This window comes from Sphaerisporangium siamense (assembly GCF_014205275.1).
Taxonomy (GTDB): domain Bacteria; phylum Actinomycetota; class Actinomycetes; order Streptosporangiales; family Streptosporangiaceae; genus Sphaerisporangium; species Sphaerisporangium siamense.
The window spans coordinates 3,415,766-3,472,792 of the sequence record NZ_JACHND010000001.1; the positions used below are offsets into that span (position 1 = coordinate 3,415,766).

The window sequence follows — 57,027 nt, forward strand, 5'->3', positions numbered from 1 at the left end:
ACGCCATGGGCGTCCAGCGCGACGAGGCCGAGGCCGCCGTCCTGGCCTACCTCGGGGACGGCGCCACCTCCCAGGGCGACGTGAACGAGGCGTTCGTCTGGGCGGGCGCGTTCAACGCGCCGGTGGTGTTCTTCTGCCAGAACAACCAGTGGGCGATCTCCGCGCCGATGGAGCGGCAGTCGCGCATCCCCCTGCACCGCCGCGCGGACGGCTTCGGCTTCCCCGGAATCCGGGTGGACGGCAACGACGTGTTCGCCTGCCTCGCCGTCACGCGCAAGGCCCTGGCCGACGCGCGCGCCGGCGGCGGCCCGACGTTGATCGAGGCGTACACCTACCGGATGGGCGCGCACACCACCTCCGACGACCCGACGCGCTACCGCCTGCGCGAGGAGCTGGAGATCTGGAAGTCCCGCGACCCGATCGCGCGCGTGCGGGCCCACATCACCGCGGGCGGGATGGCCGACGACCAGTTCTTCCGCGAGGTCGACGCCGAGGCCGACGAGCTCGGCAGGCACGTGCGCAAGCGCTGCCTGGAGATGCCCGACCCCGACCCGATGGCCATGTTCGAGCACGTCTACGTCGACCACAACCGCCTCGTCGAGGAGGAACGGCGCCAGTACGCCGCCTACCTGGAAAGCTTCGGCGAAGCCTGACCCCGAGGGCCCGGCGTCCCACGCGGGCGCCGGGCCCGCCACGCCGTGCACGGGGACGGCCCCGTCACAGGTCCTCGATGAAGGCCGCGAGCTGGGCCACGTTCCGGCACTCGACCATCTCCACCACGCCGCCGTACGCCGACGCCACCGAGTCGCCGGTGTCCCACTGCGCCCGCGGCTCGGGGTTCAGCCAGTACGCGTGCCGCGCCCGCTCCGCCAGGTCCCGCACCGTGGCGAGCGCGGGCGGCCGGTGGTTCGTCCGCGCGTCCCCGAGGATCAGCAGCGACGTCTTCGGCCCGACCGCCTCGCCGTACCTGCCGGCGAACCGCTCGAACGCGTGCCCGTAGTCACTGCGGCCGAACCGCGAGATGTCGGCCTCCCGCGTCATCCGCGTGACGGCGTCCGCCACGTCGGCGCCCGGCGCGAAGAACCGCGTGATCTCGTCCACCGTGTCCACGAACGCGAACGCGCGCACCTTGGCGAACTGCTCGCGCAGCGCGTACGTCAGCAGCAGCGTGAACTGCGAGAACGCCGCCACCGAGTCGCTGGCGTCGCACAGCACGACCAGCTCTGGCTTGTGGGGACGGCGCGGGCGCGTATGCGTGGTCAGCGGGACGCCGCCGGTGGCCAGCGAGGCCCGGACCGTGCGCCGGAAGTCCAGCCGTCCCCGCCGCCCCGTCTTGTGCTTGACGGTCAGCCGGGTGGCCAGCCGCCGCGCCAGCGGGTGCACCTCGCGGCGCAGCGCGGCCAGGTCGGCCTTGGCGGCCCTGAGGAAGTCCACCTGCTCGGGAGGCGGCCGCACCGCCGACCGCGCGATCTTCTCGATGCCCGACTCCTCGGCGATCCTGCGCCGGACGTCCGCGGCCACCGCCTCCTCGAACGCGGCGAGGGCGTCCTCCAGGCGGCGCCGGGCGACCTTCTCCGCCGCCCCGCCCCGCTCCTGCCCGGCCAGAACGTCGCGCAGCATGCCGGCCATCAGCGTGCCGGGGGACAGGGCCCGCAGCACCGGGTAGGAGAACCACGCCTGGCGTCCGGCGGCGGCCGGCTGCCGTCCGAACCGCTCCACCATCGCGCGGGCGAACGCGGCGAACTCCGGGTCGCCCGCCGTGGCGGCGCCCGCCATCAGCAGCCCGGCGAGCCGTTCACGCAGCTCGGGCACCTCGGCGTGGTCCAGGTCCATCCCGTCGGCGGCCTGCGAGGCGCCGACGACGGGCGGGAACCACAGGTCGAAGAGCGTGTCGAAGGCGGGCCGGTGCGCGGCGCGCTTCACCAGCGTGGCCGCGTACGCCTCCCGCAACGTCTCGCGCGCGGCCAGGTCCACGACGCCGGCCGCGCGGGCGGCGTCCAGGCCCTCGGCGACCGACACCGGCAGCCCCGCCGCCCGCAGCGCCGCCACGAACCGCACGTGACGGTCCAGCAGCCCCACCCGGCCACCTCCTCACGCCGTCGGCAGGCCCAGTTCCTTGGCCGCGCGCGCCTGGTCGGAGGCGTGCTTCAGCACCACCCCGAGCGTCCCCGCGGTCGTCGCCTCGTCCAGTTCGGCACGGCCGAGCGCGACCAGCGTGCGCGCCCAGTCGACGGTCTCGGCGATCGACGGCGACTTCTTCAGTTCGAGCGCGCGCAGCACGGCCACCGTCCCGGCCAGCCGCTCCGCCAGCGCGGCCTCGATGCCGGGCACCTGCGCGAGCACGATGTCCCGCTCGCGCTCCGGCGTGGGATACCCGAGGTGCAGGTAGAGGCAGCGCCGCTTCAGCGCCTCCGACAGCTCGCGCGTCGCGTTCGAGGTCAGCACGACGTACGGCCTGCGGACCGCGGTGATCGTCCCGAGCTCCGGGATCGTCACCTGGTAGTCGGAGAGGATCTCCAGCAGCAGGCCCTCCACCTCGACGTCGGCCTTGTCCACCTCGTCGATCAGCAGCACCGCCGGGGCGTCACGGCGTATCGCCCGCAGCAGGGGCCGTTCCAGCAGGAACTCCTCGCCGAAGATGTCCTGCTGCGTCTCCTCCCACCCCTGGTCGCCGGTGGCCTGGATGCGCAGCAACTGCTTCTTGTAGTTCCACTCGTACAGCGCCCGTGCCTCGTCCAGCCCCTCGTAGCACTGGAGCCGGATCAGCTCGGCCCCGCACACCTCCGCGACCGCCTTGGCGAGCTGGGTCTTGCCCACCCCCGCCGGCCCCTCGACCAGCAGAGGCTTCTCCAGGGCCGCCGCCAGGAAGACCGGCGTCGCCACACCGTCCCCGGCGAGATATCCCGCCGCGCCCAGCCGCTCCCGCGCGTCGGCGGGCGACGCGAACCACGACCCCATCGGCACTCCCGTCCTCGCCCCGAACGATGTTCTAGCCTAACCCTCCAACCCGTACGCCACCCCCGCCCGAGTGCGCTAATCTTGTCCTGCTTGTCGCGCCGCTAGCTCAGTTGGTCAGAGCAGCTGACTCTTAATCAGCGGGTCCGGGGTTCGAGTCCCTGGCGGCGCACCACTATCCACGAGCGCGTCCCTTCACCATCGGGACGCGCTCGTCCGCGTTTCGCCCGGGTCGATCGATGATGCGCGCGCGGACGCAACGAGTGGGCAACCGCTCCCTCCGGCCGCGCGCTCGTCGAGGGTCAGGCGGCTTCGTAGCGGCGCTGGCAGTCGATGCAGCAGCGGGCCAGGGGGCGGATCTTGAGGCGTTCGAAGGGGATGACGGTCTCGCAGTGGGTGCAGCGGCCGTACGTGCCCGCGGTCATCCGGTCCAGGGCCTGGGTCAGCTCGGCGATGGCCCGGTCGGCCGCGGTGAGCGAGACGAGCAGCTCGCGCCAGGTGTCATCGGCCCCGTTGCCGGTCCGCGCCTCGGCCCGCAGCCCGAGCAGTTGACGGCTGCGCCGCTCCAGCTGCTCCTCCAAGTCCTGACGCAGCGCCTGCAACTGCACACTGCTCAGGTGCGACGAGTACCTGCAAATGTCGGTCATGGCGAACGTTCCTCTCTCAAAGTCTGACGTTGCTCGGCACACGAGCCGCCCGAGTCGGCGGCCGCCCCGGGCAGGGGCTGCTCAAGGGCAGCGGTGACCCAGCGGCGGGCGGCCTGAGCCGGCGGCCGTGCGCGATCGGTGATCGGCGGGATCGGTGGTCATGTCGCGGATCGGTGGTCTTGCCGGTCAGTGGCCGTGGCTGGTGAGCTGGGCTGCCAGGGCCGGTTGCAGGCACAGGCGGGTCAGGCCGCGGATGGTCGCGTGCTGGGGATCCGGCGCGGGGCTGACGGGCATGCGCAACGCCGTCCGCAGGCGGTGCAGCAGTTCGGCCTGCTGGGCGCCGCCGCCGGTGACCACCAGGCCGCCCGCGCGGACGGCCTGGCGTAGGTGATCGGGTAACCGGCGCAGTAAGCCCGTCGTCATGGCGACGACGCCGTCCAGCGCGTAGGCGGGCAGGCCGGCGCTGGTCGTGGCGCTGAGCTGGAGTGCGGCCGCGTCGATGATCACACGGTCGCGGATGGCGGCGGCCTCCACGATGCCCGCGCCCACGTCCAGCAGCAGCGACGGCCGGGGACCCGCCACGTCGAGGCCCGCGCCGACGGCCGCGGCCAGCGGCCCGTCCACCAGCGTCACGGCGCACCCGGCCGCCTGAGCCACCGCGGCGTGCAGCGTCCGGCGATCATTCGGCGACGCGGCCACCGGCACCCCGGCCAGCACCCGCTCCACCGGCCGGACGCCCGACACCATGGCGTCCTGCATCACCAGGCGCAGCAGGCGCAGGCAGGCTTCCGGGTCGGTGACCACGCCGTGCCGGATCGGCCGCACCTGGCCCTCCACGCCGATACCGGCCCGCCGGACGACCGACGATCGGTCGGCGATGGCGAACCCGCCCGACGACAACGACCGGGTACGCGCCGTCCCGAGATCCAACGCCACGAAGGACCGACCCTGCGTCCCTGTGGCGCCATGGACGGGCCCGGCAGCCTGCGCGCGGACACCCTCGGAGCCGTCCCCGGCCGCCCCGCGCAGCTCGCCGTGCCGCGACGGAAGAACCGACTCGGCGTGCCGCGCGAGAACGGCCGGCTCGGCGTGCGGAGCTGGGAGGGCTGGTTCGGCCTGTCCTGTGGAGCGTGTGAGCCGGCTCTGTCCGTCGTGGGAGGGCAGGGGGCGTCGTGGGGCCGTCATGCCGGCGCCCCCTGGTGACGGGCGCCGGCGCAGCCGTCGCAGGCGGATCGTTCGGGCCGGCGCCGCAGCTGCTCGAACGGGATCAACGCGCCGCAGCGCCCGCAGATGCCGTAGCGACCGCGGTTCATGCGCTCCAGCGCGGCCTCGATGGCGGCGACGCGCCCGCGCGCGACGGCCCGGTGGGCGGAGCCGGCCGCCGGACGCGCCTGCGAGACGGCGGTGGCGAGCTGGTCGTGCAGCAGTCCGCGCAGTTCCTCCAGTCGCGCCAGATGCCGCTCGTAGTTGCGCAGATGGACGTGGACAGATGTGACGTTGGCCATGACAGGATCGGCTCCTAGCGTGCGCCCGTGACAGGGCCCGGCCTCGTCCGGCATGCGGAAGCGTTCCGGCATGCGGGAGTGGCCGCGGCGACGACTCCGGCCACGGGCGGGCGCGAGGCCGCGGCATGCGCGGCCAGGCCCCACGGCACGCGGAACGGCCGGAGACACCGGAAGGGACGAGAAGGCGTCGGCTAGGTCAGCGGCGGGCTGCGCGACCCCGCGGTGCGGTGCGCGAACTGCTGGGGATCACGGACGGCGTCCGTGCCGGAACGCGGCGACGCCTGCAGCGATGGATGGGCGGCCTCGCCGTCGCGCTCGCCGCGCAGCGGTGGCCACAGCGACAGCACATGGTGTTCACGGGTGCCGGCGGCCTGCGGCGGAAGGCTCGGCAGCTCCGTGTCCCAGGCGTCCAGGTTCCATGACGTGCTGGAGGACACCCCGCGAAGGTCCGTCCCCACGCCGCTCCACTGCCGGGAGAAACCGGCCAGCAGCAAGGACAACAGGACCAGGCCCATCACGCCGACCAGCGCGATGGACCCTCTGGATGTCCTCCATGGCCCCGTCATAAGCCCGACCATAGCCCAGACCACGACAAAAGGCATGCCCACCCGTTTTCACCGCCCGCCAGGCAGGCGACGGGCCGTGGCGGCTCCGCGTACGTCGCCCGGCGTGCGTTCGTGGGTGCAGGAACACCCACAGCAAGGTACGGTGGCGCCCAATAGCCACCTACCGCCCAAACCCCGGCCCCGGATCATGCCCGACGGCCGGCACCAGGGGCTCACCCGGCGACCTACCGACCGCCGGACGCGACATCGTCTGCTGTAGACGGTGGTAGTTGAGGCCGCCAGCCGATCAGGAGGAGACGTGCGCAGGAGACTGCCCGCCGTTCTGCTCCTGGTGATGTCGGTTTTTCTGCTGAGTCCGGCTCCCAACGGCGTGCATCCGTCCATCGCCGCGGCATCGGTGGCCTTGTGGGATGCGCCCGTCGCGCAGGACCGGCCGGACGCCGTCCCGCCCCGCCTGCACTCCGTCCCGCCGCCCTTCCACGCCTCCGGCGGCGGCGCGCCCGCCGTGCCGATGTGGCCGGCGGCGCCGGTCTCCGCCGACGAGCCGGGCGCGGGCACGCGGCCCGTCATGGCCGCGCCCGTGCCGCACGCCGTGGCACCCCGGCCGGTCGCGCGCCGGACCCCCGCACGAGCTCCGCCCTCCACGACGCGCTGACGTCCCCTTTCTTCGACAGCCCGTGGAGGCTTCCATGTCACGTGCGCCTTTGTGGCGCGCGGTGGCGGCGTTCGTCGTCGTCGCCACCGCATTGCTACTCACCGTCACCATGTCGCCACGCCTGGGCCTGGACCTGCGCGGCGGCACGCAACTGGTCTTCGAGACCCGCGACTCTCCCACGGCCAAGGCCGACGCCGAGGCCACCGACCGCGCCCTGGACGTGCTGCGCCGCCGCGCCGACGCGCTCGGCGTGGTGGACCCGACCCTCGTCCGCTCCGGGGAGCGGCGCATCATCGTCGAACTGCCCGGCGTGCTCGACCCCCGCCAGGCCGCCGAGGTCATCGGCAAGACCGCGCAACTCACCTTCCACCCGGTGCTGGGGCAGGTGGACGGCGACGGCTCCGGGGAAACCGGGCAGGTGCTGGCGGACGAGTCCGGGCAGCGCCTGCGGCTCGGCCCCGCCGCGATCACCGGGGACGGGGTGGGCGACGCCGCCGCCAGAAACGACCCGCAGCTCGGACTGGGCTGGTCGGTCACCGTCGACTTCCGGAACGCCGCCGCGTGGCGGGACCTGACCGGCGCGGCCGCCTGCCACGATCAGGGCGATCCCCGGCGCCGCGTCGGGATCGTCCTGGACAACAAGATCATCTCCTCGCCGCAGGTCGACCCGAGCGTGCCGTGCCGCACCGGCATCCCCGGGGGATCCACCCAGATCACCGGATCCTTCACCTACCAGCAGGCAGAGGACCTGGCCGTGCTGATCAAGGGCGGTGCGCTGCCCGTCCCGCTCGACCTGATCGAGCAGCGCACCGTCGGCCCGACCCTCGGCGCGCAGGCCATCGAGGCCAGCGCCAAGGCGGGCGTCGCCGGCGTCCTGCTCACCGCGCTGTTCATCGCCCTCACCTACCGGCTGGTGGGGCTGCTGGCCACCGTCGCCCTGGCCGCGTACGGGCTCATCTCCTACGCCGCGCTCCTCGCCCTCGGCGCGACGCTCACCCTGCCGGGCCTGGCCGGGTTCGTGCTGGCCATCGGCATGGCGGTCGACGCGAACGTGCTGGTGTTCGAGCGGGCGCGCGAAGAGTACGCCCGCGCGCCGCGCCGGGGGCTGCGCGCCGCCCTCGCCCGCGGGTTCTCCAACGCCTGGAGCGCCATCGCCGACTCCAACATCACCACGCTCCTGGCGGCGGGGCTGCTGTTCTGGCTGGCCTCGGGGCCGGTCCGCGGCTTCGGCGTGACGCTGGCCATCGGCGTGGTCGCCTCCCTCATCTCCGCCATGCTCATCACCCGCGTCCTGACCCACCTGGTGATCAGCAGGACCGGCGCCCGCCTGTCCGGGCTGGCGACGCAGGGCCGGGTCAGGACCTGGATCGCCCGGCGCGCCCCCGACCTCATGACCCGGGGCAGACGCTGGCTCGCCCTGGCCGCCGCCCTGGTCGCCGTGGCGGTCTGCGGGCTGGTCGTCCACGGCCTGAACTTCGGCGTCGAGTTCACCGGCGGCCGGATGATCGAGTACACCGCCACGCGGCCGATCGGCCCCGAGGCGGCACGGCAGGCCGTCACCGAGGCCGGGCACGCCACGGCGAACGTCCAGACCTCCGGGGCCACCGTCTCCATACGGGCCGGGCAGATCAGCGCCGACGACGTGGCCCGCATCGAGCAGGCCCTCGACACCCGGGTCGGCGAGGTGACCAAGCAGCGGGACGAGCTCATCGGCCCGAGCCTGGGAGAGGAACTGCGCCGCAACGCGCTCGTCGCCCTCGCCGTGGCGCTGGGTGCCCAGCTCCTCTACCTGGCCTTCAGGTTCCGCTGGACGTTCGGCGCCGCCGCGGTCCTGGCCCTGGTCGTGGACGTGGCCGCGGTCGCCGGTCTGTTCGCCTGGCTGGGCAAGCCCATCGACGGGGTCTTCCTGGCGGCCATGCTGACCATCGTCGGCTACTCGATCAACGACAAGGTGGTGGTCTTCGACCGCGTACGGGAACTGTGGCAGGCGGACAGACGGTCGCGTTTCCCCGCCATCGTCAACGCCGCGATCCTGCAGACCGTCCCCCGTACCGTGAACACCGGCCTCGGCGCCCTGTTCATCCTCGCCGCCCTGGCCGTCTTCGGCGGCGACACCCTCCGCGACTTCGCCATCGCCCTCATAGTCGGCATCCTGGTAGGCACCGCCTCATCCTCATTCGTAGCCGGCCCCCTCGCGATCGAATTCGAACGCACCACCAAGCGCCCCCCACCCCAACAGCCCACCCCACGCACCCACCGCCGCGAGGGGACGGGAGCCGTCGTGTAGCCCGGGCCGGACGGGTCCGGCTTCTCACAGCGCCGTGGCAGGGGTCAGAGCCCCGGAGCGACGGCCGTGCGAAGCCGGACCCAGACGACGAGGATCCATCGATGCCAGTCGGGAAGCAGGATCCGCGTCAGCACGGCTTCTTTGACCGGACGGTGGTGGTGGATCCCCGCGTCCCACTTCCGGACGAGCACGGTGAGGTGCTGCCGGATGGCCGGGTCGCCCCGGGCCGCGAGGGCGAGCGTGGCGGTCAGCGGGGCGCGCAGATCTTCCCGGTCGGCGGCCGTCCTCAGCCACAGCGAGAGGGCCTCGGAGGCGGTGGGGAAGCGACCGCTCAGGGCGATACGCCACGGTGAGGACCAGGAGAGTGGGTCGATCCGGGCCGAGTCGTCGAGGATCGCGGGGACGTCGTAGGCGTCGCGGACGAACAGCAGGGCCAGGAACAGCTCCGTTCCGAACGTCTTCCTGGCCCTGACCGCGGCGCTGCCGTCGTCCAGGGTTCCGGCGCACGCCAAGGCCATACGCAGGACGGGGATGCGGTGATCGTCCGCCATGTCCCTGCACCAGGCGAGAAGATCGCCTCTGAGACGGGAGTCGCCGTTCGTCACGTGCAGATCGATGATCTGCAGGACCGCGTGCAGCTCGTCGGCGCCGAAGCGGGGAAGGAGGTCGAGCAGCAGGCGCATCGCGACCTTCAGAAGCCTCGCCGCCTCGCCGCGGGGCTTGGTGAGAGCCGTCCTTGCCCAGTTCAGAGCCGTCACGAAGACCGTTCCCGGGTCGATGCCCGCCAGGGACAGAGCGACTTGGACGACCTCGTCATGTACCTGCGCGTTGCCATGGGTGCCCAGGTGTTTGAGCCTGGTCAGGGCGATCGACAGGTGGACCTGGCCGAGGACCTCGCAGACACGGGCGATCGTGAGCTTGAGCGTCTGCGGAGTCTGGCGTTGCGTCGACCATTCGTAGAGCTTTGTCCGGATACGGCCACCGACGGTCGGATGCAGGCACGTCTCGGCGAGCGCGATGTACGCCAGGTCGGAGCGGTTGTCGCCCGCCCACAGCCCGGCCATCTGCGTGATCTTCTCGGTCGCGTTGTAGCCGGCTGCGAGGTCGGCGAACTTCTCGACGAGACGATAAGCCGGCTTGGACTCCAGGGCGAGGACCTCGTCGGTGGGGAGGTCCGACACCCACGACAGGAGCTGCATCCTGGCCAGGGGATACTCGTCGCAGACATGCCGCAGGACCGAGCCGGCGTAGCCGCGCCGCCGGAAGACGATCCGCTCGTCCTCCCGCACGGTCTCCAGCAGCTCGCACAGGCCGGTGGTCGGCGTCCAGGCGAGGCCGGCCCCGGGAGGCTTGATGTCGAGCCGCCGGGCCAGCGACAGCGCCGCCGCGTACACCTGGCTCTCGTCGCCGGGCTCGATCGTCGCCGCGGCGATCATCAGGGTCTGGTCGAGCAGCTTGGGGTGGTGGTCGAACCAGACACGCAACTCGGCGGCCCAGCCGAGGTAGGCGTGTTCCACCTCCGCCTCGTCGCCGCCTTCGCGAGGGATCTGGTCGGCGAGCGCGGCGAGACGGCTCGCTTCGCCGGGCGACGCGCCTTTCAGCAGTTCCAGCCCGCGTGACCAGTACGACCACCGGGAGTTCCCGAGGCCCCGCCGGGTGAGGTGACTGAGGTACACCGTCTCCGCAGGAGGGACGTCGAGCTCGATCGTCGTGAGGAAGTCGGCGAAGCGCCGCTGTTCCACGGCGGTTCCCATGACGACGGCGAAACCTCCGGACACGCGCAGGGCTTCCAGAAAGGCCCGTAAGCGGGACGGATTCTCGTCACGTGCCCGCACCAGATATCCGCGCGCCTGCGTTCTGGCCCCGACCTCCTCAAGGTCGTCGTCCCCGGCGGAGAAGTGCTGGATCCGCAGTCCGGGACACACATGGCGGAGCACGGCGATGGCCGTGGCGGTTTTTCCCACGCCCTGCGGGCCGGAGAGCGCGACGACGTTGTCCCGGGCGAGGACGGCGGCGATGAGGTCGTGGTTGAGGGCGGGCACGTACACCGCGACCTTGTCGCGCACTTCCTGTTCGGACAGGACCAGGGAGGGGCGGCCTTGTATCTTCCTGACCATCTGCACGATGAGGTCGCCGCCGACCGTGTTCCCGAAGACGTTCTGGGAATCGTCGCCGTTGACGGTGATGTCCTCGATGATGGTCATGACGACTCCGCGTTGAGGTCGCCGTTCACGTTGTTGCCGATGATGTTCTGGTTTCCTTTTCCTCTGATCCTCGTCCCGCGTACCGAGATTCCTCCGGGCGGCGCCGGCGTGGCGGGTCGTGCGGCGTCCGGGGCGGGTTCCTGCCGTGTCGAGGGAGTCGGAACGTAGAGGTAGGCGTTACCGGAGAACTGTTTCCGGGTCACGTGCATCGGCGTGAACTGGCTCGGCCGCAATGTCGTACGGCCGCCGACGACGTACTTCGTGAAAACTTCCTCGGACAGCGCGAAGGCGACGAAGGTCACCTCCGGGTCGCTCCGCCGCAGCGCCTCCTTGAGGGGTTCGCTGTCCAGAAGGCGGCAGACGCCGACGGTGGTGGCGGAGACGCCCGGCGCTTCGGGCCGCGCGTCGTCCACGAGCCCGGCATGGAGCGCCACCCGCAGCCGGAGCCTCAGCCCCGCCGCCCGCAGCTCGGGGGCCACCGCGGCCAGCGCGTTCTGGAGCTGGAGCGGGAAACGGTCGATGAGCGCCGGCGTCGCCTCGTGCGGCAGAATCGCCAGAAGCCCGTCGCCGGTGCTCTCCAGGAACCGGATGGATCTCCATATCTCCGCCAGGCCGCTCGCCGCGCAGGCCGCTACGAGGGCGTGGCGGATCTCCATGTGGAGGCGCGGCAGGTCGGTATCACGGTGCGTACTGAATTTCTCGGCGTCGACGGTGAGCAGGACGCTGTACTTTTCCACGGCAGGACCTTCCAGATGAGTGGTCGGTCCTGTTAACAATGCAGATGAATCAGAGGAGAGGTTGTCGGGAATCAGACATCGCCGTGTCCGGAAGCGGCCAGGGCGCGCAGCCTCGCCGGGTCGTCGATGACCACCTTCCCGACGGCCGTGGTGACGATCCCGGCCTCGCGCAGGCGCGCCAGTTCGCCGGCGACGACGCTTCGCGACAACCCCACGGCGCTGCCGATCTCCGACTGGCTGAGCCCCACCTCCAGCGGCGCCCCCGGCACGGGCACCGCCAGCCGCAGCAGGGCCCGAACCACACGGCCGCGCGCCGGCAGTGCGGCGGTCTCGGCACGCCACGCCTCCCCTTCGCGTATCCGCGTCATCGCACGCCGGAGCAGGACGGATTCCTCTTCCTCCGACGAGCGCACGAAGGACAGGAAGCGCTCGGCCGACAGCGCTCGCGTCTCGCACGAGTCCATGGCGACGACCGTCGCGGAACGCTCACTCCCGCTGACCACCCCCATCACTCCGAGAACCTCACCCGGCCCCCGCACGGCCAGCAGGAGCGTTCCCTCCGGCAGGTGAAGAAGCACCTTCACCCGACCGGACACCAGGAGAAAGACGTGCGAGGGCGCATCACCCTGGTGCAGCAGCACATCGCCGGCACGGAACCGGCGCCCGGCCCCAGCCGCGACAAGCCGCTCCCACATCCGTGCCGAAACGTCCATCCCCTCAGTTCTCCCACATAAGCCCGACGCCCTCCACTCGGTCCACGATCGGGGTGCGCTCCCGTCGATGCGCCCAGAGCGAAGCGCGGCGAAGTCCGTGCCCCGAAAACGGCGTCCGAATACCTGTTAACGGACCTGTGGTCTCGACGGTCGGTCGGACGTCATACGGAAAGGCGATCCTGCGCCTTTCCGTAATATCCGGAGAGGTGGCAGCGCACGCCTTTACAGTGGTCGGCGGGTACGCCAAAGTTGGCCATATCGACGCGAAATCCGGCCGGGGGTCAGGTTGAAAGGCAGGAACACCCGAGTCAGGGACCTCTTCGGCGATCTGGCCGTATCACTGGTGAGCGGCGTGATTCTGGCGCTGGCGGCGCAGGCGTTGGCGACGGCGGCATTGCCGGCCATGGCCGGACCGATGGTGGCGTGGTCGTTCGCCGTGGCGGTGCCGGTCGCGGGGGCACTGGGGTTCTTCGCCGCGCGCCGCCTCTATGGCAGTCAAGATCAGGCGTTCATCGTGGTGTCGGCGTTCACCCATACGCGGTGGCTTGGCGACGTGCTCGACGATCTCTCACGGACGCTCGACCGCCATGGGATCGATTTGGTGGTGAAGCTTCCCTCGTATGACCACAGTGGTCAGAACCAACGTCTGCACCTGGCGTCGCTGCGGAAAAGAAAGCGCTCTTACATGGGCGGATTCATCATCGCCGCGCATCCGGAGCGGACGGCCCGCGACCTGAGGGAGTTCTGCGAGGCACTCGGACGGCCCGTGGTCTTCATGGACGTCAGGCCCTTTCTCGACGTCGAACACTATCCCTCCGGCACGGCGTTCGTCGGCTGCGATTCCGCTGAGATCGGTGAGAAGGCCGCGCACTGGGTCGCCGAGGAGCTCACCGGTCGGCAGGTGGCCAACCCGGCCGTGCTCGTCATCAGCGAGGACACGCTGGCGCTGCGGCACGAGACGTTCGCCGACCGGCTCAAGGGGCAGATGCCCTCCGCGAGGGTCGACATCAACCTGAGGGGCTACGTGCAGCGTCCTCGGACGCGGGAGATCGTCGGCCACCACCTGCGCCGCCTGGAACAGGGACAAAGTCTGGACGCCATCTTCTGTACGAACGACGAGATGGCGCTGGGGGCGGTGGACGCGGTGCAGGAGTACGTGGCCGGAGGCAGACGCCTCGACGGACTGGTGATCATCGGTGTGGACGGCATCGGTGAGGCGGTGGCGCTGATCGACGCGGACACCACCCCGTTCCGGGCGACGATCTCTCAGGACACGCGCAGGATCGTCGAGGTCGCGGTCGACGCACTGTTGAGAATGCGCTCAGGGCACCGTGTCACGACGGAGACCTTCGTGCCGACGGCGGTCTATCCGAAGGAGTGATCGTGGGCCCGGTGTGGCGGACGCGCATCTCAAAGACGGCGTTCGCGGGGGAGCGGAGATCCGGGGAGCGGGCGGGCGCGTTTTTCTGAGCCTTTCGTTCGTCAGCGTTGCTCTGCTTTGGCGAACTCGGTCAGGGCTTCGGTGTCGGAGTAGGTGGTGGTGATGTATTCGGCGGTCCAGTTTCTGATGTCGGGGCAGGTGCTTTCGGTGATCAGGCGGGTGGCGGTGGTGTCGGGATCCATGGGGGTGCGGCGGAGGGTTGCGGCGCCGGTGGTGCTGGTCAGGAGGGCCCAGTGGGGGCCTGTTGTGCCGTAGGGCATGCCGACCGAGCCGGGGTTGATCACGAGTCTGCGGTCGACGAGCCGGATGAAGGGCATGTGGGTGTTGCCCAGGACCACGGTGTCGGCGGTGACGTCGGCCAGGACCTCGCTCCATCGGGCGAGTGTGCTGTCGACGAGGATCATCTCGTCGTCACGGCGAGGGGTGGCGTGGACGAACAGCGTGGTGCCGAGGCGGTCCAGGTCCAGCACCTGGCGGTCGGGCAGGGCGGCGAGCAGGGCGATCTGGTCGTCGCGGAGCTGTTCGGCCGCCCACTGGCTGATGGGGTACGCGGATGGGCGGCCCTGGCGGGCCTCCACCAGTTCGCGGTCGGCGTTGCCGTTCACCCACAGCGCCCGCGGGCCCAGTGAGACCAGCAGGTCGAGCGTCTCCACCGGTTGTGGACCCGCGGCCATGTCGCCGGTGAGCACGATCAGGTCGGCGGAGGCGACCTCGGGCTCGGCGAGCACGGCCTCCAAAGCGGGGAGCACTCCGTGGATGTCAGACAGAACGGCCAGGCGCATGCCCCTACTCTGCCTGCGACGGCCGGCCCGCGGCGCGGCGTTCGCCGCGGGCGATCGGACGGGTACGCATTCTCTGCTCGCGGCGGCCGCCCGGACGGCCCGGCGTTCGCCGGGGGGAGATCGGGTGGGATCGCGTTCCGTGCCTGCGACGGCCGCCCCGCGGCCCGCGTTCTTCAGGCGCGAGTGGGTGGACGGGTTGGCGGGTGGGGTGGAGGTTGACAGGGATCGTGGAGTTGTGGGTGGACTTGGTGTCGGATCGAAGATTGATTTGAGGGATGGAGAAACCCTCGAAGTCGCGGGCCGGGGCGAGTCGGCGCGCGTTTCTTTCCGCTTCCGCTGTGTCGGCGGTCGCCGTGCCCCTGGTGGCGGGGCCGGCCTCGGCGGGTGACGGTCGTGTTCCGGGGCCGGGGCGTCCCGTCGCGCGGCAGCGGCCCGACAAGGACCTGCGCGAGCTGCTGGGAGAGATCGACCCCGGCCGGATCGAGGCCACGGTGCGGCGGCTGGTCGGGTTCGGCACCCGGCACACGCTGTCGAGCCAGGACGACCCGGCGCGCGGCATCGGCGCGGCCACGGCCTGGGTGTACGCGCGATTGCAGGCCGCCGCCGCCGTGTCGGGGGGCCGCATGACCGTGGAGAGGCAGTCGTTCGTCCAGCCGGTCTCCCCGCGCATCCCGGCGCCGACCACGATCACCAACGTGATCGCCACGCTGCGCGGTGACGCCTCCCCCGAGCGGGTCTACGTGGTGACCGGCCACCTGGACTCGCGGGTCACCGACGTCATGAACGCCACCGCCGACGCCCCCGGCGCCGACGACGACGCCTCCGGGGTCGCGGTGGTGCTGGAGCTGGCCCGCGTCTTCGCCACCCGCCGCACCCGCGGCACGCTGGTGTTCGCCGCGGTCTCGGCCGAGGAGCAGGGGTTGTACGGCTCGGCGCACATGGCCGCGCGGCTCAAGGCGGTGGGCGCGGACGTGCAGGCCATGTTCAGCAACGACATCGTGGGCGCCAGTTCGGCGTGGGACGGCACCCGTCCCGACCCGCGCACCGTGCGGCTGTTCGTCGAGGGCGTCCCGACGACCGAGACGCCGGCGGAGGCGTCGATCCGGCAGTCGACCGGCGGCGAGAACGACGGTCCCTCGCGCCAGCTCGGCCGTTTCGTCCAGAACGTCGCGCAGAACGACGCGACCGGCATGGACGTGCGGGTGATCTGGCGGCGCGACCGGTTCCTGCGCGGCAGCGACCACATCTCCTTCCTGCGGGAGGGCTATCCGGCGGCGCGGTTCACCGAGCCGAGGGAGAACTACCACCACGAGCACCAGGACGTCCGCGTCGTGGACGGGGTGCGGTACGGCGACCTGGTGGAGTTCCTGGACTTCGGGTACATCGCCCGCGTGGCCAGGGTGAACGCGGCGACGCTCTACTCGCTGGCGCAGGGGCCGGGCACGCCGAAGAACCTCAGGATCCTCTCGGCGGACCTCACCAACGACACCACCCTCGTGTGGGACCGCGGCGCCGACGCCGGCCTGGCCGGGTACGAGGTGGTGTGGCGGGAGACGACGGCCCCCGACTGGACGCACGCCATCGACGTCGGCGACGTCACCAGGGCGACGATCGACATCCCCAAGGACGACGTCCAGTTCGGCCTGCGCGCCCGGGACCGCGACGGCCGGCGCAGCCCGGTCGCCTTCCCCAAGGTGGTCACCTCGTAGCGGTCACCCCGCCGATTCCGCGTGCGCGCCGCAGGGGGGACGATCCCCTGCGGCGTGTCGCGTCCTGGGCGCGGCCTCGCGCGGCCGTAAATCGTTTGGACAGCGCACTCGGGCGCGGGCCACCATGAAACCTCCCTGGCAGTCAGGGACCACCCGAGGGCAGAAGGGACCCGCTCATGGAGTCGGCCGAGATCCGCCGCCGCTATCTGCGCTTCTTCTCGGAGCGCGCGCACGCCATCGTGCCGTCGGCGTCGCTGATCGCCGACGACCCCACCCTCCTGCTGGTCCCGGCCGGCATGGTCCCCTTCAAGCCGTACTTCCTCGGCGCGGCGAGGCCGCCGGGCCCGCGCCTGGTCAGCGTGCAGAAGTGCGTCCGCACGCCGGACATCGAGGAGGTGGGCAGAACCACCCGGCACGGCACCTTCTTCCAGATGTGCGGGAACTTCGCCTTCGGCGACTACTTCAAGGAAGGCGCCATCACCTACGCTTGGGAGCTGCTCACGACGTCCGTGGCGGACGGCGGCTACGGGCTCGACCCGGAGCGTCTCTGGGTCACCGTGTACCTGGACGACGACGAGGCCGAGCGCATCTGGCGCGAGAAGATCGGCGTGCCCGCCGAGCGCGTCCAGCGCCTGGGCATGGGCCCGAACTTCTGGTCCATGGGCGTCCCCGGCCCGTGCGGCCCCTGCTCGGAGATCTCCTACGACCGCGGCCCCGAGTTCGGCCCCGAGGGCGGCCCGGCCGTGAACGACGAGCGGTACATGGAGCTGTGGAACCTCGTCTTCATGCAGTACGAGCGCGGCCCGGGCCAGGGCAAGGAGGACTTCCCGATCCTCGGCGAGCTGCCGTCGAAGAACATCGACACCGGTCTCGGGCTGGAACGCCTCGCCGTGATCCTCCAGGGCGTGCCCAACATGTTCGAGATCGACACCTCGCGGGTCGTGATCGACAGGGCCGCCGAGCTGACCGGCGTGCGCTACGGCGCCGCCGAGTCCTCCGACGTCGCGCTGCGCGTGATCTCCGACCACATGCGCACGTCGGTGATGCTGATCGGCGACGGCGTCGTCCCCGGCAACGAGGGCCGCGGCTACGTCCTGCGCCGCGTCATGCGCCGGGCGATCCGCGCCGCCCGCCTGCTCGGCGCCACGGATCCCGTCGTCCAGGAGCTGGTGGACACGGTCATCGGGTCGATGGGCGAGCAGTACCCCGAGCTCGTCGCCGACCGCGAGCGCGTGCGGACGGTCGCGCGCGCGGAGGAGGCGGCGTTCCTCAAGACGCTGAAGGCCGGCACGGCCATCCTCGACGCCGCGGTCGCCGAGACCAGAAGCCGCGGCGGCGCCGTCCTGGCCGGGGACAAGGCGTTCCAGCTCCACGACACGTGGGGCTTCCCGATCGACCTCACGCTGGAGATGGCGGCCGAGCAGGGCCTGTCCGTGGACGAGGACGGCTTCCGCCGCCTGATGAAGGAGCAGCGCGAGCGCGCCAAGGCCGACGCCAGGGCCAAGAAGACCGGCCACGCCGACCTGTCGGCCTACCGCGAGGTCGCCGCCGGGCGCACCGATTTCACCGGGTACGTCGCCACCGAGGGCGAGGCGACGGTCGTCGGCCTGCTCGTGGAGGGCGTCCCCTCGCTGGCCGCCGTCGAGGGCGACACGGTCGAGGTCGTCCTGGACCGCACCCCCTTCTACGCCGAGGGCGGCGGCCAGCTCGCCGACCAGGGCAGAATCCGCCTGGAGTCCGGCGCGGTGATCGAGGTCCGCGACGTCCAGCGGCCGGTCCCGGGCGTGACCGTCCACAAGGGGGTCGTCCAGGTCGGGGAGGTCACGGTCGGCGCGCCCGCCCACGCCGCGATCGACGTCGCACGCCGCCGCGCCATCGCCCGCGCGCACACCGCCACCCACCTCACCCACCAGGCCCTGCGCGACGCGCTCGGGCCGACCGCGTCGCAGGCGGGTTCGGAGAACGCGCCCGGCCGCTTCCGCTTCGACTTCGGGTCGCCCTCGGCGGTGCCCGGCTCGGTGCTGACCGACGTCGAGCAGAAGATCAACGAGGTGCTGTCCCGCGAGCTGGACGTCGAGGCCGAAATCATGGGCCTGGAGGAGGCCCGGCGGCAGGGCGCGATCGCCGAGTTCGGTGAGAAGTACGGCGAGCGGGTGCGCGTGGTCACGATCGGCGACTTCTCCAAGGAGCTGTGCGGCGGCACGCACGTGCGCAACACCGCCCAACTGGGGCTCGTGAAGCTGCTCGGCGAGTCGTCGATCGGCTCGGGCGTGCGCCGCGTCGAGGCGCTGGTGGGCCTGGACGCCTACGACTTCCTGGCCCGCGAGCACACGGTCGTCGCCCGGCTCCAGGAGCTGGTCAAGGGCCGTGCCGAGGAACTGCCCGAGCGCGTCGCGGCGATGCTCGGCCGGCTCAGGGACGCCGAGAAGGAGATCGAGAAGTTCCGCGCCGAGAAGGTGCTGCGCGCGGGCGCGGGCCTCGCCGAGGGGGCCAAGGACGTCAAGGGTGTCGCGCTCGTCGTCGGGCGGGCCCCGGACGGCACGGACGCCGACGACCTGCGCACGCTGGTCTTCGACGTACGTGACCGCCTGGGGGGCCGTTCGGCCGTGGTGGCCCTGTTCGCCGCGGCGAACGGCCGCCCGCTGACGGTCGTCGCCACCAACGAGGCGGCCCGGGAACGCGGCCTGGCCGCCGGCGAGCTGGTCCGCGCCGCGGCCGCGGCGTTGGGCGGCGGCGGTGGCGGCAGGCCGGACGTCGCCCAGGGCGGCGGCCAGGACTCCGGTGCCATCCCGGAGGCGATGACGACCGTCGAGCGTCTGGTCGCCGAGAAGGCGTGACCCCGCCGTGCCGTGAAGCGGCACGGTCCCGGCCGCCGTCTCAGAAGGCCCTCCATGAGCACGGAAACCGGCCGCGCACTGGCATGAGTCGCGCGGCCGGTCGGGGTGGGGGCGGTACGTCCAGAGCTGGTGAGAATCTCCAGATAAGGTGCCCGCGGTTGGGGGAATCCTAGGAGTGCGCTTACCGACGCTTACCAGGGCTTACCGAGAGAGGGCCGGCCGATGCGGGAGCACGGGTACGCCGTCGTCGATGTGGAGACGACCGGGTTACGGCCCGCGTGGCATGACCGGGTCGTGGAGGTGGGCGTCGTCCAGGTGGACGGCTCCGGGCGGGTCACCGGGGAGTGGGGCACGCTCGTCAACCCCGGGCGCGACCTCGGCCCGCAGCGCATCCACCGCATCTCCGCCGCCGACGTCCGCCACGCCCCGTCCTTCGCCGACATCGCCGGCACGCTGGCGGGGCTGCTGCGCGGGCGGGTCGTGTGCGCGCACAACCTGCCCTTCGACCTGCTGTTCCTGTCGAGCGAGTTCGCCCGGCTCGGGGCGGAGGCGCCGCTGCGCCCCGAGGCGGGCGTGTGCACGATGCGGTGGGCGCCGCACTTCATGCCCGGCGCGCCGCGCAACCTCGCCGGGTGCTGCGCGCTCGCGGAGGTCGACCTGAGCGGCCACCATGACGCCGTCGTGGACGCCCGCGCCGCCGCCGGACTGCTCGGCCACTACATCGCGCGCGCCGGGGAACGGGTGCCGTGGCAGGGTCTGTTCGCGGGCTCGGCGGCGGCGCCCTGGCCCGATCTGACCGGCGCGGCGGCCCCGGTGCGGCGCGGCGTGTCCGCCGACCGCGACACCCCCTTCCTGGAGCGCATCCTGGACAGGATGCCGCGCGTCCCCGAGCCCGCCGTGGCCGACTCCTACCTGGCCCTGCTCGACCAGGCGCTCCTGGACCACCACATCTCCCCGACCGAGGCCGACGCCCTGGTGGACTTCGCCGCCCTGATGGGGCTCGGCCGCGCCGACCTCGGACGCCTGCACCTGGACTACCTGGCCGCGCTGGTCCGGGCGGCCATGGCGGAGGGCGAGGCGACCGACGCGCACCGCGAGGAGTTCGCGCACGTCACTCGGATTCTCGGCCTGCCGGGCGACGCGCCCGCGCGGGTCGCGGCGGGTGAGGGACGGCCGCGGCCGGGCGTCCCTTTCCGGCTGGAGCAGGGCGACATGGTGGCGTTCACCGGCGAGACCGAGGAGGAGCGCGCGGTGTGGGAGGCGCGCGCCCGCGTCGCCGGGTACGTCCCGCACCCGCGGGTGACCCGGCAGGTGAGGCTGCTGGTCGCCGCCGACCCCGACACGCTGTCGCGCAAGGCCCGCACCGCCCGCATCTACGGCGTGCCGATCGTCACCACGGAGGCGTTCCTGCGCATGACCGGCCGGTAGCGCGTCGTCGTCCGGTCAGTAGCGCACGCCGAACAGGCCGCCGTCGTCGCGTGCCTCGGTCATCTCCGCGCACAGGTGGTGGTCGAGGCCGGGACGGATCCGCAGCGCGTCCTCCAGCCGGTCGGAGTTCAGCGTCGTGACGTACTGCAGCCGCTCCGCGGCGCAGACCTCCGCGGCGAGCGCCAGCGCTGCGGCGACCTGGCCGATGTCGACGTGCTCGAAGACGTGGCTGTCGTGGACGAGGAAGTCCGGGCCGTGCCCGGCGCGCTTGGCCGTCACCGCCATGCACAGGTCGAAGCAGAACAGCGCCATGCAGCGGACGCCGGATGTCACGTTCCCGCCGATGGCGGGCGTGAACTTGTAGCCGGAGCGCCCCGCCTCGATGGTCAGCGCGGCCGGGCGCGCCTCGCCGTACAGGCGGCGCGCGAACGTGGCGAACATCCGCGAGACCTCCCTGACGTGGTCGCGCCGGTCGTGCAGGTCGGCGTTGATCTGCAGCTCCAACTCGGCGGAGCGCATCTGCAGGTGCCTGCTGCTGTTGCCCCAGCGCTCGACGATGGAGCGGCGCTCGGCCAGCTCGCTCAGGCGGCCGTCGAGGACGGCGAGCTGGCGTTGCAGCTCGGCGTAGGTCTCGAAGGCGCCGTCGGCCGCCAGCAGGCGCATCAGCCCGGCCCGCTCCCGGTCCAGGTCGGCGAGCTCGGCGCGCTCGCGGGAGATCTCGCCGAGCAGCCGGACGCGCTCGGCCTCCAGATACCCGCGCCGGTTGGCCACGACGGACCGGTGGAACGCCTCGACCTCCTCGAACCGCCGGGTGACCTGGCCGGGGAGCACGAAGGCCAGCTCGTCGAAGACCTGGCGCAGGTAGTCGTGGCCGGGCAGGACGTCCTCGTCCCGCGAGATGGCGGCCTCGACGTCCTTGACGCCGCGCTCGGTGACCACCAGGTGGTCGTTGATCTCGCGGATCCTGCGGCTCAGCTCGTCGGCGCGCTCCCGGTGCCAGGCGTAGCGTCCGGCGACGCGGAAGTCCACCATCTCGCCGGCCAGGGCCTCGCGCCGGCTCTGCAGCGCGCGGATCTGGGCGTCCAGGTCGTCGCCCCGGCCGAGCGCCATGCCCATGACGGACTCTTTGGCGATCTTCCGCAGCTCGCGCAGGTCGCGGCCGGTCTCGCTCACCTCGCGCACCTTCGTCACCAGGCCGACGTCCAGGGCGAACAGGTGGGCCAGCATGGGCTGGGTGTCGATGACGCGCTGCTTGCGGTGGGTCTCGGTCGGCGAGGAGAAGCCTCCGGCGGCGACGTCGCGCAGGTAGTAGGCCGCCAGGGAGCGGAAGGACGGCTCGCCGCCCCCGCCTGTCAGCCCGAACAGGCCCTTGCCGAGATAGCCGCGGAACTTCTGCAGCCGCATCGCGACCTCGTTGACCTGGGCCGACGCCAGGTTGCCCGCGCTGCGGGTGATCGTCCTCGGCTGGCCGAACAGGTCCAGGGTGAGGCCGAACTCCGCGTGCGCCAGCTCGGCGCGGCGCAGCGGGTGCCCCGGGCGGACGTCGGCGCCGAGCAGGAAGTCCAGGACGCGGACGAAGCTGGTCTTGCCGACCGGGTTCCTGTCATCCCTGCCCGCCGTCCTGCTCCTGCGGGCGACCGCGATGTTCAGGCCGTCTCGGAAGTCCGCCTCCTTGAACTCGGGGAGGTCGCTCTTGAGCTCATGCAGCACGGCTCTTCCTCATCAGCTCTCCGTTACGCTGCTCGACGGCCCCGAGCGCGTAAAGGACGTCCAGGGCCAGCGAGAACCACCAGAACGGCAGTGCGGATCGCATTCCGCGGGCCGACCGCCACTCCAGCACCCGGTCCCACACCACGCTCACGGTGCCGGGACGTTCGAGCTGGATCAATATCTGCGCACCGACGGCGAGCAGTGCCTGGTCGGTTGGTATGGCCTTAGAAGGAAGCAGCACGGCTTTGCTCCTCCGGCGCCTCGAATATCTCACATTTCTCGAAGAAATGGGTGACCACCATGAGGGCCGCGCTGCGCTGCTGCGCCTTGTCGGCGTATCCGCCGCCGCGGAACGCCTCGACGACCAGGTCGTCGCACAACGCGTGGAACACGGCGTCCGGCGATTCCAGCAGCGCGCGGTGCCCGGCGAAACGCGCCCGCAGGTTCTCGGAGACCTGGGCCTGTTCACCGGGAGAGGCGAAGGTGAAGTAATAACGGACGTGGCCGGTGTGCACCTGGAAACGCCTGATGAGATCGGCGACCTCGGGGCCGAAGCCGTTGTGCTCGATCTTGCCGTGCGCGACCTCGCGCACCGGGTCGAGCCCGGGGGTCAGACGCGTCCTGGCCAGCGATTCCACGCACCGCGCGATGTAGCTCATGCCCGCCGGATGGTCCGAAGGCGGCGAGCCGGTGATCGTCGCGAGCCGCTCGCGCGGCAGGAACGCGCAGTGGTTCCACAGGACCTGGGGCGGCCACAGCTCGATGCGCACGGACCCGCGGTGCTGGCGCCGAAGTTCGATGACCGCGCGGGCCGCCATTTCGGGCAGTCCATTCGCGTTGTTGTGTACGAACGCCCACCTGTCCATGCTGTCACCCCAGTATTTCAACGCCGTGGTGAAATCACTCTCGATCTTCCTCGTCACGTATCGCTGATTCGGATTCCCCGCCCCGTAGCAGGCCAGCATGAGACCGCCGACCCATCCGTCACACCCCTTGTCCCCGCGCCCGGATGGATCGACCGCCACGAAGTCGCCAGGATGAACCGCGTGCATGAGGTCATTGACGAACGCCTGCCATTCGAAGCCGGTCTTCCTGGTCGACAGAGATATGAACTGGCTGTGGAACCAGGCCCTGTCCTGGTCGTCGTGTGAACTCATCGGTTCCTCGGGTACGCGCATACCGGCTGCGCCCGTTAGGCCCTGATCTGACAATAACGCCGAACGCCGTGAAGGGCGGATGGTCAGAATGGTGAGTTCTTCGTCGGCGAACCCGTGGGCGGAACAGAGGGCGAAACAGGGGGCGAAACCGCGCCCGTGGGCGCGCCCGGCGGGGGAACGAGCGCGGCGAGCGCCTCCTTGTCGGGCTTGCCCGCCGAGGTCACCGGGATCGCGTCCACCACCGTGATCGTCCGCGGGACGTGGCCGGCGCTGAGCGAGCCGCGCACCAGCGCGAGCAGGGCCTCCCGGTCGACCGGCGCCGTGAGCACGACGAACGCGTGGAACGCCTCCCCGGTCTCGGCGTCCCCGGCCCCGAGCGCGCACGCCTCGGCCACCGCCGGGTGGCCCGCGAGCGCGCGCTCGACCGCGCCTCCGTAGCAGACCTCGGCGTTCACCATGATGACGTCGCGGCTGCGCCCGCTCAGGTGGAGCAACCCGGTCGGGCCGAGATAGCCGAGGTCGCGGGTGTGCAGCCAGCCGTCCCGCAGCACCTCGGCGGTCTCCTCGGGCGCGTTCCAGTAGCCGCTCATCATGTGCGGGCTGCGCACCCAGATCTCGCCGACCTCGCCGGGCGCCACCGGCGCGGAGCCGTCCCGGCGCAGGGCGACCTCGACGGCGGGCAGCGGCCGCCCCACCGACTCGCGCGCCGCGGGCTCGCGCGCCAGGTCGTCCGGGGTCAGCATCGAGATCACCCCGGCCTCGCCCTGGCCGTACCCCTGCCAGACGATGGGGCCGAGCCGCCGTACCGCCTCGGTGAGCAGGCCTGGCCCCGCGGGGGAGCCGCCCAGGACCACGGCGCGCAGGCTGCCCACGTCCACGGGGCGCTCGTCCAGCGTGGCGAGCATGAGCCGCAGGCGCGGCGGCGGCAGGAGGATCGCGGTGAGGCGGTGGCGCTCGATCGCCCCGGGCAGCACGGGCGCGGAGTCGTCGTCGCCCGGCAGGACGGCGGTGCCGCCCGCGATGAGGCAGCGGCCGAGGTAGGTCATCATGACGGGCCCGGCGAGGCTCTCGGAGATGAGGCAGCGCCCGAACCCGGTCATGAGCTCCGCGAGCGGCGCGGGCCACCGGTCGCGGCGGTAGGCCAGGCTGAACGCGTGGTAGGTCTGCGCGCACGCCTTGGGGCGGCCGGTGCTGCCGCTGGTGAACGTCAGCCGCGCGATGTCGCCGGGGCGTCCCCGCGGGGTGAGGTCCGCCGCCCGCGGGACGGCGAGCAGGTCGGGGGCGTGCGGGCTCGGCCCGAGGGACAGCGCCCGGGGGCCCGGCGCCTGCCGGCTCGGCCCGAGGGCCCGGGGGCCGGGCGCCGGAGGCGCGCCGGGGGAGGTCACCACGGCGTCGAAACCGAGGCCGAGCGCGTACTCCGTCTGGCGCGGGCTCCAGCCGGGACGCGGCGCCGCCACGCGGCAGCCCAGCGCGTGCGCCGCCAGGTGCGCCGCGTACGCCTCGGGCGACAGCCCGGTCGCCAGCGCGACCCCGCGCCCGGGGCCGAGCCCGGCCGCCCGCATCCCGGCGGCCAGCCGTGCGGCGAGGTCGAGCACCTCGCCGCACGTCACCACGCGCCCGCCCTGCACGAACGCGACCCGCTCCGGGGAGGCGCGCAGCGCGCCGAGCACCGGCCCGGGGAAGACCTCCTCGTTCACGCCGTGCGCTCCTGGCTCGGGTACGGCGTCTCCTCCGGCCCGGTGGCGGCGTTCCCTCCGGCGGTCGCCTCCGGGGCGGCGGCGAAGTGGCGCCGGCAGAGTTGTCGCCTGCGCGCGTCCCACACCATGTAGGTGCCGAGCACGAGCTGCGTCAGCCCGCGCCCCACGTCCTCCCACCGGTCGCGCACGCGCATGAACGCCAGCGCCGCGCCGAGCCACCACGGCCGGGCGCCGCGCGGGAGCACCAGGCACGGGCCCCGGTTGGGCAGCGAGCGGGTGTGCGCGGCCGAGGTGTGGAAGTCCAGGCGCGGCACCAGCGCGGCCACGACGGCGCGCATGGCCAGCGGCGCGAGCCGCCAGGCCGGGCAGGGCCGGTTCGCCGCCACGCCGAACGGGATGTGGTTGGCCTCGCGCGCGGACAGCGTCTCCCACCGCGCCGGGTCGAACCGGTCGGGGTGGGCGAACCCGGTCCGGTGGAACTCGGGGTAGTTGAAGCACAGCACCGTCCCGGCGGGCAGGGTGGGGCCGCCGTCCAGCGCGATGTCGGCCGAGGTGACGCGGTGCGCGATCCCGAACAGCGGGTACAGCCGCAGCGTCTCCTCGATCACGTGGCCGAGCGGCGCGAGGTCGCGGGCCAGCGCGTCCTGCGTCTCCCGGTGCCGGGCGAGCGTCATCAGCACGTGGGCGGTGGCCTCGGACTGCTGCACGACGGCCGTGTTGAAGAACGTCCCTTGCAGGTACAGCGCCTGCTCGACGCGGGTGAGGCCGTCCGGCAGCGGGTGGCGGGCGTCGTCGAGGCGGGTCAGCAGGTAGCGGGTGAGACGGTCCCTGCGCCCCATGTGGCGCAGGCCGCAGGCCTTGAGCGCGGTCACCACGTCGTCGGCGTTGGCCACGATGAGGGCGCGCGCCTCGGCCGGGCACTCCTCGCCGAAGACGAGCTCGTAGAAGAACTCCGCCCACATCGGCATGAGCAGGTCGCGCAGCCGCACGAACCCGGACGGGCGCAGGCGCCCGGCGGCCCGCGTGGCCATCGCCGTCACCTCCGCGGACGGCAGGCCGAGGAACCCGCGGGTGGCCCGCGCGACCCGCTCGTAGCGCTCGCCGGGCTCCAGGTGCTCCTGGTGGACGTCCGCGCCGGGGGACAGCCAGTACCAGAACAGGTCCGACAGCGCGGCGCCCCTGCTGCGCCCGTCGGCGGCCGGGTCGGCGTACACGCGGCGGAACCGCTCGACCGGGACGAGGTCGCCGGGCACGGGGACGCCCTCCTCGCCGTTGATCCGCGTGAAGATCCACATGCGCAGGCGGACGACGACGCGCGGCAGCCAGTACGGCAGGCTGAGCACGAGGGCGGCGGCGGCCAGCGCGATCATAAGTGCCGCCTGGACTCGGCCATCCTCGCCTCCACCCGCCCCCAGAACCTGCCGGGGTCGTTCAGGTGCGGGTACTCCTGGTCCGGCACCGGCACGCCGAGGAACGCGCACAGCGGCGCCCACCCCGAGCCGGGCTCGCAGACGAGCAGCCGCTCGGCGGGCACCTCGGCGCGGACGGCGGCGTTGTGCTCCTCGTAGACGGCGATGGCGCGCTCGCGGTCGGCGAACCCGCCGCGGAAGAAGCCGTCCCAGATCATGCGCCGGTGGAACCGCGTGAACACCTCCATGCCGGGGACGACGCTCAGCGCCTCGCGCGCCCGGGGGTCGGAGGAGGTGCCGAACATCGGGTAGATCGTGCGCGCGACGCTCTCGTACCATCCGCCCGGCTCGCGCACGGTCAGGATGACCTTGGCGGCCGGGAACGCGGCGGTCAGCTCGCGCCAGAACGCCGCGCCCGGCCAGTCCACGCTGGACTCGTAGCCCGCGAAGACGGCGGACCAGTCGACGGCCTCGCCGCGGGCCGCGGCCTCCCACAGGGGCAGCCGGTCGGGGTGGTCCAGGACGTGCCGCCCGTGGAAGCACGGCCCGAAGCCCAACGTCTCCAGGGCCGCCTTCAGGGACAGGGTGCCGGTGCGTCCCACACCCACGCCGATGACCTTCATCGGCCACCACCTTCCACGACGAGATCACGGGGAACCGACAGGGGAGAGTCGCACCCGCACAGGGTGAGCGCGTTGACCAGCTCGGCGCGCAGCAGGGACAGGACGCGAGCCACGCCCTCCTCGCCGTCCGCCGCGAGCCCCCACAGGACGGGACGGCCGACGGCCGCGGCGCTCGCGCCGAGGGCCAGCGCCTTGACGACGTCGGTGCCGCGCCGCACCCCGCCGTCCAGCACGAGCGGGATCTCCCCGCCCACCGCGTCGGCGATGACCGGCAGCCGGTCGATCGAGGCGGGCACGGTGTCGAGCTGCCGCCCGCCGTGGTTGGAGACGATCAGCCCGTCCACTCCCCGCCGCACGGCGAGCCGGGCGTCCTCGGGGTGCAGCACGCCCTTCAGCACGATCGGCAGGCCGGTCACGCCGCGCAGCCAGTCCAGGTGGCGCCAGGAGATCTCCGGGGACAGCACGACGCCGCGCACGTCACCGCCGATCTCGCGCAGGTTCTCGCAGCGCATGCCGGGCGGCAGGTCGTGGAAGCCGTTGCGGTCGCCGCGCTCGTTGCGTCCGAGCGCGGGGGAGTCGACGGTGACGACGAGCGCCGTGCACCCCGCGGCCTCGGCCCGCCGCACGACGGCCTCGGTGAAGCCGAGGTCGGGCTGCACGTAGAGCTGGAACCACAGGGCGGCGTTCTCGTCCACCTTGCGCGCCTCGCCGGCGACCTCCTCGATCGCGGTCGTGGACAGCATCGCGGCGATCATGATGACGCCGGCCCCGGCGGCGGCGCGCGCGGTGGCCCGTTCGGCGTCGGGGTGCGCGAGCCGGTGGAAGGCGGTCGGCGCCATCAGCAGGGGCATGGACGTCCGGTGGCCGAGCACGGTCGTCTCCAGACCCGGCGGGCCGAGGCCGCGCAGCACGCGCGGCACCAGGCACAGCCGGCGGAACGCGGCCTCGTTGGCGGCCGTCGTCACCTCGTCCTGCGCCCCGGAGGCGAAGTAGTCGTAGAAGACGGGGTCGAGCGCGTCGCGCGCGGCGTGCTCGAACTCCCGGACGTTGACAGGTCCTCTGACAGACTTCACAGAAGTAATACGAAATCAGGGGTATGGCGGGATTCATAGGGGTTGAACCGGCCTGATCCTTGATCCGTCAAGTAAACATGGCGCTCTCGGATGAGGCACTCGTCGCGGGCATGGCCTCGGGCGACGCGGACGCCGCCGCGGCGTTCGTCCGGCGGTTCCAGGCGCGCGTCCTCGGCATGGCGAGGAGCGTGGTCGGCGACCCGGACCTGGCCGAGGAGGTCGCCCAGGAGGCGTTCGTGCGCGTGTGGCTGCGCGCGGCCGGCTACGACCCGCACCGGGCCCCGGCCGCGGCCTGGGTCCTCACCATCACGCGCAACCTCGCCGTGGACGCCGCCCGCCGCCGGCGGCGGACCGAGCCGGAACTCCTGCCCTGCCCGCTCGCGCCGCCCGCGCCCCCCGTCCCGGACGACGCCGCGGGGGACGGCCTCGCCGCGGCGCTGCGGGCGCTGCCGCCCGAGCAGAGCCGCCCCATCGTCCTGTCGGCGGTCTACGGCCTCACCGCCAAGGAGATAGCCGAGTGGGACGGCCTCCCCCTGGGCACGGTGAAGACGCGCATCCGCCTCGGGCTCGCCAAGCTCAGGGACAGGCTCGGCTGAGGGCCGTCACCTCGGCGGATTGACCAGCGTGTTGTGGAAGGACCGCACCAGCCACCGGCCGGAGTCCTTGACGACGACGCTCGTGTTCCACGACAGCGTGTTGGGGTGGCAGCTCGTCTCCTTGGCGAAGAAGACGCAGCCCTTCCTGATGATGTAGGCCAGCGTGGGGGACAGCATCTGGATCTTCTCTTCCAGCGTGATGATGCGGCTGTTCTTGAGCTGGGCGCCGAGGTAGCGCTGGAAGCGGGTCCCGATCTCGCGGCCGGTGTGGATGTGCTCGCCGGTGACGTTCACGAAGTCGGCGTCCGCCGTGTACGTCGCACCGTACGCGTGCCCGTCCCCGCGCGCCCACGCCCCGGCCTGGCGTTCCCAGAGCTGGGCCAGCGCGGCGCGGTCGGCGTCGCTCGGGCCCGCCTGGGGCGCCGGGTCCGCGACGGCCGCGGAGGCGGGCATGAGCGCGGCGCCGAGCCCCAGGGCGGCCGCGAGGACGGCGTGGGTCGGTCGCCTCATCCGGTCATGGGTGTCCATTCGTGTCCCCCGGTCATTGCGTGGTGTCGAAGTGGGTGCCGGCGCTCAGCGGCGTGGCCGCGGCGCCCTGGTCCTGGACGAGCGTGTTGTGGAAGGACGTGACCAGCCACTGGCCCGCCTTCTTGACGACGACGCTGGTGTTGATCGAGAGGCGGTCCGGACGGCAGGCCGTCTCGCCGCCGTACAGGACGCAGTCCCTGCGCACGATGATCGCGGTGGTCGGGGAGAGCTTGCGCACCCGTTCGTCCAGCCGCAGGATGCGGGTGTTCTTGAGGTCGTGGTCGAAGTAGTGCTGGAGCCGCGCGGCGATGATGCGACGGTCGTGCAGGTGCTCGCCCTTGATGTTCACCAGGTCGGCGTCCGGGGTGTAGACCCTCGCGTAGGCGACGGCGTCGCCCCGCGCCCAGGCCTCGGCCTGGCGCTCCCAGACGCGTCGTAGCGCGAGCTGGTCGGGGTCCTGCGGGGCGGACGGCAGGTGGGAGGCGGCGGGACCCGTCGCGTCCGGTGTCACCGCGGCCGTCGGCGGCGCGGAGGTGACGAGTGTGGCCCCGAGGCCGCCGATGAGCGCCAGACGGACCGTTCTCCTGGTGTGTCGACGAATGTCCATGCGTGCCCCCGTTCAACGTGCGCTGGAGCAAACGTATAAGCGGTTCCTCTCATTGATGGCTTGACGGGATCATGCGCCTTCTTATGATTCGGCAACCCGTGCGTACAGGTGTGCCGGTCGAAGTCGGCGTTGTATGGCTTCATGAGGTATTCCCGGAAGCGCCGCTTTTGGCACCTAAGTGGGACTTCTTGGATTCTGTACCATTTTCATCCTTCGTCCGGTGTGTCCGTCTTGTGAGTGGGGGAGGAACGGCGGCGAGGGGGAGTGACATATGCAGATAGCAGTCCTGGGAATGGGGAACATGGGCCGGGCGGTGGCCCGGCGGCTCATCGACCACGGAACCGAGATCACCGTCTGGAACCGGACACCGGGCAAGGCGGCCGAGCTGGTGCAGGCGGGCGCGACCGAGGCGTCCACACCCGCGGAGGCCGCCAAGAGCGCCGACGCGGTGCTGATGTCCCTCGCCGACGACCGCGCCGTCCTCGACGTCGCGGGACGGCTCGCCGACGCCACACAGGCGGGTGACGGGGCCCCCGTCCTCGTCGACATGAGCACCGTCTCCCCGCAGACCTCTCGCCTGCTCAGGGACGCGGAGCCCGGCCGCGGGTTCGTGGCCGCCCCGATCATCGGAGCCCCCCAGACCATCGCGCACGGCCGGGCGACCGCCCTCGTCGCGGGCGAACGGCGCCTCGTCGACCGGCTGGAGCCGGCGCTGTCCCAGATCTTCCACGCCCACACCTACTGCGGCGAGGACCCCGGCGCGGCGACCACCTTCAAGCTGCTCAACAACTACCTGCTCATCTCGGCCATGGCCGTCGTCGCCGAGGTGGTCGCCGCCGCCGAGGCCGCCGGGCTCGACACCGAGCTGCTGCGCGGCGAGCTCCACCAGTGGCCCACCGTCCCGCCCGCCATCCTCAACCGCATCGACGACACGGTCGGCGGCGACCACCACGGCTGGTTCAGCACGCGGCTCGGCGCCAAGGACGTGCGGCTCGTCGCCGAGGTGGCGGAGTCGAACGGGCTGACCCTGCCCATCGCGCGCCTCGTCGAGAAGCGGTTCGAGGAGGCGGCGCGCCACACCTCGGCCGAGGCCGACATCGCGGCCGTCGTGGAACTGGTCCGCGCGGAACGCGGCCCCCACCCGGCGGGCGCGGTCCGTGGGTGACCCGCACGGCCCGGACGGCCGCCGCGCCCCGGGCGTGACCGGCGGCGGCCGGGACCGCCCGGTGACGGCGCTGGTCACGGGCGCGAACCAGGGCATCGGCCGCGAGATCGCCGCCCGGCTCGCCGGGCTCGGCATGACCGTCCTGCTCGGCGCGCGCGACCCGCGCAAGGGCGAGGAGGCGGCGCGGGACCTGCGCGCGGCCGGCGGCGAGGTGCGCGCGGTCCAGCTCGACGTCACCGACGGGGTGTCGATCAAGAGCGCGGCCCAGTACGTCGGCGAACGGTTCGGCGTGCTGGACGTGCTGGTCAACAACGCCGGCATCCTCGGCGACAGCGTCGGGCAGGCGCCGGGCACGGCCGAGCTGGACGTCGTCAGGCAGGTCTTCGAGACCAACGTCTTCGGCGTGATCGGCGTGACCACCGCGATGATCCCGTACCTGCTGCGCTCGCCCGCGGGACGCGTCGTCAACGTCACGAGCGGCCTCGGGTCGCTGACGCTGATGAGCGACCCCGAGGGCGTGTTCGGCGGGCGCCCCGCCTCGGTGGCCTACGTGCCGTCCAAGACCGCGCTCAACTCGCTGACCGTCCAGTACGCCAGGGAGCTGCGCCCGCACGGGATCCTGGTCAACGCGGCCGACCCGGGCCTGTGCGCGACCGCCTTCACCCACGGCGTCCCCGGCCTCACCCGCACCGCCGCCGACGGCGCCGCGATCGCCGTACGCCTGGCCACCCTCCCCGACAACGGCCCCACCGGCGGCTGCTTCGGCGAACACGGCCCCATCCCGTGGTGACAGCCCACATCTGAACACGATCGGGCCGCCCTTACGCAGGTAGCGGCCCGATCCCTGACATTTCGCGATCCCCTAGGGCGGCGCGGGGACGGGCGGTGGCGCGGAGGCGGGCCCGGACGGGCGCGGGGTCGTGCTCGTCGGGTTCGCGCTGCGGCGAGACGGGACCGGATGAGCGGTCTCAGAGGCTCTTTCTCCTGCGGCGGGTCGTCAGGCGGACGAGGAGGGCGCCGAGGAACAGGCAGGCGCCGGCTCCGGTCAGGGCGAGGGCGAGGGCGCGGCCGTCGAAGCCGGTGAAGGGCAGTCCACCGGGCCGCGCGGGGGCGGGGCCACCGGGAGCGCCGGCGCCGGGGGACCCGGGGTCGGTCATGCCCGCGGTGCCGTCGGAGGAGCTGGGTTCGGTCTTGCGCGCGGTGCCGTCGGAGGAGTTGGGTCCCGTCTTGCCGGGGGTGCCGTCGGAGGAGCCGGGGCCGGTCTTGCCCGTGGTGTCGACGGAGGTGCCGGTGTCGTGGGAGCCGGTGCCGTTCTCGGTGAACTCGGTCGTCTGGTCTCCGGTGATGACGGTGACGCCGGCGTCGCGGCCGTCGTGCTCGCGGGGCGTCGCGGGGGCGCCGCCCGGTTTCTCGGGGGGCTCCCCGGGGGGTAGCACGCGGACCGTCACTCCCACGGAGCCGGAATCGGTGCGTCGTGGTGCGGGCGCCGGTTCCGGCGGCGCGGCAGGGCCGGTGCCGAGGGAGGACGCGGTGGGAGGGGAGGCGGACGGCGGGCCGTGCCAGAAGGCGCCGGCGCCGGTGGTGGCCGAGGCGGTCATCGTCGCGAAGAAGGTCAGCGCGATCGCGGTCTCGATGCCGAGCAGGACCGGCGTGAAGCGTCTACCCATAATTCCCCCAAATGGCACCGGCGACCAGGTAATTTGCCATTGACCGAATATCTTTGCTCTTTCGGGTTTTACCCCCTTTCGTGGGTGCTCTCACTGTCATGACGGCCTATCTCGCACCATCGCCACCTCTGCGCGCTGAAAAATGGCAGCGGTTATAGTGAAATTTGACGTGTCGTTCCAACGGAGCGGCGCCGTCGGCCGCGTACCCGCGCCGGCGGCGGCATTCGCGGGTTCCCCGACCGCACTGTGCTCCGCGGCGTAACGCGACGCCGGGACGGCGCGTTCCCGAGAAAACGCACGGCGCGTCGGAGGTGATGCCCGCAGAGGAACGCTCTGCCGGCATCTACCATTCTCGAAAGCGAACCCGCCCGCGCGCGGCCCGCGTGGAATGAACCCAGCGCCGTTAAAAGGTATTAATCATGTTTTTTCGCGTCACACCGGTGCGCCCGGCCGCCGCGCGCGGTGCCCGCGCCGCCCGCCCACGCCGCGCCGTCGCGCTGAGCTCGTTCGCCGCCGCCCTCGTCGCGTCCGCCGGGGGCTTCACGGCAGCCGCCGCGCATGCCACCGTGCCGCACCCGGCCGAGCCCGCCTACGCGCTGCGCATCGGCATCGACAACGGCCAGACGAGCGTCCGGCCGGGCGACCGCCTCACCTACACGATCCAGGTCAGCAACACCGGCGCCAAGGACTCGCCCGACCTCGTGCTGAAGCAGATGGTGCCCCCCGGGCTCAAAGTGCTCTCCTCCACGCCCGAGGGCACGCTCGCCAAGGACTCGATCGCCTGGCGGCGCGCCGTGCCCGCGGGCAGGACCGACCGGCTCAGCGTCGCCGTCGAGGTCGGAAGCTTCCCCGCCCAGCTCCGGCGGCTGGCGGCCGTCGTCTGTGCCTCGGTGAAGAACGAGAAGCGCCCGATCGTCTGCGCCACCGACCTCGACCGCCTGCCCTCCGCCGCCCCGCCGCCGGGCGGCGCGTCCATGGGGGCGGGGCTCTGGTGGGCGCTCGGCGCGGTCCTCGCGGTGCTCGTGGCGTTCCTCGGACCGCGGGCACGCCGGGCGCTGCGGCGGGCACGCCCCTAGGGATGCGCCGGCCGATCGCGGGTAGCCGGTCACCGGGGCCCGGCGCGCGGGCGCCGGAGGGGAGGACGACGCCGTGACCACCGCCGACGGAGAAGCCTACGACGCCTCGCCGTACGTGCCCGAGGGCGCCGACCTGGACGAACTGCGCGCCGCGGCCGCGGACTGCCACGGCTGCCCGCTCTACCGCGACGCCACCCAGACCGTCTTCGGCGAGGGCGCCCCCTCGGCCCGCGTGTTGCTCGTCGGCGAGCAGCCGGGCGACCAGGAGGACCGGCAGGGCCACCCGTTCGTCGGACCGGCCGGGCGGGTGCTGGAACGCGCGCTCGGCGAGGCCGGCGTCGACCCCGGCGAGACCTACGTCACCAACGCCGTCAAACACTTCAAGTTCACCGTGCGCGACGGCGGCAAGAAGCGCATCCACAAGCCGCCGAGCCTGCGTGAGATGGCGGCCTGCCGGCCGTGGCTGGCCGCCGAGATGCGGCTCATCCGGCCCGAGGTGGTCGTCGCGCTCGGCGCCACCGCCGGGAAGACGCTGCTGGGCCCCTCCTTCCGGGTGAGCGACCGGCGCGGCGTGCCGGAACCCTTCCCCGGCGAGAAGCCGGAACTGTGGAGGCACGTCATGGGTGAGGGCCGCGCCTGCCTGGTCGCGACGATCCACCCCTCGGCGGTCCTGCGCGCCGACGACCGCGACGCGATGTACGCGGGCCTGCTCTCCGACCTGCGCCGCGTGGCGGACGCCTTGCGCTGAGCCCCTGCCGAGTTCCCGTGCGGAGTTCCCGCGCTGAGCTTTTCCCCGCGCGGTGGCGTATCCGGCTGTCTACGCTAGGTCAGGGACAATCCCGCGCGGTCCTATGCACACTTTGCGTGTCGGTCCGTCGCGGTCACCGACGGGACGGCCGCCCGGCCCACGCGCGGAACGTCCTTCGGGGGACGACAGGTCGCGGCGAAGGAGGGGTCTTGGGCGAATGGGCGGCACCGGCAGGAGCGCCGATCACGGCCGGCGGATCGGAATCGGGACGGGAGGCGGGCGCGGCCGGCGAATCGGATCCGGGGCGGGAGGCGGGCGCGACCGAGGCGTTCCCCATCCTCCCTTACAGCTACGTCGTCGGGCAGGACGCGCTGTGCCGGGCCCTGGAGATCGCCTACGTCGTGCCCGCCGTGGGCGGCGTCCTGGTCAGCGGCGAGCGCGGCACCGCCAAATCCACCACCGTGCGCGCCTTCGCGCGCATGATGTACGGCGAGCTGCCCGTCACGCTGCCCATGAACGTCACCGACGACCGGGTCATCGGCGGCTGGCGCATCGACGCGCTGATGGCGGGCAGGACCGAGCCGCAGCCGGGGCTGCTCGAACACGCGGGCCGCCAGGGCATGCTCTACATCGACGAGGTCAACCTCCTGGACGACCACATCGTCAACCTCATCCTCGACGTCGTGTCCACCGGCCTGCTCGTCGTCCAGCGCGAAGGCCTGGACCGCCCCGAGATCCCGCTGTCGTTCACGCTCGTCGGCACCATGAACCCCGAGGAGGGCACGCTGCGGCCCCAGCTCCTCGACCGCTTCGGCCTGCTCGTCCCGGTGACCGCGGAGCCCGACCCGCTCGTGCGGCGCGAGATCCTGCGCACCGTGTTGCGCTTCGACGAGGAGCGCGCCCGGCCGTCCTCCGACTGGCTCGGCCAGGGCGCGGTGCTGGACCGGGAGCGCCACGCCAGGATCGTCGCCGCGCGCGAGACCGTCCACGACATCCGGCCGGACGACGACACCGTGTCGCTGTGCGCGCGCGTCGCCGCCGAGTTCCACGTCGCCGGCCATCGGGGCGAGATCGTCATGGCCCACGCCGCCCGCGCCACCGCCGCGCTCCAGGGCCGCACCACCCTCATCCCCGACGACGTCCGCGCGGTGGCCCCGCAGGCCCTCATCCACCGCCGCCGCGAGGCCGCCTACGGCGACGGCCTGGACTGGACCGACAAGGACCAGGACCGCCTGGACAAGGTCATCGACGAGGCGTGATGCCCGACCACGGCACCGTCCCATCCTCCGGACCTCCCTCCGGACCTCCCTCCCCGCCCCTCGGCCTACGGGAGCGGGTCGCGACGGGCCTGGCCTGCGCCGCGGTCGAACCCGGTCTGGCCGGGATCCTGCTGTTCGACCTCGACGCCGACGTGATCCTGCCCGTCGTGCACTGGTTCGCCGGCCTTGCCGGGGTCTCGCCGACGCCGGTCATGCTGGGCGCCACGACCACTGACGACGACCTGTGGGTGCGTATCCGCCCCTACCCGGGCGAGGCGGGCGGGTTTCGGCTGGAACGCGGCCCGCTGGTGGGGGAGGGGCGCGCCCCCCGCGTCGTGGTGGTGCCCGACCTCGCGCGCCTGGGCGCCGCCGGGGCCCGCGCGGCGCTCGCCTCCATCGGCGCGGACGTCACCCACCTGGAGCGCACCGGCGTCCAGGCCCGGTGGCGGCCCCGCGACCACTGGATCGCCTGCTGCCGCCGCGACGAGGTGGGCCGGGTCTCCCCCCACCTCCTGGACCGCTTCGCGCTGCGCCTCGACGCCGCCGGGCTGAAGCGGACGGCCGGGCGGGACGTACTGGACGAGCCCGACCCCCAGTGGAGGCGCGCCGTGCGCGCGGGACGGGTGCCCGGCGCGTCGCGGGACGCGGTCGAGGCCGTCGTGGCGGCGCTGTCGCCGGCCGGGCCGCGCCGGGACCTGGCGCTCGGGCGCGTCGCGCGGGCGCTGGCCGCGCTGCGGGACGACTCCGTCGTCGAGCGGGAGCACGTCGAGCAGGCCGCGCACCTGACCGGCGTTTTCGCCGCGGCGCGGCAGGACGGCCCGCGCGACCCCGCCCAGCCCTCCCCGTCCCCGGCGGGCGCGCAGCCCGACGCCCGGCAGGAGCCGGGCCCACGCCCGGTCGAGGTGCCCGCGGGCGAGGCCACGCCGCTGCCGTCCGGGCCGCTGCCCGCCGTCGAGACGCCACGCGAGCCGTACCCCGAGGACCACGCCGACCCCGACCACGACGCCTACCCCCTGCGGCTGCCCCCTTACCGCCGCGCCGGCGGCGGCCCGGCCCGCGGCCACCCCATCGGCACCCGGCCCGCGCGCGACCTCAAGGACATCGCGGTCGCCGCGACGCTGCTGGAGGCCGCGAAGTTCCAGGCCGTCCGCCGCGAGGAGCGCGACGGGTCGCGCCGGGACGGCGACCGGCTGCTTGTCGAGCCTGTGGACCTGCGCGGTCACCGCAGGGCCCCGCGGCCGGGGAGCCTTCTCCTGCTGCTGCTCGACCACACCTGCCACCGGGGCTGGGACTGGTACGAGCCGCTCGCGCCGTACCTGCGCTGGGCGTACGCGGCCCGCGCGCCGGTCGCCGTGGTCGAGGTCGGCGCGGCGGACGCGCCCGACGAGCTGCGCGCGGAGATGTTCGCCGCGCGCGGCGTGCTCGACCCCCGGGTGGCCACGGCCATGGAACGCCTGCCCGGGCGCGCCACGCCGCTCGCGCACGGCCTGACGCTGGCCGGGCGCGCCCTGCGGCACGGCACCCGACAGGGGGACGCGGCGATCGTGGACGCGCTGCTGGTCGTCGTCACCGACGGGCGTGCCAACGTGCCGCTCGCCGCGGGCCTGGCCGGGCGCATGCCCGAGCGGGTGGCGGCGGAAGGCGTGGTGGACGCCGTCGAGGCGGCGCGTCGCATCAGCACCCTGCGCCGCGTCCGCAGCGTCGTGATCGACCCCGGCCCGCGCCCCGGGGCCTATCTCACCGCCGCCCTAGCCGCCGCCCTCGGCGGCACGCTCGTCCCCGGCGTCCCCGACGACCCACCCCACTCCACCGCCCCCGACGAGGGGCCGCCGTCGGCGGCCGCGGACGGCGGATCCCGATCGCTGGCCTCGGACGAGGGGGCGCGGTCGGGGGCCTCGGACGAGGGGGCGCGGTCGGCCGCCTCCGACGAGGGGTCGCGGTCGGCCGACTCGGAGGACGGGTCTCGATCGGCTGCCGCGGACGGTGACTCGCGGTCGGCGGTTCCGGGGGAGGACGGATGACGGCCGAGGGGCGCCGCAGGTTCTTCGGGGCCGTCTTCGGCTCGTCACGGCGCACCGGCGCCGCCCCAGCAGCCCCGGCACCTGCCGCTCCGACAGCCCCCGCACCTGTCGACCCGGCAGCCCCCGCACCTGTCGATCCGGCCCCCGCACCCGCCGCGCCGGCCCCTTCTCCAGGCCCGCCGCCGTCCGCCTCGTCACACTCCGCCTCGTCCGGCCCGGTCCACGTCCCGTCGCCGGGCTCCGGACCGGTGGCCGGGGAAACGCTGCCGCAGAGCCGGGTCACGGAGGCCCGGGGCGCGGGGGACGTGCGGATGCGGGTGGTCGAGGACGCGGGCGACCCGATGGTGTTCGACGTCGTCGAGGCCGACCTCGGAGCCGGGCTGCCGGAGGGCATGGCCCTGCTCACGGTCGTCCCCGTCCACCAGGAGGGGGGCGCGCCCGGCTTCCGGCTGCGCGGCGTCTGCTGCTGCGGCGAGACCACCGAGTTCGCCGAGGTCTACGGGCGTCCGCGACTGGACCTGCGCCAACTGGACTCCAAGGGCGGTGAGCTGCCCGCCGACGTGCTGAGCTTCATGCAGGTCTGGTCACGGCCGAAGGCCGAGCTGACCCGCTGGCTGGACCGCCGCATCGTCGCCCACGGCGACCGGCTCCAGCTCGTGATCTGGGACGACACCGGATACCGCATCCCGTGGGAGCTGTTCTGGCTCGACTACGACGGCGGCAGGTCGGAGGGATGGCTCGGCGGCGTCGTCACGCTGACCCGGTGGCTGTCCATCCGCACCGCCTGGCCGGAGACCGTCCGCGACTACCGCTCCGCGCACACCTGCACCGGCCCGGTGGCCGCCTACGTCGAGCCCCGGATGACCCACGACCACGCCCTGCTCACCTCCTACCACGTGGAGCGGAGCGACAGCATGCCCGCCCTGGCCAAGGCGCTCCGCGAGTACGGGACCGCGCTCGCCCTGGTCTACGTGGCCTGTCACGGCGAGTTCGGCGACCAGGTGACCGAATCCGCTCTCGGTGGCCTGCCGCTGCTGCTCGCCGACACGATGAAGTTCCTGCGGCTGCGGTCGGCGGCGACGATGGTGTTCCTCAACGCCTGCCAGTCGGGCTCGCTCGGATACGACACCGACCGGTTCAACGACCGGGTGCTGCGCGGGTTCGCCGAGGTGTTCCTGCGCTCCGGAGCGGCAGGCGTGCTCGCCACCAGCGGGAACGTCGGCGACCGCGAGGCGTGGGAGATGGCGCGCGAGCTGTTCCGGCACATGCGCGAGCACCCGGGCCGTCCGGTGGCGGAGGCGCTGCGCACGCTGCGGGCCCGCGCGGCGACGCTGTCCCCCGCCGACCTGGCCGGCGTGTCGGGGACGGCGGCCGATGCGGAGCTTCTTCCGCTTTTATATCGGTTCATGTACGTCTATTACGGGAGCCCGCGCACGCTGGTGACCCCGGACGTGGCCTTGGGGGCGTCATGAACGGTGCCGTGCCCGGTGGAGCCGCCGCCACCTCCGGCGCCCGGCTACGCCTTGAGCCCGTCGTGAGCTGGCCGCGCGACATGACCGCGGGACGGCCTCACCTGGTCGCGGTGGACCTCCGCCTCGCGGGCCCGCCGGAGGAATGGCCGTACGACGAGGAGGAGTTCGCGTTCACCTGCCTGCTGGACGGCTCGCGGGCGTTCTCCGTGGCCGCGCTGCGGGACGCCGCGGTCATCGTCCACCGCTTCGGCGGCTCCTACGGCCCCGCCGAGTTCCTCGTCACCCCGGAGCCGGGCCCGCGCGACCGCGCGCTGCTCCTCACCATCGTCACCCCCCGCGGCGTGATGATCCGCACCACCGAACTCCCCGTCCGCGTCCACGCCGAACCCCCCGCCGGCCTCCCCGTCCCGACATTCCCGGTCATGTCCGGCATCGCGGCCGCCGAGGCCGAGGGAAGCGGCGTCTACTACTCCGACGGGTACGTGGGGCGCGCCCGGCCCGCGGAACCTCTACCCGCGAACGACATCCCCGTCGCCACGGACGACGAGGCCCCGCGCCGCGTGTGCGCCGCCATCGACATCGTCGCCTACGGCGAGGCGACCCCGCGGATCCAGGCCGAGCTGCAACGTGAGACGCGACTGGCGGTGTCCGCGGCGCTGACCGCCACCGGGCACGACGCCGGCGAGTTCACCGTCAGCGACGGGGGCGACGGAATGTTGATCGTGTTCCCTCAAGGGGCCGTGGACGCCGGGCTGGTCCCCTTGTTCCTGTACGGGCTTCGTGCGGCGCTGGCCCAGGACGACCTGTTGGAGCCCCAGGGGCCGCGCCTGCGGCTGGGCGTCGCGCTCGCGGTGGGGTCCGTGCTCCCGGGTCCGGTCGGGTTCGGCGGCTCGGCCGTGGTCAGCGTGGCCCGGATGCTCGGATCGGCCCCGTTGCGCGAGGCCCTGGCCGACGCGCCCGAGGCCGATGTGGCGATCATCGTCACCGACGCGCTGCGCCGGCGGGCCGAGGGCGATCGCATCGCCGGCCCGGACGCCCCGGAGTTCACCCGGGTGACGACCGTCACGAAAGGCTCCATGGACGTCTTCTGGATCGCCGTCCCGGCCGCCCTGGAGCCCGCCGGGCTCGTCGCCGCCGACGAAGGCGAGCAGGGTGACGAAACGGGCGAGGAGACCGTGCGGCCCCCGAAAGGGCAGCCGGCCGTGGAGACGACAGGACCGCGGGGCGTGCCGGAGCTCCCGGAAGCCGCGCGCCGTCCGGAGGACGAGCAGCCGCCGCTCACCCAGGCCGAACGCCACTACCGCAGCAGCCTCTCCATCGCCGAGCGCCTGGTGGCCTCCGATCCCGCCAACGTGGAGGCGCAGCGGGATCTGAGCATCGCGCACATCAACCTGGGCAACCTGCTCAGCGCCCAAGGGGAACTCTCCCTCGCGGAGCCGCACTACCGGGACAGCCTCGCCATCGCCGAACGACTCGCCACCGCGCATCCCGCCAACACCCAGTTCCGGCGGGACCTGAGCATCTCGCACAACAACCTGGCGAACCTGTCCAACGCCAAGGGCGACCTCCCCCAGGCGGAACTGCACTACCGCAGCAGCATCACCATCGCCCAGCGGCTCGTCACCGACGACCCCGCCGACGCGCAGGTGCAACGGGACCTCGGCGTCTACCACAGCAACCTCGGCGATCTGCTCACCGCCTCGGGCGACCTCAAGGGGGCGGAGCGTCACTACGGCAGGAGCCTGGCCATCGCAGGGGCCCTGGCCGGCGCCCACCCCGCCGACGCGCAGGTGCAGCGGGACCTCAGCGTGTACTTCAACAAGGTGGGGGACGTGCTCGCCGCGCGGGGCGACCTCACGGGGGCGGAGAGCCATTACCGCAACGGCCTGGTCATCGCCGAGCGCCTGGCGTACTGGGACCCGGACGGCGGCGAGGCGCAGCGCGACCTGAGCATCTCCCACAACCGGGTCGGCGACATGCTCATGGCCCGCGGCGACGTCGCCGGGGCCGAGGGGCACTACCGCGCCGGCCTGGCCATCGCGGTGGACCTCCTCGCCCGGGATCCCGGCGGGGCGGTGGCGCGGCGCGACCTGAACATCTCGCACAACAAGGTCGGCGACACGCTGAGCGCGCGCGGCGACTTCGCCGGGGCGGAGTCGCATTACCGGGCCGGCCTGGGCCTCGCCGAGGCGCTCGCCGATCTCGATCCCCGCAGGTCCGAGGCCCAGCGGGATCTGAGCCTGTCGCACAACAGCCTGGGCGACCTGTACACCCGGCAAGGTGACCTGACCCGTGCCGAGGACCACTTCCGCCGGGCCCTGCTGATCGCCGAGCGGCTGGTCGACCACGACCCCTCCCGTCCGGGCAACCATCGCGACCTGGGCATCTATCACAACAAGCTGGGGGACGTGGCGCTGGCGCAGGGCCGGGCCGAGGACGCCGGGCGGCACTTCGGCACGAGCCTGTCGATCACCGAGCGGCTGGTCGCCGGGGAACCGGGCAACCTCCAGCTCCAGCGCGACCTCAGTGTCTACCACAACAAGATCGGGGACGTGTACGCGGTGCGCGGCGAGTACGACGCGGCCGAGCGGCACTTCCGCGACGGCCTGGTGATCGCCGAGCGGCTCGCGGCCGGGGATCCCGGCAACGTCCAGGCGCAGCGTGACCTGAGCATCTCGCACAACAAGCTCGGCGACCTGCTCAGCAGGCGCGGCAAGCCCGGGCAGGCCGCGACCCACCACCGGGCCGCGCGGCAGGCGCTGGAGGGCGAAGAGGGCACCGACGCCGGTTGACGGAGCGGCCCGCGTGGGCTCCCGGCGCGGCAAGAAGAGCAACCTGCGAGAAGACAAAAATTCTGGGGCACTGTCACGATTTGTGTCCAGGCGAGCGGGCTGTCCGGTCCAACAATCGCCTTTTATCCGAACATCGAGCGCGTGATCCGGTTCGGATGGCGGGGCTCGTTACGGAGGTCACATGACGACGACCGTCCCGAAATTCGAAGAACTCATCGCCGGCACGGAGTTCTCGGCGATCCACCTGGAGATGCGTGACATGTACACCCCCAAGGGGGCGGTGTACGTGGACTGGAAGGCCGGCATCCCCATCGAGTACGACCGGCACGGCGGCTGGGTCGAGCTGGTCGGCGCGGCCGTGGCCAGGGGAGTGGACTGGCGGCGCGCCCGCGTCGTCTCCGAGCCGGTCACCGACTTCATCCAGTACGAGTACGAGACCGCGACCATCGTGAACGTCCCCGCCGGGGAGAACGTCCGGTGGCTGCCGCGCCGCCTCGCCTCCGACCTGCTGCTGCCCGGCAACGACTTCTGGGTGTTCGACAACCGCCTGGTCCGGTTCACCCACTTCGCCGGCGACGGGTCCTACGGCCCGCACGAGCTGAGCGACGACCCGGCGCTCGTGAAGAACTGCGTCGACGCCTTCGAGGCCGTCTGGGCGCGCGCGATCGACCACAAGGACTACACCCCCGTCGTCTGACGCAACGCCCCGCGCGTCCCGTCCCCACGCCGGCCCCCGCGCGCCCCGCGGGAGAGACCCGGCGGCGGGACCGCGCATCCCGACCAACCCCGTGGCCGTGCCGTCCCCTGTGGCGCACGGCCACGCCCGGCAGCGGCCGACGGGAGTACGAATGCCATCCAAAGCCGTCCCCGAGCACGACGGAAAGGTGCTCATCGTCGCGGACGAGGGAGTCAGACCGGCCGAGCACATGACGCCGGCCGACGTGGACAAGAAGGTCGGCGACTTCTACGCCGGCATCGGCGGCGAACCCTTCTTCTGGGCGCTCGCCACGCGGTTCTACGAACTGGTGTCGCGGGACGAGGTTCTGCTCCCGCTGTTCCCCGTGCACGACTGGGTCAGGCACGCCGAACGCCTGACCGCGCACTACGTCCAGATCTACGGGAACAACGACCTCACGGCGGCGTGGGACCCGCGCCTGCACCAGGCGCACAGTCACATGCTCATCACCCGGGAGCAGCGCCTGCGCTGGCTCGCGCTGATGAAGGAGGCCGGCGCCTCGCTGGGCGCGCCCGAGCCGCACTTCACCGAGTTCCTCACCATCATGAAGATCGCCAGCGGCGAGATGATGGCGGTCTCACGCGGCGCCGCCATCGCGCGGGGCGTCCGGTTCCACTGGGACGGCACGCCGCGATGACGCCGCGGCCCCTGAACCGCGTCGCCGTCGTCGGCGCGGGCGCCGCGGGCGCGTTCTTCGCCCTCGAACTGTCGCGGCTGCGCCCCGGCACCGCCATCGACCTGTACGACAGGGACGAGCGGTCGCCGGGCGCGGGCATCGTGATGTCGTGGGAGTTCGCCGAGCGGGTGCGCGCCGTGCACCCGCGCGCGTTCGCCCTCCCCCCGGAGGCGATGGCCACCTGGGACCGCACGCTCACCCTGGTCGGCGAGGACCGCGTCTGGTCGGGCGCGTACGGCATGTTCGGCCTGACCCGCCGCGTCTTCCGCGACCACGTGCGGGCGCTGGCGTGCGAGCCGCCCACCGTGACCTTCCACGCCCGGGACGTGACCGCCGACCCGGGCGGGCACGACCTGCTGGTCGTCGCGGACGGCGCCAACAGCCGCCTGCGGGCGGCCCGCGACCACGGCACCGTCACCACGCACGGCCGCACGGTCTTCCTGTGGATGAGCACGCCCGCGCTGCTGGAGCCCACGTTCGTCCTCAAGTGCGTCGGCGCGGGCGTGCTGATCGTGCACGCCTACCCGCACGGCGCCGCCGAGAGCACCTTCATCGTCGAGGCCGACCCGGACACGCTGCGGTCGCGCGGCCTGCTGGACCGGCCGCTGCACGAGGTCGAGACGATCCTCGCCGGCGTCTTCCGCGACGAACTGGACGGCGCGCCGCTCACCGCGCGGACCTCGGGCTGGCGTCCGTTCTCGACGGTCGTCAACGAACGCTGGCACCACGGCCGGGCCGTCCTGGTCGGCGACGCCGCGCACACCGTCCACTTCTCCATCGGCTCGGGCACCGCCCTGGCCATCGACGACGCGTTCTGCCTGGCCAGGTCGCTCGCCGCGTGCGACTCCGCCGACGACGCCCTCGCCGAGTACGCGCGGGCCCGGGCGCCCGTGGCGGCGGAGGCGCAGGCCGAGGCCAGGGACAGCCAGCGCTGGTTCGAGACGCTGAGCCGCCGCGACCGGCTGTGCGGCGCCCAGACGGTCTTCGCGCTGCGCAGCCGCAGGGACGCCAACACCTTCGCGCGGCTCGGCGCCCGCGACCCGGAGTTCGTGGCGCGGGCCATGGAGACGTACGCGGGCCGCCCCACCCGGGCCGAGCCGGTGGACGTGCCGCTCACCGTGGGCGACCTCAGGCTGCGCACCCGCATGGTCGGCGCGGGCCTGGAGCGGGACGCGCCCGTGCTGCTCTTCCCCGCGGCGACCGGCGACCGCCCGTGCGCGGTGACCCGCGACGTGCCCGCGTCCCCCGTGCCGCCCTGCGTGCTGGTGACCCCGGACGGCACCGCCGACCCGCGGGCCCTGCGCGCCGCGGGGGCGTCGGCCGTCGGCCTGCTGATGTCGGGGGACGAGCCCGTGGCGGACACGCCGGCGCGCGGGTTCGACTTCGTCGCCGTCCCCGCCGAGACGGGCACGGGGCGGATCGCCAGGACCGGGCTCGCCGACCGCGTCCGCCACGAGAGCGACCTGCCCGTGCTGCTGCTGTCGGCGGAGCGGATGTCCCGCGACGAGGTCAACACGTTGCTGCTGGCCGGGCGCGTCGACATGGTCGCGTGCGTGGACGCGCGCGACCTCGCCCGAGGCGCGGCTCCCGGGGACGGATCGCGCATTCTGGAAGATGCCGCCGTGCGAATCGGGCCGGAAGAGTGAGGGGAATGGGCGGACGCCACCCCGAGAGTCCTCCGCGGTCAAGGGAGGCACGGTGACCACGACGACACCCGGCCCCGTCGCGCGCACCGCCACGCGGTTCGAGGTCCGCGAGGGGCTGCCCGACGATTGGGACGCCCGGACGGGCGACGCCCCGGCGAGCCTGAGCGCCCGCTGGATCGGCCTGGCCCAGGCGCGGATCCCCGGCGGCCTGCGCACCTTCGGCCTGTACGAGGACGACCGGCTCGCCGTCGCCTTCTGCGGCGGCGTCCAGGACGCCCCCACCGGCCACCCCAGGTTCGACCCGTACGCGGTGCTCAGCGGCGCGTCGGCGACCGACGACGTGCCGCTCGCCACCGAGGGGCCACACCCCTGGAAGGACGCCGACCCGGCCGAGGTGTTCCCCTGCTGCCTGGTCATGTTCCCCAACTACGAGACCGCCCCCGCCGGGCACGGCGCCCGCGACCGCGCCCTCGCGGGCCGGTTCGTCGCCGGGCTCGACGCCTGGGCCAGGGACAACGGCGCCCGCAGCGTCGCCTACCTGTACCTGAGGCCCGACTACCCCGAGTTCGCCGGCGCGCTGCGCGAGACCGGGTACACGACGATCCCCATGGTCGAGCGCTGCGACATGCGCGTCACCTGGAACGACTTCGACGGCTACCTCGCCACGCTCAGCCGCAACCGGCGCACGATCGCGCGCCGCGAGCTGCGCGAGACCCGCGAGCGCGGCATCGTCGTCGCCGAGCGCCGCGTCACCGGCGACGAGCCCGAGCTGGTGCGGCTGCGCTGCAACCTGATCGCCAAGTACGGCGGCACGCCCGACCCCGAGCGCGAGGCGTTCTCGCTGCGCTACCTGCGCGACCATTTCGGCGCCGACGACCTGCTGCTCATCGAGGCACGCAGGGACGGTGACCTGCTGGCCTTCAGCCTGTTCATCCGCGACGGGGCGAGCTGGTCGGTGCTCATGAACGGCACCGACTACGACGACCCCGACGCCTCGTTCACCTACTTCACCACGATGTTCTACCGCCCCGCCCAGCTCGCCCCGGCGGCCGGCGTGCGCACCATCGGGTACGGCATCGGCACCATCGACGCCAAGCGTTCCCGGGGATGCAGGACCAGCACGCTCCAGGCCGCCGTCCGGGCGATCGACCCGATGGGAGTGACGACGTGACCGCCACCGCGCCCCCGGAAACGCCCACCCCGCCCGCCCGGGGCAGGCTCGCCCGGCTACTGCCGCCGCCCGGCCCCGGCCGGATGCTCGTCATCTGCTCGGCGGTGGCGAGCGTCGGCAACGGCCTCTACCTGTCGGGGTCGGCCATCTACTTCATCCGCGAGGTGGGCCTGTCCTCCTGGCAGGTCGGGCTCGGCCTGTCGCTGGTCGGGCTGATCAGCCTGCCGATCAACGTGCCGCTCGGCTACCTCGCCGACCGGTTCGGCCCGCGCGAGGTCACGATCCTGACCACGCTCACCAAGGTCGTCGCGCTCATCGCCGCGATGTTCGTCGCGAACTTCCCGATGTACCTGCTGGTGGTCGGGGTGCTCGGCGTCGCCGACAGCGGCGGGCAGGTCGCCAGGGGCGCGCTGATCTCCGGCCTCATGGGCAGGGAGGGCAGGGTCGCGCTGTCGGCGTACCTGCGCTCGGTGTTCAACGCGGGCTTCACGCTGGGCGTGCTCGGCGCGGGCATCGTCATCGCCTTCGACACCCGGCCCGCGTACCTGTCGCTGATGCTCGGCAACGCCGCCGCGATGGTGCTGGCCGCGATCCTCTACCTGCGGCTGCCCCGGGTGCCCGGCACGCGCGGCGAGAAGAAGCGCGAGGGCGGCGGCTGGCTCGCGCTGCGCGACTGGCCCTACCTCGCGGTCGCCCAGGTGGCCGGCATCGCCCGCCTCGGCCCCACGCTCGCCGCCGTCGGCCTGCCGGTGTGGCTGGTCACCCGGACCGACGCCCCTCGCGCCCTGGCCGCCTGGCTGTACGCGATCAACACGCTGATGGTCGTGCTGCTGCAGGTCCGCGCCGCCCGCGGCGCCGACACGGTGCCCGGGGCCGCGCGCCTGCAACGCTGGACGTTCCTCGGGCTCGCGGGCGCGTGCGTCGTCACCGGCCTCGCCTCCGGGGCACCGCCCCTCCTCGCCACCGCGATCATGGTGGTCGGCATGGTCGTCTTCACGCTGGGCGAGATCTGGGGCGAGGGCGCCCGCTGGGGCCTGCGGTACGAGCTGGCCCCCGACCACGCGCAGGGCCAGTACGGCGGCATGTTCTCGACCGGAGACGCGCTCGCCGCCATCGCCGGGCCCACGCTGGTCACCGTCCTGCCCGAACGGTTCGGCCTCGCCGGGTGGATCGCGCTGGCGGTCATCTTCCTCGCCGGGCTCGCCGCGAGCGGCCCGGTGATCCGCTGGGCCGAGCGCACCCGGCCGCGGTTCGTCACCGCGTAGCCCCCGTAGGACCCTGCTCACCTCACGCGGGAAGGTTGGTGGATCATGCCGGAGCCGTACGCCCCGATGCCCGACGACTGGCAGCGCGCGCTCGCGGTCGTCGCGCACCCGGACGACCTGGAGTACGGCCCGGCGTGCGCGGTCGCGGCCTGGACCGCGGCGGGCAAGGACGTCGCCTACCTCATCGTGACCCGGGGGGAGGCGGGCATCGACTCGCTGCCCCCCGAGCAGGCCGGGCGGGTGCGCGAGCGGGAGCAGATCGAGGCCGCCGCGATCGTCGGCGTGGAACAGGTGGAGTTCCTCGGCCACCGGGACGGCGTCGTCGAGTACGGGCTGCCGCTGCGGCGTGACATCGCCGCGGCGATCCGCAGGTTCCGGCCGGACGTCCTGATCGGGCTCAACTACCACGAGCGGTGGCGCAGCGGCGACTGGAACTCCCCGGACCACCGCAACGTCGGCGTCGCCCTGCTCGACGCCGCCGGCGACGCCGGGAACCGCTGGATCTTCCCCGAACTGGCGGAGCAGGGCCTCGCGCCGTGGCCGGGCGTGCGCTTCGCGGCCATGGGCGGATCGCCGCACGCCGCACACGCCGTCGACGTCTCGGGCAGCCTGGACAAGGGCGTCGCCGCGCTGGAGGCCCACCGCTCCTACCTCCCCGCGCTCGGCCCCGGCCACCCGATGTCCGACGCGCGCGGGTTCCTGGAGGCCAAGACCCGCAGATTCGGCGAGAGATTCGACGGAATTCCCTGCATCGCCTTCGAGGTCATCGGAATCTGAGAAAGGCACGGAAACGTCGGTACGGGCATGGAGGTGAAGGGGGGATTTCCACCTCCATGCCCGCACGGCGGGTGGGGTCTGCGTCGCTCCTTCTCTCGCGGGGTCCGCGGTCGCGGATGTCAGAACGGGGCCGGGGAAGTCGGCCGGCGGCTGGTGGCGCGCGGGGCGGGGGCGGACGCTCGCGCGAGGCCGGGGGGCCGTCGCGAGACGGGCCGCGACGGCCAGGGGGACGGTTGGGGGGACGCCGCCCCCGCCGCGCGCCCGAGCCGCGGGCGGCCGGATCGTGGAAGGTCACGTCGCTGGCCGGCGTCGCGGCGTCGTCAGTTGAGCTGCCGCTTGTCCCACACCTTGGGCAGGTCCCAGACCTCGGACACGTCCCAGACGGGCGCGCGGTCCCAGACCCGGGACTCGTCCCAGACCTCGGGGAGGCGTCCGGGCGTGAACGCGTCCCACACCGTGAGGCCGTCCCACACGTCGTGGGCGTCCCAGACCCTCAGGCCGTCCCAGACCTTGCGGAGTTCCTCCTCGGAGTCCCAGACCCGGTAGGCGTCCCAGACCTCCAGCGCGTCCCAGACGTCGAAGGCGTCCCAGCTCTCGTAGTGGTCCCAGACCTTCAGGTGATCCCAGACCTCCTGGCGGTCCCACACCGTTGGGTCGCGGCCGAGGGCGACGCCCGTGGAGACGACGGAGACAGTCATTTCGCGATCCCTTTCCCTTCTGTTTCTCTTCTGGCTTCCTTTCGTAGAGTCAACTGTGCGCCCCGGGACGGTTCCCTTTCCAGATGAACGACGTTCATGAAGTTGTCCGCGCACAACCGGTTCCTGCCAGCGGCGCGCTGGACGTTTCGGCGCGCACGTTATTCAATGGCGCTTCGCGGGCGGGACGTGCGGGCAGGGCGTACGGATAGGGCGGCGGGCCGTCTGACGGAAGGAATCCACCACATGATCCACATGCCGGGGATGGCGGTCACCGACCACCACTTCAGCGTCCCGCTCGACCACGCCGACCCGGGCGGGCCCGGCATCACCGTCTTCGCCCGCGAGATCGCCGACCCGGCGCACGCGGGACAGGACCTGCCCTTTCTGCTGTTCCTCCAGGGCGGCCCCGGCGGCAAGTCGCCCCGCCCGCCGCGCGCCGACGGCTGGATCGCCCACGCGCTGCGCACGCACCGCGTCCTGTTGCTCGACCAGCGCGGCACCGGCCGCAGCACGCCGGTCACCGCCGCGACCGCCGCCCGCCTCGGCGACGACCTGGCCGCCTACCTGCGCCACTTCCGCGCGGACGCGATCGTCGCCGACGCCGAGCACATCCGCCGCGCCCTGTGCGGCGACCGTCCGTGGGAGACGCTCGGCCAGAGCTACGGCGGGTTCATCACCCTGACCTACCTGTCCCAGGCCCCCGAGGGGCTGCGCGCCTGCTACGTGACGGGCGGCCTGCCCGGCCTCGCCGCGACCGCCGACGAGGTCTACGCGCGCACCTATCCCCGGGTGAGGGACAAGGTCGAGCGCTACTACGCGCGCTACCCCGGCGACGTGGCCACGGTCGCCGCGATGGCGGCCCACCTCGCCGAGAACGACGTGCGGCTGCCCGACGGCGACCGGCTGACCGTGCGCCGCCTCCAGACGCTCGGCATGGCGCTCGGCATGGGCGACGGCGCCGAGCGGCTGCACTGGCTGTTCGACGAGGCGTGGGACGGCGCGGCGCCGTCGGACACCTTCCTGCGCCAGGTGATGGCGCTGACCGCGTTCGCCGAGCAGCCGCTGTACGGGGTGCTCCAGGAGGTCATCTACGCCCAGGGCGGCACGCCGACCGCGTGGGCGGCCGAGCGGGCGCTCGCCTCGCGCCCGGAGTTCGCGCCCGGGGCCGAGCCGCCGCTGTTCACCGGCGAGATGTTCTACCCGTTCATGTTCGAGGAGTTCAGCGGGCTGCGCCCCTTCGCGGAGGCCGCCCACGCGCTGGCCGAGGCGCGGGACTGGCCGCCGCTGTACGACCCCGCGCGGCTCGCGGCCAACACGGTGCCGGTGGCCGCGATCGTGTACCACGACGACATGTACGTCGACGCCGAGCTCTCGCTGCGCACCGCCAGGTCGGTGGGCAACCTGCGGCACTGGGTCACCAACGAGTGGGAGCACGACGGCGTGCGCGCCTCGGGCGACCGGGTCCTGTCCCGCCTGATGGACCTGGCGGCGGGACGCCTCTGACCCGCGGCCCGGGGCCGTTGCCCGGCGTCCGGGCCCGTTGCCCGGCGTGCCTGGGGTCCGTGTTGGACGCGGCACAACCGATATTCGCCCGGACTTCACCTCAAGGCTATTTGAGTCCGTATATTTTGGGGAAAATAACCATAAATCGGTGCCCACCTGGCGAGGGGCGGTTCGGATGGGCGACCTGGACACGGCTTCCCCGGCCGCGCTGACCGGCGACGACACGCGCGGATCGTGCACGGACGACCCGACGCTCGCGGCGCTGATCGGCGCGCTGAGCGAGAAGGGGGTCAAGGTCCGGGTACTCGACCGCGCCCGCCACCCCGGCGCCGGCGGGCCGGCCGTGCACACGGTGTACGTCGAGTGCGAACTCGGCGGCACTCTCTACTGGGGCACGGGCGTGGGTGCCAACGACGCCGTCGCCTTGTGCAAGGGCGTCGCGAGCGCGATCGGCCGCGCTCACCCCGCCTGAGCGCCGTCCGGCCGCGCCGGCTCCGGCCGGGCGCCGCCTCCGATACACCCCGCCCTGAGGCCGCTCGCCGAGTCGCCGCCGGCTGCTGATCACGTCGACGCCTCTCCTCAGGCGTCGACGATGTGCTGAACGGTGTCCGTCGCACGAGGGACGACGTGTCCCGGTGCGGCCCGTCGGCGGGGGACGGGGTGGAGTGGGGGTAGCCGTTCGGAGATCGTGGCGCAAGTATTGTCTTGGTGGAAGGGTAATTAAGCTCACTAAGGAAAGCGTTTCAGCTAGCCAAGGGAAATGGGATGGGATACCAATGGCGGAGAAGTCCCGTTCGCAGCTGCTCGCCCTGGTTCACGAGGCGATACGCTCCTACACGGCCGGAGCCGTGCTGCGCAGCCAGGTCGTAGCCGACCGGCTGGGGTTGAACGCCACCGACTCCCGCTGCCTGGACATCCTGCGCCGCACCGGCCCCATCACGGCCGGACAGCTCGCCGAGCTGACCGGGCTCACCACCGGCGCCATCACCGGCGTCGTCGACCGCCTGGAGAAGCCCGGCCACGTCCGCAGGGTCAGGGACGCGGAGGACCGGCGCCGCGTGATCATCGTGCCGGTCCCCGAGGAGGAACTGCCCCTCGACGCCTGCCTGCGGGACGTCGCCCGCCGCCTGGAGGAGTTCCTCGGCACCTACACCGACGACCAGCTCGCCGTGATCCTGGACTTCCTCAGCCGCTCCGCGGAGATCGCGCCGAGCGAGATCACCGCCATCCGCGACAAGGCCGCCCGCCTGGCCTCCCCGGCGACCTGAGCGCCGAGGCGTGCTCACCCGCGGTTCGGTGGGGTACGGGCGCCGCGGCGGGTGGGGGACAGCCACGAGCCCGCGGCCGGCCGCTGTCCCCCTGAGCGCGGCGACGGCTGAGCCCGGCCCGAACGCGCTGCGCGGCACCCGGCCGGCATTCCTTGACGGAGCCCGCCGCGGGTGACCGGCCGTCGCACGCCCCCACGACCACCGTCCTTCCCGTCCACGGGTGTGCGTAGCAACAGGTCATAGGCATAAATCGGCCTATTGTCGGCATGAGTTGTACTGTGGAAATCGTTGTACTCCTACAACGATCGTGGAGGGCCGTGACCGCACCCAGCCGCCGCAGGCGAATCCTGATCCTGGCGATCTGCTGCATGAGCCTGCTGATCGTCGGGCTGGACAACACGATCGTGAACGTCGCCCTGCCCGCCATCGAGCGCGACCTGCACGCCCCCGTCTCCGGCATGCAGTGGACGGTCGACGCCTACATCCTCGTGCTCGCCGGCCTTTTGTTGCTGTCCGGCTCCACGGCCGACCGCATCGGACGGCGGCGCACCTTCCAGCTCGGCCTGGTGATCTTCGCGGTGGGTTCGCTGCTGTGCGGGCTCGCCCCCAGCCTCGGGTGGCTGATCGCCTTCCGGGTGCTCCAGGCGATCGGCGGCTCCATGCTCAACCCGGTCGCCATGTCGATCATCACGAACACCTTCACCGACCCCCGCGAGCGGGCCCGCGCGATCGGCCTGTGGGGCGGCGTGGTCGGCGTCAGCATGGCCCTCGGCCCGGTCGTCGGCGGCGCCCTGGTGGACACCTCCGACTGGCGCGCGATCTTCTGGATCAACGTGCCCGTCGCGATCGCCGCGATCGTGCTCACCGCCCTGTTCGTCCCCGAATCCCGCGCCCCGCACCCCCGCCGCGTCGACCCGGTCGGGCAGGTGCTGGTCATCCTGGCGCTCGGCTCGCTGACGTACGGCATCATCGAGGCCCCCGGCCTCGGCCTCGGCTCCCCGCTGATCATCGCGTCCTTCGCCGTCGCCGCGGCCGCGATCGCCGGGTTCGTCGCCTACGAGCCCCGGCGGCGCGAACCCCTCATCGACCTGCGCTTCTTCCGCAGCGCCCCCTTCTCGGGCGCCTCGGCCATCGCGCTGTGCGTGTTCGCCGCGTTCGGCGGCTTCCTGTTCCTCAACACGCTCTACCTTCAGGACGTGCGCGGCCTGTCCCCGCTGTCCGCCGGCCTGTGCACGCTGCCGATCGCCGCGATGACCGTGATCTTCGCCCCTCTGTCGGGGAAGCTGGTCGGCGACAGGGGCCCGCGGACGCCTCTGGTCGTCGCGGGGGCCGGCATCTGCGCCGGCGGCCTCATGCTCACGCCGCTCACCGCGCACACCCCGCTGCCGTGGCTGCTCGCCGGGTACGCCGTGTTCGGCCTCGGGTTCGCCATGGCCAACGCGCCCATCACCAACACCGCGGTCTCCGGCATGCCGCGCGCGCAGGCCGGGGTGGCGGCGGCCATCGCCTCCACCGGCCGTCAGGTCGGGCAGTCCTTCGGCGTGGCCATCGCCGGATCGGTGCTGGCCTCCGGCATGGCCGGATCGCCGGGCGCGGGCTTCGCGCACGCCAGCCGGGCCGGGTGGTGGATCGTCGCGGGGTACGGCGCCCTGGTGCTCGTCCTCGGCCTGCTCACCACGGGCAGGTGGGCGAAGGCCACCGCGGAGCGCACCGCCTCCTGCCTCGTCGCGGACGGCGCCCGTCCCCAGGCCGTGTCATGACCGCCTCCGGTGTCCCGGAGGCGTCCGGGGACCTGGCCGCGCGCGTGTGGCGCGAGATGCGGACCATGGTGCTCGACCTGCACGACCGCCGCAGACAGGTCTGCGCCGCGCTCGACATGAGCTTCGTCAGGGCCAAGGCCCTGCGCCGCCTGGCCGCCGAGCCCGCGACGCTGCGGCGGCTGGCCGCCGACCTGGCCACCGACGCGCCGTACACCACCGTGATCGTGGACGATCTGGTGCGGCGCGGGCTGGTCGTGCGCGAGGTGCACCCCGGCGACCGCCGCCAGAGGATCGTCACGATCACCGAGGCGGGCGCGCGGGCCGCGGCGCTGGCGGAGTCGATCCTGAGCGAGCCGCCCGCGCCGCTGCGCGCCCTCGACCCCGCCGACCTCGCGACACTGCACCGCATCCTGCGCACGCTCACCGGCCCGGACGGCCCAGGCGGTCCCGAGGACGCGGACAGCGCAGGGGGCCGCGATGACGCGGACGGCCCAGGCGGTCCCGAGGGCCCGCCGGGCCGGGTCAGTGGTCGCGGTGGGTGATCAGGTGGGCCAGCGCGCGCAGCTCGGCGGCGGCTCCCGGCACGGGTGAGGCCGCGGCCAGATGGCCCAGGGCCTCGCGCAGCAGCTCGCCGGCCTGCTGGGTGCTCCAGGCGCGCCCGCCCGCCAGCTCGACCAGCTCGGCGGCGCGCACCAGATCCGGCCCCGCGGGCGGCTCCTCCCTGCCGTACAGGGCGGCCAGCTCGTCGCCGGCCGGGGACCCGGAGGACAGGGCGGCGACCACGGGCAGCGACTTCTTGCGGTTGCGAAGATCGGAATGGATCGGCTTGCCCGTGACGGCGGGATCGCCCCAGATGCCGAGCAGATCGTCCACGAACTGGAACGCCAGGCCGAGGCGGTCGCCGAACGCCCGCAGGCGCTTTACCCGCTCGGGCGCGGCCCCGCCGAAGAGCGCGCCGAGCGCGCAGGAGGCCCCGAGCAGCGCGCCGGTCTTGGACTCGGCCATGCTCAGGCATTCCTGGAGGCCGACGTCGCCGCGCGTCTCGAAGGAGGTGTCGGCGCCCTGCCCGTCGATCAGGTCGAGGACGGTAGCCCCGAGCAGGCGGCCCCCCTCGGCGGCGGCGGGGTGGCCGCTGGCGGCGAGCGCGTCGAAGGCGAGCGTGAGGAGGGCGTCACCGGCCAGGATCGCCGGGCTCATCCCGAACACGCTCCACGCCGTCGCCCGGTGCCGCCGGGTCAGGTCGCCGTCCATCACGTCGTCGTGCAGGAGCGAGAAGTTGTGCACCAGCTCGACGGCGACCGCGGCGGGCACCGCCGCACCGGCGCCCGCGCCGACGGCCTCGGCGGAGAGCAGGGCCAGCGCCGGGCGGACGGCCTTGCCGCCGCCGCCCACGGCCGGGGCGCCGTGCCGGTCCAGCCAGCCGAAGTGGTAGCCCGCGACGTGCCGCATCGACGGGCGCAACGACTCGACGGCGGCCCGCAGCGCCGGACCGGCCTGGTCGCGGCTCCAGGCCAGCACTTCGTGGGCCTGACGCCCTGTGGTGGTCAGTTCGACCATGCGCGCCCCTTTCCGTCCGGCGCGCCCCGGAAGCCGGGTGCGCCGGGAAAGCTGTCGTGGACTTCATCACACGCGCCCGGACCGATCGGTGCCATGCCATCGGGAACCTGGCGCCCTCACTGAGCGGCTGAAGCGGCCGGGGAGTCCGGCCCTGCCCCCGGTCAGTGGCCGATCTCGACGTTCTCCAGGACGCCGAGCGCGTCGGGCACCAGGACCGCCGCGGAGTAGTAGGTGGAGACCAGGTAGGAGATGACCGCCTGGTCGTTGACGCTCATGAAGCGGACCGACAGCCCGGGCTCGTACTCCTCCGGCAGGCCCGTGTACCACAGGCCGATCACGCCCTCGTCCTCCTGCCCCGTGCGCATGACCAGGATCGACGACGTGCGGCTCTCGCTGATCGGGATCTTGTCGCAGGGCAGCAGCGGGACGCCGCGCCAGGACGCGACGGTCTGGCCGTCGATCTCGGTGGTCTGCGGGTAGACGCCGCGGCGGCTGCACTCGCGCCCGAACGCGGCGATGGTCAGCGGATGGGCCAGGAACAGGTGTGACCGCCTGCGCCGGCAGAGGAGCTCGTCGAGGTCGTCGGGGGTTGGGGGGCCGGTGCGGGTGTGGATGCGTTGTTTGAGGTCGGCGTTGTGGAGGAGGCCGAAGTCGGTGTTGTTGATGAGTTCGTGTTCTTGGCGTTCGCGGAGGGCTTCGATGGTGAGGCGGAGTTGTTGGTGGGTTTGGTTCATGGGGTGGTTGTAGAGGTCGGCGATGCGGGTGTGGATGCGGAGGATGGTTTGGGCGACGGAGAGTTCGTATTCGCGGGGGGTGGTTTCGTAGTCGACGAAGGTGCCGGGGAGGTGGGGTTCTCCGGTGTGGCCTGAGGTGATGGTGATGGTGGCTTCGCCGTGTTTGTTCTGTGGGTGGTGGGGGGTGTTCTGGTGTTGTTGGAGGTGGGTGGCGAGGGTGGGGTTGATGGCGAGGAGTTGTTGGAAGTCTTGGCGGGTGAGGGTGAGGGTTGTGGTGGGGGTGACGGCTTGGATGGTGTGTTGCCAGGTGGTGTCGCCGGTGGTGGTGAGGGTGTGGTCGCCGTAGTGGTCGCCGTCGGCGAGGGTGGCGAGGATGGTGTTGTCGCCGTAGGGGCCGGTGCCGATTTTGTTGACTTTGCCGTGGGCGATGAGGATGAGGCGGTCGGCGGGTTGGCCGGTTTGGGTGATGGTTTCGCCGGTTTGGTGTTGGTTTTGGGTGAAGCGTTGGGCGAGGGCGTGGAGGGTGTCGTCGTCGTCGAAGTGGCGGAGCAGGGGGAGTTCGCGTAGTTCTTGGGGGATGACGTGGATGTCGGTGCCTTGGCTGGTGAAGCTGAGGCGGCCGTCGCCGATGGCGTAGGACAGGCGGCGGTTGACGCGGTAGGTGCCGCCGCTGGTGTGGATCCAGGGGAGCATGCGCAGCAGCCAGCGCGAGGAGATGTTCTGCATCTGGGGCTGCGATTTGGTCGTTGTGGCCAGGTTGCGGGCGGCCGTGGTGGCCAGTGCCTGCTGGGCCTGGTTCTCCGGCGTTATATCGGTTGTCTCGGTCACAACCCACACCACCGATCCGTGGAAAGGACAAGGGAAGGACGCCGTGGCGCGGGCCCGGTGCGGGCCCGCGGGCGGCGTCGGCGGGCGTGGCTCAGTGGCCGATCTCGACGTTCTCCAGGATGCCGAGCGCGTCGGGGACCAGGACGGCGGCCGAGTAGTAGGTGGAGACCAGGTAGCTGATGATGGCCTGGTCGTTGACGTTCATGAAGCGGACCGACAGGCCGGGCTCGTACTCGTCGGGGATGCCGGTCTGCCACAGGCCGATGACGCCCTGGTGCTGCTCGCCGGTGCGCATCAGCAGGATGCTGCTGGTGCGGGTGTCGGTGATGGGGATCTTGTTGC

At 72.8% G+C, this 57,027-nt stretch carries 52 protein-coding genes and 1 tRNA gene (2 of these 53 only partly in view); 29 read left to right on the top strand and 24 right to left on the bottom strand.

The window, feature by feature from the left end; translation table 11 throughout:
* Positions 1-653, top strand: the 3' portion of a protein-coding gene (gene pdhA / locus BJ982_RS15695; RefSeq protein ID WP_184880781.1) for a pyruvate dehydrogenase (acetyl-transferring) E1 component subunit alpha. 439 nt of this gene lie to the left of the window's left edge; the window shows 653 of its 1,092 coding nt (coding positions 440-1,092); the start codon falls outside the window, past its left edge; its stop codon occupies positions 651-653.
* A 64-nt stretch (positions 654-717) separates the two neighbouring features.
* Here the strand turns inward: pdhA and BJ982_RS15700 are convergent, their stop codons facing one another.
* Entirely contained in the window at positions 718-2,079 is a 1,362-nt protein-coding gene (locus BJ982_RS15700) for a vWA domain-containing protein (RefSeq protein ID WP_184880783.1), read from the bottom strand.
* A gap of 12 nt (positions 2,080-2,091) precedes the next feature.
* Positions 2,092-2,958 (bottom strand): AAA family ATPase, encoded by an 867-nt coding sequence (locus tag BJ982_RS15705; RefSeq protein ID WP_184880785.1) that lies wholly within the window; start codon positions 2,956-2,958, stop codon positions 2,092-2,094.
* 95 nt (positions 2,959-3,053) lie between these two features.
* On the opposite strand from BJ982_RS15705, the gene BJ982_RS15710 reads away from it, so the two are divergent.
* A tRNA-Lys gene (locus BJ982_RS15710) sits at positions 3,054-3,130 on the top strand.
* A 127-nt stretch (positions 3,131-3,257) separates the two neighbouring features.
* Here the strand turns inward: BJ982_RS15710 and BJ982_RS15715 are convergent.
* Together BJ982_RS15715 and BJ982_RS15720 are read right to left on the bottom strand one after the other, a co-directional pair.
* Complete coding sequence (locus BJ982_RS15715; RefSeq protein WP_184880787.1) at positions 3,258-3,602, bottom strand: TraR/DksA family transcriptional regulator; 345 nt, start codon at positions 3,600-3,602, stop codon at positions 3,258-3,260.
* 186 nt (positions 3,603-3,788) lie between these two features.
* Complete coding sequence (locus BJ982_RS15720; protein ID WP_184880789.1) at positions 3,789-4,538, bottom strand: rod shape-determining protein; 750 nt, start codon at positions 4,536-4,538, stop codon at positions 3,789-3,791.
* Between the two features lie 30 nt (positions 4,539-4,568).
* On the opposite strand from BJ982_RS15720, the gene BJ982_RS15725 reads away from it, so the two are divergent.
* Positions 4,569-4,805, top strand: a complete 237-nt coding sequence (locus tag BJ982_RS15725) for a hypothetical protein (protein WP_184880791.1) — start codon at positions 4,569-4,571, stop codon at positions 4,803-4,805.
* On the opposite strand, the gene BJ982_RS15730 is transcribed toward BJ982_RS15725, so the two are convergent.
* Complete coding sequence (locus BJ982_RS15730) at positions 4,784-5,107, bottom strand: TraR/DksA family transcriptional regulator (RefSeq protein WP_184880793.1); 324 nt, start codon at positions 5,105-5,107, stop codon at positions 4,784-4,786. The two genes, BJ982_RS15725 and BJ982_RS15730, sit on opposite strands and share 22 nt — an antisense overlap.
* Before the next feature lie 191 nt (positions 5,108-5,298).
* A complete protein-coding gene (locus tag BJ982_RS15735; protein ID WP_184880795.1) occupies positions 5,299-5,673 on the bottom strand; it encodes a hypothetical protein in 375 nt (124 codons plus the stop codon).
* Positions 5,674-5,971: 298 nt separating this feature from the next.
* Between BJ982_RS15735 and BJ982_RS15740 the strand changes: the two genes are divergently transcribed.
* Both BJ982_RS15740 and secD read left to right on the top strand, forming a co-directional pair.
* Positions 5,972-6,328: a hypothetical protein gene (locus BJ982_RS15740; protein WP_184880797.1), complete on the top strand. Its 357-nt coding sequence runs from the start codon at positions 5,972-5,974 to the stop codon at positions 6,326-6,328.
* 34 nt (positions 6,329-6,362) lie between these two features.
* Positions 6,363-8,615: a protein translocase subunit SecD gene (secD, locus tag BJ982_RS15745; RefSeq protein ID WP_184880799.1), complete on the top strand. Its 2,253-nt coding sequence runs from the start codon at positions 6,363-6,365 to the stop codon at positions 8,613-8,615.
* A 44-nt stretch (positions 8,616-8,659) separates the two neighbouring features.
* Here secD and BJ982_RS15750 read toward each other — a convergent pair whose 3' ends face one another.
* The 3 genes from BJ982_RS15750 to BJ982_RS15760 all read right to left on the bottom strand — a co-directional run bounded on the left by BJ982_RS15750 (position 8,660) and on the right by BJ982_RS15760 (position 12,269).
* A complete protein-coding gene (locus tag BJ982_RS15750; protein ID WP_184880801.1) occupies positions 8,660-10,819 on the bottom strand; it encodes a hypothetical protein in 2,160 nt (719 codons plus the stop codon).
* Positions 10,816-11,556, bottom strand: a complete 741-nt coding sequence (locus BJ982_RS15755) for a hypothetical protein (protein ID WP_184880803.1) — start codon at positions 11,554-11,556, stop codon at positions 10,816-10,818. The genes BJ982_RS15750 and BJ982_RS15755 overlap by 4 nt, the downstream gene beginning before the upstream one ends.
* Before the next feature lie 71 nt (positions 11,557-11,627).
* Complete coding sequence (locus BJ982_RS15760) at positions 11,628-12,269, bottom strand: Crp/Fnr family transcriptional regulator (protein WP_184880805.1); 642 nt, start codon at positions 12,267-12,269, stop codon at positions 11,628-11,630.
* 343 nt (positions 12,270-12,612) lie between these two features.
* Between BJ982_RS15760 and BJ982_RS15765 the strand changes: the two genes are divergently transcribed.
* The gene (locus tag BJ982_RS15765; RefSeq protein ID WP_184880807.1) at positions 12,613-13,650 is read left to right on the top strand and encodes a sugar ABC transporter substrate-binding protein; all 1,038 of its coding nucleotides are present in this window, start codon (positions 12,613-12,615) and stop codon (positions 13,648-13,650) included.
* Positions 13,651-13,751: 101 nt separating this feature from the next.
* Here BJ982_RS15765 and BJ982_RS15770 read toward each other — a convergent pair whose 3' ends face one another.
* Entirely contained in the window at positions 13,752-14,492 is a 741-nt protein-coding gene (locus BJ982_RS15770) for a metallophosphoesterase family protein (RefSeq protein ID WP_184880809.1), read from the bottom strand.
* 338 nt (positions 14,493-14,830) lie between these two features.
* Between BJ982_RS15770 and BJ982_RS15775 the strand changes: the two genes are divergently transcribed.
* The 3 genes from BJ982_RS15775 to BJ982_RS15785 all read left to right on the top strand — a co-directional run bounded on the left by BJ982_RS15775 (position 14,831) and on the right by BJ982_RS15785 (position 20,466).
* Positions 14,831-16,201, top strand: coding sequence for a M28 family metallopeptidase (locus BJ982_RS15775; protein ID WP_203959154.1), 1,371 nt, complete (start codon positions 14,831-14,833; stop codon positions 16,199-16,201).
* 176 nt (positions 16,202-16,377) lie between these two features.
* Positions 16,378-19,038, top strand: a complete 2,661-nt coding sequence (gene alaS / locus BJ982_RS15780) for an alanine--tRNA ligase (protein WP_184880813.1) — start codon at positions 16,378-16,380, stop codon at positions 19,036-19,038.
* 222 nt (positions 19,039-19,260) lie between these two features.
* Positions 19,261-20,466 (top strand): exonuclease domain-containing protein, encoded by a 1,206-nt coding sequence (locus BJ982_RS15785; RefSeq protein WP_184880815.1) that lies wholly within the window; start codon positions 19,261-19,263, stop codon positions 20,464-20,466.
* 15 nt (positions 20,467-20,481) lie between these two features.
* Here BJ982_RS15785 and BJ982_RS15790 read toward each other — a convergent pair whose 3' ends face one another.
* From BJ982_RS15790 to BJ982_RS15820, 7 genes are all read right to left on the bottom strand, one after another.
* Positions 20,482-22,176 (bottom strand): DUF2326 domain-containing protein, encoded by a 1,695-nt coding sequence (locus BJ982_RS15790; protein WP_184880817.1) that lies wholly within the window; start codon positions 22,174-22,176, stop codon positions 20,482-20,484.
* Complete coding sequence (locus tag BJ982_RS15795) at positions 22,166-22,417, bottom strand: ABC-three component system middle component 6 (RefSeq protein ID WP_184612720.1); 252 nt, start codon at positions 22,415-22,417, stop codon at positions 22,166-22,168. The genes BJ982_RS15790 and BJ982_RS15795 overlap by 11 nt, the downstream gene beginning before the upstream one ends.
* Positions 22,401-23,333, bottom strand: a complete 933-nt coding sequence (locus tag BJ982_RS15800) for an ABC-three component system protein (RefSeq protein ID WP_184880819.1) — start codon at positions 23,331-23,333, stop codon at positions 22,401-22,403. Before BJ982_RS15800 ends, BJ982_RS15795 begins: the two co-directional genes overlap by 17 nt.
* Before the next feature lie 83 nt (positions 23,334-23,416).
* A complete protein-coding gene (locus BJ982_RS15805; protein WP_184880821.1) occupies positions 23,417-25,030 on the bottom strand; it encodes a class I adenylate-forming enzyme family protein in 1,614 nt (537 codons plus the stop codon).
* Positions 25,027-26,400 (bottom strand): cytochrome P450, encoded by a 1,374-nt coding sequence (locus tag BJ982_RS15810; RefSeq protein ID WP_184880823.1) that lies wholly within the window; start codon positions 26,398-26,400, stop codon positions 25,027-25,029. Before BJ982_RS15810 ends, BJ982_RS15805 begins: the two co-directional genes overlap by 4 nt.
* Complete coding sequence (locus BJ982_RS15815) at positions 26,397-27,062, bottom strand: sulfotransferase family protein (protein WP_184880825.1); 666 nt, start codon at positions 27,060-27,062, stop codon at positions 26,397-26,399. Before BJ982_RS15815 ends, BJ982_RS15810 begins: the two co-directional genes overlap by 4 nt.
* Entirely contained in the window at positions 27,059-28,135 is a 1,077-nt protein-coding gene (locus BJ982_RS15820; RefSeq protein WP_184880827.1) for an alpha-hydroxy acid oxidase, read from the bottom strand. Before BJ982_RS15820 ends, BJ982_RS15815 begins: the two co-directional genes overlap by 4 nt.
* A gap of 77 nt (positions 28,136-28,212) precedes the next feature.
* Between BJ982_RS15820 and BJ982_RS15825 the strand changes: the two genes are divergently transcribed.
* Complete coding sequence (locus BJ982_RS15825) at positions 28,213-28,731, top strand: RNA polymerase sigma factor (RefSeq protein WP_203959155.1); 519 nt, start codon at positions 28,213-28,215, stop codon at positions 28,729-28,731.
* A 6-nt stretch (positions 28,732-28,737) separates the two neighbouring features.
* Here BJ982_RS15825 and BJ982_RS15830 read toward each other — a convergent pair whose 3' ends face one another.
* Together BJ982_RS15830 and BJ982_RS15835 are read right to left on the bottom strand one after the other, a co-directional pair.
* The gene (locus BJ982_RS15830; protein WP_184880829.1) at positions 28,738-29,241 is read right to left on the bottom strand and encodes an SgcJ/EcaC family oxidoreductase; all 504 of its coding nucleotides are present in this window, start codon (positions 29,239-29,241) and stop codon (positions 28,738-28,740) included.
* Between the two features lie 31 nt (positions 29,242-29,272).
* Positions 29,273-29,866, bottom strand: coding sequence for an SgcJ/EcaC family oxidoreductase (locus tag BJ982_RS15835; protein WP_184880831.1), 594 nt, complete (start codon positions 29,864-29,866; stop codon positions 29,273-29,275).
* 271 nt (positions 29,867-30,137) lie between these two features.
* Here BJ982_RS15835 and BJ982_RS15840 point away from each other — a divergent pair, with 271 nt between their 5' ends.
* Together BJ982_RS15840 and BJ982_RS15845 are read left to right on the top strand one after the other, a co-directional pair.
* Complete coding sequence (locus BJ982_RS15840) at positions 30,138-31,031, top strand: NAD(P)-dependent oxidoreductase (RefSeq protein WP_184880833.1); 894 nt, start codon at positions 30,138-30,140, stop codon at positions 31,029-31,031.
* Positions 31,024-31,821: an SDR family oxidoreductase gene (locus tag BJ982_RS15845; protein ID WP_307784640.1), complete on the top strand. Its 798-nt coding sequence runs from the start codon at positions 31,024-31,026 to the stop codon at positions 31,819-31,821. Before BJ982_RS15840 ends, BJ982_RS15845 begins: the two co-directional genes overlap by 8 nt.
* A 178-nt stretch (positions 31,822-31,999) precedes the next feature.
* Here the strand turns inward: BJ982_RS15845 and BJ982_RS15850 are convergent, their stop codons facing one another.
* On the bottom strand, positions 32,000-32,698 hold the full coding sequence (locus tag BJ982_RS15850; protein ID WP_184880835.1) for a hypothetical protein: 699 nt from the start codon (positions 32,696-32,698) through the stop codon (positions 32,000-32,002).
* A 419-nt stretch (positions 32,699-33,117) separates the two neighbouring features.
* On the opposite strand from BJ982_RS15850, the gene BJ982_RS15855 reads away from it, so the two are divergent.
* The 12 genes from BJ982_RS15855 to BJ982_RS15910 all read left to right on the top strand — a co-directional run bounded on the left by BJ982_RS15855 (position 33,118) and on the right by BJ982_RS15910 (position 48,337).
* Entirely contained in the window at positions 33,118-33,774 is a 657-nt protein-coding gene (locus BJ982_RS15855; RefSeq protein WP_184880838.1) for a DUF11 domain-containing protein, read from the top strand.
* A gap of 73 nt (positions 33,775-33,847) precedes the next feature.
* Complete coding sequence (locus BJ982_RS15860) at positions 33,848-34,522, top strand: UdgX family uracil-DNA binding protein (RefSeq protein ID WP_184880840.1); 675 nt, start codon at positions 33,848-33,850, stop codon at positions 34,520-34,522.
* A 209-nt stretch (positions 34,523-34,731) separates the two neighbouring features.
* Positions 34,732-35,781, top strand: coding sequence for an AAA family ATPase (locus BJ982_RS15865; RefSeq protein ID WP_203959156.1), 1,050 nt, complete (start codon positions 34,732-34,734; stop codon positions 35,779-35,781).
* Positions 35,781-37,802, top strand: coding sequence for a hypothetical protein (locus BJ982_RS15870; RefSeq protein WP_184880847.1), 2,022 nt, complete (start codon positions 35,781-35,783; stop codon positions 37,800-37,802). The genes BJ982_RS15865 and BJ982_RS15870 overlap by 1 nt, the downstream gene beginning before the upstream one ends.
* Positions 37,803-38,050: 248 nt before the next feature.
* On the top strand, positions 38,051-39,274 hold the full coding sequence (locus BJ982_RS40425; RefSeq protein ID WP_184880848.1) for a CHAT domain-containing protein: 1,224 nt from the start codon (positions 38,051-38,053) through the stop codon (positions 39,272-39,274).
* Positions 39,271-42,066, top strand: a complete 2,796-nt coding sequence (locus BJ982_RS15880) for a tetratricopeptide repeat protein (protein WP_184880849.1) — start codon at positions 39,271-39,273, stop codon at positions 42,064-42,066. The genes BJ982_RS40425 and BJ982_RS15880 overlap by 4 nt, the downstream gene beginning before the upstream one ends.
* A gap of 181 nt (positions 42,067-42,247) precedes the next feature.
* Positions 42,248-42,763 (top strand): DUF6879 family protein, encoded by a 516-nt coding sequence (locus tag BJ982_RS15885; protein WP_184880850.1) that lies wholly within the window; start codon positions 42,248-42,250, stop codon positions 42,761-42,763.
* Positions 42,764-42,914: 151 nt separating this feature from the next.
* Positions 42,915-43,439 (top strand): truncated hemoglobin, encoded by a 525-nt coding sequence (locus BJ982_RS15890; RefSeq protein WP_184880851.1) that lies wholly within the window; start codon positions 42,915-42,917, stop codon positions 43,437-43,439.
* Complete coding sequence (locus tag BJ982_RS15895) at positions 43,436-45,124, top strand: FAD-dependent monooxygenase (protein WP_184880852.1); 1,689 nt, start codon at positions 43,436-43,438, stop codon at positions 45,122-45,124. Before BJ982_RS15890 ends, BJ982_RS15895 begins: the two co-directional genes overlap by 4 nt.
* Positions 45,125-45,176: 52 nt before the next feature.
* Positions 45,177-46,295 carry a GNAT family N-acetyltransferase gene (locus BJ982_RS15900; RefSeq protein WP_184880853.1) on the top strand — a complete coding sequence of 373 codons (1,119 nt, stop codon included), beginning with the start codon at positions 45,177-45,179 and terminating at the stop codon, positions 46,293-46,295.
* On the top strand, positions 46,292-47,560 hold the full coding sequence (locus BJ982_RS15905; protein ID WP_184880855.1) for an MFS transporter: 1,269 nt from the start codon (positions 46,292-46,294) through the stop codon (positions 47,558-47,560). The genes BJ982_RS15900 and BJ982_RS15905 overlap by 4 nt, the downstream gene beginning before the upstream one ends.
* Positions 47,561-47,605: 45 nt before the next feature.
* Positions 47,606-48,337, top strand: coding sequence for a PIG-L deacetylase family protein (locus BJ982_RS15910; RefSeq protein ID WP_184880856.1), 732 nt, complete (start codon positions 47,606-47,608; stop codon positions 48,335-48,337).
* A gap of 320 nt (positions 48,338-48,657) precedes the next feature.
* Here BJ982_RS15910 and BJ982_RS15915 read toward each other — a convergent pair whose 3' ends face one another.
* Positions 48,658-49,035: a hypothetical protein gene (locus tag BJ982_RS15915; protein WP_184880858.1), complete on the bottom strand. Its 378-nt coding sequence runs from the start codon at positions 49,033-49,035 to the stop codon at positions 48,658-48,660.
* A 243-nt stretch (positions 49,036-49,278) separates the two neighbouring features.
* Between BJ982_RS15915 and BJ982_RS15920 the strand changes: the two genes are divergently transcribed.
* From BJ982_RS15920 to BJ982_RS15940, 5 genes are all read left to right on the top strand, one after another.
* Entirely contained in the window at positions 49,279-50,538 is a 1,260-nt protein-coding gene (locus tag BJ982_RS15920; RefSeq protein ID WP_239123062.1) for an alpha/beta fold hydrolase, read from the top strand.
* Positions 50,539-50,713: 175 nt separating this feature from the next.
* Positions 50,714-51,010, top strand: a complete 297-nt coding sequence (locus tag BJ982_RS15925; protein ID WP_184880860.1) for a hypothetical protein — start codon at positions 50,714-50,716, stop codon at positions 51,008-51,010.
* Between the two features lie 304 nt (positions 51,011-51,314).
* Positions 51,315-51,806, top strand: coding sequence for a MarR family winged helix-turn-helix transcriptional regulator (locus BJ982_RS15930; protein ID WP_184880862.1), 492 nt, complete (start codon positions 51,315-51,317; stop codon positions 51,804-51,806).
* 317 nt (positions 51,807-52,123) lie between these two features.
* Positions 52,124-53,566: an MFS transporter gene (locus tag BJ982_RS15935; protein WP_239123063.1), complete on the top strand. Its 1,443-nt coding sequence runs from the start codon at positions 52,124-52,126 to the stop codon at positions 53,564-53,566.
* Complete coding sequence (locus tag BJ982_RS15940; RefSeq protein WP_203959157.1) at positions 53,563-54,108, top strand: MarR family winged helix-turn-helix transcriptional regulator; 546 nt, start codon at positions 53,563-53,565, stop codon at positions 54,106-54,108. The genes BJ982_RS15935 and BJ982_RS15940 overlap by 4 nt, the downstream gene beginning before the upstream one ends.
* On the opposite strand, the gene BJ982_RS15945 is transcribed toward BJ982_RS15940, so the two are convergent.
* The 3 genes from BJ982_RS15945 to BJ982_RS15955 all read right to left on the bottom strand — a co-directional run.
* A complete protein-coding gene (locus tag BJ982_RS15945; protein ID WP_184880866.1) occupies positions 54,089-55,123 on the bottom strand; it encodes a family 2 encapsulin nanocompartment cargo protein polyprenyl transferase in 1,035 nt (344 codons plus the stop codon). The genes BJ982_RS15940 and BJ982_RS15945 overlap by 20 nt on opposite strands.
* 161 nt (positions 55,124-55,284) lie before the next feature.
* Positions 55,285-56,685 (bottom strand): family 2B encapsulin nanocompartment shell protein, encoded by a 1,401-nt coding sequence (locus BJ982_RS15950; protein WP_311772274.1) that lies wholly within the window; start codon positions 56,683-56,685, stop codon positions 55,285-55,287.
* 91 nt (positions 56,686-56,776) lie between these two features.
* Positions 56,777-57,027 carry the 3' portion of a family 2B encapsulin nanocompartment shell protein gene (locus BJ982_RS15955; RefSeq protein ID WP_311772275.1) on the bottom strand. It continues 1,153 nt past the right edge of the window, so 251 of the gene's 1,404 nt are visible here — the last part of the coding sequence; its start codon lies beyond the right edge, outside the window; it ends in the stop codon at positions 56,777-56,779.

Bases quoted from the DNA above. Each gene is read 5' to 3' on its own strand.
- BJ982_RS15800 (WP_184880819.1), bottom strand. From the start codon at position 23,333: ATGAGTTCACACGACGACCAGGACAGGGCCTGGTTCCACAGCCAGTTC.
- secD (WP_184880799.1), top strand. From the start codon at position 6,363: ATGTCACGTGCGCCTTTGTGGCGCGCGGTGGCGGCGTTCGTCGTCGTC.
- BJ982_RS15785 (WP_184880815.1), top strand. From the start codon at position 19,261: ATGCGGGAGCACGGGTACGCCGTCGTCGATGTGGAGACGACCGGGTTA.
- BJ982_RS15870 (WP_184880847.1), top strand. From the start codon at position 35,781: ATGCCCGACCACGGCACCGTCCCATCCTCCGGACCTCCCTCCGGACCT.
- BJ982_RS15920 (WP_239123062.1), top strand. From the start codon at position 49,279: ATGATCCACATGCCGGGGATGGCGGTCACCGACCACCACTTCAGCGTC.
- BJ982_RS15715 (WP_184880787.1), bottom strand. From the start codon at position 3,602: ATGACCGACATTTGCAGGTACTCGTCGCACCTGAGCAGTGTGCAGTTG.
- BJ982_RS15725 (WP_184880791.1), top strand. From the start codon at position 4,569: ATGGACGGGCCCGGCAGCCTGCGCGCGGACACCCTCGGAGCCGTCCCC.
- BJ982_RS15835 (WP_184880831.1), bottom strand. From the start codon at position 29,866: ATGGACATTCGTCGACACACCAGGAGAACGGTCCGTCTGGCGCTCATC.
- BJ982_RS15940 (WP_203959157.1), top strand. From the start codon at position 53,563: ATGACCGCCTCCGGTGTCCCGGAGGCGTCCGGGGACCTGGCCGCGCGC.
- BJ982_RS15770 (WP_184880809.1), bottom strand. From the start codon at position 14,492: ATGCGCCTGGCCGTTCTGTCTGACATCCACGGAGTGCTCCCCGCTTTG.
- BJ982_RS15750 (WP_184880801.1), bottom strand. From the start codon at position 10,819: ATGACCATCATCGAGGACATCACCGTCAACGGCGACGATTCCCAGAAC.
- BJ982_RS15890 (WP_184880851.1), top strand. From the start codon at position 42,915: ATGCCATCCAAAGCCGTCCCCGAGCACGACGGAAAGGTGCTCATCGTC.
- BJ982_RS15895 (WP_184880852.1), top strand. From the start codon at position 43,436: ATGACGCCGCGGCCCCTGAACCGCGTCGCCGTCGTCGGCGCGGGCGCC.
- BJ982_RS15925 (WP_184880860.1), top strand. From the start codon at position 50,714: ATGGGCGACCTGGACACGGCTTCCCCGGCCGCGCTGACCGGCGACGAC.
- BJ982_RS15730 (WP_184880793.1), bottom strand. From the start codon at position 5,107: ATGGCCAACGTCACATCTGTCCACGTCCATCTGCGCAACTACGAGCGG.
- BJ982_RS15855 (WP_184880838.1), top strand. From the start codon at position 33,118: ATGTTTTTTCGCGTCACACCGGTGCGCCCGGCCGCCGCGCGCGGTGCC.
- BJ982_RS15885 (WP_184880850.1), top strand. From the start codon at position 42,248: ATGACGACGACCGTCCCGAAATTCGAAGAACTCATCGCCGGCACGGAG.
- BJ982_RS15810 (WP_184880823.1), bottom strand. From the start codon at position 26,400: ATGATCGCGCTGGCCGCCGCCGCCCTCGTGCTCAGCCTGCCGTACTGG.
- BJ982_RS15760 (WP_184880805.1), bottom strand. From the start codon at position 12,269: ATGGACGTTTCGGCACGGATGTGGGAGCGGCTTGTCGCGGCTGGGGCC.
- BJ982_RS15735 (WP_184880795.1), bottom strand. From the start codon at position 5,673: ATGACGGGGCCATGGAGGACATCCAGAGGGTCCATCGCGCTGGTCGGC.
- BJ982_RS15705 (WP_184880785.1), bottom strand. From the start codon at position 2,958: ATGGGGTCGTGGTTCGCGTCGCCCGCCGACGCGCGGGAGCGGCTGGGC.
- BJ982_RS15930 (WP_184880862.1), top strand. From the start codon at position 51,315: ATGGCGGAGAAGTCCCGTTCGCAGCTGCTCGCCCTGGTTCACGAGGCG.
- BJ982_RS15915 (WP_184880858.1), bottom strand. From the start codon at position 49,035: ATGACTGTCTCCGTCGTCTCCACGGGCGTCGCCCTCGGCCGCGACCCA.
- BJ982_RS15840 (WP_184880833.1), top strand. From the start codon at position 30,138: ATGCAGATAGCAGTCCTGGGAATGGGGAACATGGGCCGGGCGGTGGCC.
- alaS (WP_184880813.1), top strand. From the start codon at position 16,378: ATGGAGTCGGCCGAGATCCGCCGCCGCTATCTGCGCTTCTTCTCGGAG.
- BJ982_RS15945 (WP_184880866.1), bottom strand. From the start codon at position 55,123: ATGGTCGAACTGACCACCACAGGGCGTCAGGCCCACGAAGTGCTGGCC.
- BJ982_RS15910 (WP_184880856.1), top strand. From the start codon at position 47,606: ATGCCGGAGCCGTACGCCCCGATGCCCGACGACTGGCAGCGCGCGCTC.
- BJ982_RS15850 (WP_184880835.1), bottom strand. From the start codon at position 32,698: ATGGGTAGACGCTTCACGCCGGTCCTGCTCGGCATCGAGACCGCGATC.
- BJ982_RS15825 (WP_203959155.1), top strand. From the start codon at position 28,213: ATGGCGCTCTCGGATGAGGCACTCGTCGCGGGCATGGCCTCGGGCGAC.
- BJ982_RS15830 (WP_184880829.1), bottom strand. From the start codon at position 29,241: ATGAGGCGACCGACCCACGCCGTCCTCGCGGCCGCCCTGGGGCTCGGC.
- BJ982_RS15815 (WP_184880825.1), bottom strand. From the start codon at position 27,062: ATGAAGGTCATCGGCGTGGGTGTGGGACGCACCGGCACCCTGTCCCTG.
- BJ982_RS15880 (WP_184880849.1), top strand. From the start codon at position 39,271: ATGAACGGTGCCGTGCCCGGTGGAGCCGCCGCCACCTCCGGCGCCCGG.